Raw genomic sequence first — 57671 nt, 5'->3', positions numbered from 1 at the left:
GCTGAACCCGCTGATCGTCCAGGCCACGGACAGCACCGGGCAATTCATCTCGCGCGCCGGCTCAATCAACGAAACCGCGGTACAGATTGCGTTCTATCAGCAGCAGCTGGCCAAGATGCAGCAGCAAAAAAGCTGGAGCGAGGCCCTGGAAAAACAGCTCGACGAAGAACAGCGCAACTTTGAGAAACAGCAGGCTCGACATTATTCGAAGGTGTACTTCAACGGGACGATCGAAACCCTCGAAGTCAGCATGCTGGATTTTTCCGCCGTCACAGTCACCCGCAAGAGCCTCGACCTGCCGGTCCGGCACTTCGATGCCCAGACCACGGACAAGACCATCCAGCCCTTGAACCTGCCCGTGGTGGTCTATGACGACCAGGCGCCCGGTTGGCTCAAAGGGGCAACGCTGAGCAAGGATCAACTGAAAAAGAACGTCAGCATCAGTCAGTCGGTCGACGACCCGAGTGCTGCGCGAATCGAATTCACGCATCTGCGCAGCTTCAACGATGAACTGCTCGGCACATCGTTCAACCCCGGTGAAAGTCCGGTGAGTTTCTTTACCGAAGACGCGAGTGGCAAACGCGACGAGCCGATCGAGTTGCCGCCCGAGGCCTACCAGATCGATCCCCTGCGCGGCACCATTACCTACGATCTGAATCTGTTTGCGCAAACGCCGGCCTATGCGGTGGGCTCGATGCCGCTGTTCCTGGCCACCGTCGAGCAAAGAACCGTCGATGCCCGCCAACTACCCAAAGGCCTAGAGCTTAAAGCCAATGCTCTGGTGGTTGACTTGAAGAAGTTTCCCGCCCAGGACTGGAGTTTTTTCGCCAAGGACGACACCGGCAATTACTTGAAGGAGATTCTATCGGTCAGCCATGGTTCGGGCGCACAAGGGCCGGCACAGTTTGCCGTGCATTACTTCTACGGACAGCCTACGCGCCTGGAAACCTATCAGCGCACTGACCTCGCCACCGTGCAGTATGGTTTCGAGGTTAAACTCGACAAGGCCGACATGACGCGCCTTGATCAATAGTGCGAATCAGTGCTCGGGGTGAAACTCGAAGCCGCCCATGTTTCGGCAGCGACCACCGTTGATTTCCCGCAGTTGGGCTTGCAGGTGCAGGCACCAGATTTGCGGATCGTCGGCCAACTCGTAGCCGTGCAAGGTCAGGCTTTCAACGATGGTGTCGAGGATTGATTCAGCGACGAACGGACCGTGAAACGGGCCTTGGGCCTTGATGGCAGAAGGTTGTTCACCGGCCATTCCGGCGGCGAACAGCAGAGTCCACATGCCCGTATCTCCCGCCAACGGACGGATGGCACATTCGATACGGGTCTCAAGGCCCAGGCATTGACGGGTGAGGCAGAGGTTGCGCGACATGGCGGCGACCCTCGGTAGATCCGGTATTCAGCCCCCATGTGAAGGCTGTTTCGATCCTGTGATTACTGTCGACATCCCTGAGCTGAGAATAGAAGAAAAGTCTGGCTTGCAGGCCGAGGCAAGACCGAAAGGCGCCGAATGGTCACAGCACGAATATTGACGTCATTCTGACGACGCTTTTTTACCATTCACCCCAAACAAAATGTGGGAGAGAGCCTGCTCGCGATAGCGGACCTTCAGCCAACACATGAGTTGAATGTCAGTCCCTCATCGCGAGCAGGCTCGCTCCCACAGTACCGAGGCGAGCCAGACTCAAACAGATATCAAGCCGGTTTGGTTTGCGCCAAAGCCTCTAGCGCCAACTCCTTCTCGGTCTCTTTCAGATCATCGTCACTGATCATTTCCGCGATAACCCGCAGACGCTCCACGACCCGCGCGTTCACGCTGCCTTCAGGGAATTCGCCATTCTCGTCCGGCTCGCCGGCTGGCTCGCCAACCAGCAAACTCAAGGCTTCGTCGGCCTGACGGACCGCGTAGACATGGAATTGCCCCGCACGTACCGCCGCCAGCACCTTCTCGTCGAGCATCAGCGTGGCGACGTTGGCGTGAGGAATGATTGCCCCCTGCTCGCCGGTCAACCCGCGGGCCTCGCACAGACGGAAGAAGCCCTCGATCTTCTCGTTGACTCCACCGACCGCCTGCACTTCGCCGAACTGGTTGATGGAACCTGTGATGGCAAAGCACTGCTTGAGCGGGGTTTTCGACAAAGCCGAGATCAGGGTGCAGGCCTCGCCCAGGGAAGCACTGTCGCCATCGACATAACCGTAGGATTGCTCCAGGGCGATACTCGCGGAAATCGCCAGCGGAAACTCCTGGGCGTAACGACTGCCCAGATAACCGGTAAGGATCATCACGCCTTTGGAGTGGATCGGCTGGCCGAGGTTGACCTCGCGCTCGATGTCGACAATGCCGCTGCCGCCCGGGTACACCGTAGCGGAAATCCGCGCCGGAATACCAAAGGCCGAATCGCCGACTTCCAGCACGGTCAGGCCGTTGCACTTGCCGACCGCCGCGCCCGCAGTGTCGATCAGGATGATCCCGGCCAGCATGTCGTCGAGAATCCGCGCCGAAACCCGCCCGGTCCGCGTGGCCTTGGCTTTGAGTGCCCGTTCAATGTGCCCGGCGTCGGTCATTTCATCGCCGGCCAGATGGCGGATGAAATCCGCCTCGCTGACCAGTTGGAACAAGTCACCGATACGCGCCGACAAGCGCCCCTGGTGCTCGGCCAGACGCGCACTGTAAGTCGCCAGGCGCGCCACCGCATCGGCGGTCAGCGGCGCCATGCCTTCTTCTGAAGTACGGGTTTTGAGCAACTGGGCGAACTGCTCCAGGCTCTCGTCGACCATCGGGATGTCTTCGTCGAAATCCACCAGGACGCGGAACATTTCCTGGAAGTCCGGATCGAGGTCTTGCAGCGTGTAATACAGCTGACGGGCACCGATGATGACGACCTTGACCTGCAACGGAATGTGTTGCGGTGTCAGGGTCACGGTGGCCAGACGGCCCAGCTCACCCAGCGGCGATTCCATTTTCAGCTTGCGCGATTGCAGGGCGCGTTTGAGCGCATCCCACACGAACGGTTCGCTGAGCATCTTGTCCGCTTCAAGGATCAGGAAACCGCCATTGGCCCGGTGCAAGGCACCCGGCCGCAGTTGGCGGTAGGTGGTGTACAGCGCGCCCTGATCGGTGCTGTATTCAATGCGACCGAAGAGGTTTTCGTAGGTCGGGTGCGGCTCGAACACCACCGGCGCACCGCCGCTGGCCGCATGACCGACCACCAGGCTCGGCGCGTATTGCTCTTCCAGCAACTTGCGGGCGACGGCATCGATTTTGCTGTCGTCTACCAGCTGTTCGACCACAGTCTTGAGCAAATACACCTGCATCGCTTGCAGATAACCGCACACCGCGGCGTTCTCGGCGTACTTCTCCGACAACGGCGACAACAACGGCTGCAAGGCCAGGGTGATGGTTTCTTCGTTGAGGTGACGCAGTTGATTACTCGACTCGCGCTTCCATTGCGGCAGGCTGGCGAGCTCTTCGTTCAGGCGCTCCTCCAGTACCGAAATATCCTCGTGGAAGCGCTCGCGTTCGGCTTCCGGCAACTGGGCGAATTCAGCTTCGTCCAACGCCTTGCCGTCGCCCATCGGGGTAAATGCAATATTGCTGGCGTCGCGGTACAGCGCGACGTCCTTTTCCAGCGCCAGACGCTCGATGATGTCCAGGGCCTTGTCATAGCGCTGGTTGAAGGCGCGGTCGATGCTGCTTTTTTTCTGCTGGTAGGACGGATGCTCGAAGACTGCCGGAAACGTCGCCAGCAGGTTGTCGATCAAGCCGTTGATGTCACCGATGAAGGCACCGGCGCTGCCCGATGGCAGCTCCAGTGCACGCGGCTCGCGCGGCTCATCGAAATTGTTGACGTAGACCCAGTCCGCCGGAGTCTGCAGGCGCTTGCCTTCGGCCTTGAGATAGCGTTTGACGAACGAGAACCGGCCAGTGCCGGGTTCGCCCATGACGAATACGTTGTAACCGGGGCGTGGCATGGCCACACCGAACTGCAAGGCTTCGACCGCACGTTCCTGGCCAAGCACACCGCGAAAGGGCTCCAGATCATTGGTGGTAGAGAAGCTGAACTGTTCAGCGGAAAACGGACGGGTCAGCGCTTCGGGCGCTAGACGCAAGCTGGCAGCAACAGGATCAGGCATCGGGCTTCCTTAACAATCAGGCGGGGCAGATGACAGCATTCTGGCGCCGCCCATGCCCGACTGGCAAGAAGCGCCGCAGGCCTGTGCATCGTCAATCCGCCAACCCCAGGCGGGCCGGGCTTGCGCCGCCGGTTCTCATGAATGTTTTGCAAAAAAAAACGGAACCCCGTGATCGTGCCTAAACTCCAGACTGCGCGGCTGGACTAATGACCGGCCCACTTGTCCATCGGTACGCACATAAAGAGAACAAAGCTATGAAACGGATTCTTCTCGGTACTCTCTTCACTGCTGTATCCATCAACGCCATGGCTCAGGCGCCAGGCGGCCCGGATTGCGGCTGGGGCAACATGCTGTTCGAAGGCCAGCGTGGTACTCCGGCTCACTTCCTGGCATCCACCACCAACGGCACCTCCGGCAACGCAACCTTCGGCATGACCTCCGGTACCAACGGTTGCGCAACCAACGCGTCGCTGACCTATGGCGGCAAATCCTGGTTTGCCATGAATGGCATGATGAACGAGCTGTCCGAAGACATGGCCAAAGGCCAGGGCGAAGCGCTGACCACCTATGCCGTGGTACTGGGCGTAGCGCCGGAAGACCGTGCGCACTTCGCCGCCGTCACTCACGAGCACTTCCAGCAGATCTTCAGCAAGGCTGACGTGACTGCCGAAGACGTGCATACCAATACCCTGGCCGTGCTCAAAGCCGACCCTCGTCTGGCCAAGTACGCGACTCAAGCTTAAGCTCGACCCGCCCCGCTTCTTTCGGGAAGCGGGTTTTGTTTTTTTCGAGTTAAGTTGCCATCTATGCTCAAACGCCTTGCCTGGCTGGCGCTGTGTACCTGCGCCCCGCTGTCCGCCGCGCCGCACATCGATCCTCAACGTTTGCAGCAACTGGCCAACGACCCTTTCTGGATATCCCTGGGCCATTACGAAACCGCCAAGCTCGGTGGTTGGCGCAGCTATGTCAGCGACCCGAAATTCTTCCTCGCCGCCGATGGCAATGAACACCCGGACCATGAATTGGCGGCTACCGTACAAGCCTTGTACGCCCCGGCCAGTACCGGTGAACAGCACGCACAATGCGTCTACCCGGCCCGCACCCGCTGGCTCAAAGAGCAGCTCGGCCTGACCGGCCTGCCGACACCGGATTGCGCCGGGTTCAAGCAATGGTTCAAGGACGTCTCGCCCGACAGTGCGGTGATGATCTTCCCGGCGGCGTACCTGAACAGTCCGTCCTCGATGTTTGGCCACACCCTGCTGCGCATCGACCAGGCCGAAGTGAAGAGCGACAAGACTTCGCTGCTCAGTTACGCGATCAACTTCGGCGCCTACATCGAGGGCTCGGACAACAGCATCCTCTATGCCTGGAAAGGCTTGATGGGCGGCTATCCCGGCCTGTTCGCGCTGGTGCCCTATCAGGAAAAGCTCTCGGAATACCGCAGTCTGGAAAACCGTGACCTGTGGGAATACCGGCTGAACCTGACCCAACAGGAAACCGCGCGCATGGTCGAGCACGTCTGGGAGCTGAAGCAGATCAAGTTCGACTATTTCTTCTTCGACGAAAACTGCTCATACCGTTTGCTGGAACTGCTGCAAGTGGCCCGCCCGAGCTTGCGCCTGACCGAACAATTCCCGCTCACGGCCATCCCCACCGACACTGTCAAAGCCGTGAAAAATGCCGGGCTGGTGGAATCCATTCAGTATCGTCCGTCCCGGGAACGCGAGTTGCTCAGTCGTGCCGAGCCCTTGAACCCTGAAGAGCAGCAATGGGTGCTGAAAGTCAGCGCCGATCAGAAACAATTGCAAGATCCGGCCTTCAAGGCTCAACCCCGCGACCGCCAGGCGCTGATCATCGATGCGGCCTATCGTCTGGAGCGTTACCGCGCCAATGGCCAGGAGCGCGACCCGGCGCGCGCCCAGCGTAGCTTCGAACTGCTGCGGGCAATCAACCAGAACCCGGCGCCTGAGCTGGATATCCCGCAACCCGGCCTGCCTGAAGACGGTCACGAGTCCCGTACCTGGCAGCTCGGCCTTGGCACCCGTGGCGATAAAGCCTTTGGTGAATACGGCTTGCGCATGGCTTATCACGACCTCAATGACAACAACGAAAGCTTCCCCCTTGGCGCGCAGATCGAAATCCTGCAACTGAAACTGCGCCAGTACGAAGGCAATGACTGGCAAGTGCAGCGACTGGACCTGGCGACCATTCGTTCCCTGACCCCGCGTAACGAGTTGCTGCAACCGCTGTCATGGCAAGTCACCGGTGGTCTGGAGCGGGTGCCGGGCAAGCATGATGACCAAACCCTGGTCAGCCACGTCAACGGTGGTGGCGGTGGCACCTGGCAACTGGGCGATGACCTGCTCGGCTTTGCCCTGGGCACCGCGCGTATCGAGCACAACAACGACTTCGCCACTTTCATTGCCCCGGCCGCTGGCTTCAACAGTGGTGTGCTGTGGAAAAACCCGCTGGGCAACTTGAGCCTGGAAGCCAAGGGCGATTTCTTCACCAATGGCGAAATGCGTCGTAGTCTGAGCCTGAATCAACAATGGGAAATATCCCGCAATCTCGGTCTGCGCTTGAGCGCCCAGCGTGAGTTCAGCCATTTGGCGACGGCCGAGAACGAAGTGATGCTTGAGCTGAAGTGGTATCACTACTGACCCGAACGCACCGCAATTCCCTGTGGGAGCGAGCCTGCTCGCGATAGCGGATCAACCGTCGACATCGATATTGACTGACACACCGCCATCGCGAGCAAGCTCGCTCCTACAGGAGTACGCGATGTTGAATGGATTTTTCACTGCCTGCGCACACCATCCTCGCGAGCCAGCTTCTAGACTTTCCTTATAGACCGTAGGGGGCCGGGGTTCCGAGATGCGGCGTTGCGTGGTCGTGGACCGCGGCGGATGAGCGCAACAGTCATCAGGAAGAATGGGACAAGGCCTGACAGCAACAGAAAATCAGGATGCCGCCCGGGCCTATCGCTCGCCGTAAGTCGCTTTCAGACATCCAGTGAAACCAGATGCCTGCGACCATGACCCAAACCCTATACCGGGAGAACTCCATGAGCCGTGCCTTCGTCAATGAAGATAACGCTACCGCGCAAGCCGATCAGCCCGTCGAACGGCAAGTCAGCGCGCAGCCCAATTACGTCACGCCGCAAGGCCTGAAGCTGTTGCAGGGCAAAGTCGCCGAACTGCAAACCCTGCATGCCGAGCAATCGGCAAAAGGTGAGCAGGCGGACAAACAGCGCCTGGCCGATCTCGAACGTGATCTGCGTTATTTCAAACAGCGCCTGGGCAGCGCTCAGGTGGTACCCGCCGCGACCTCGACCCAGAAAGTGCAAATCGGCAGTTGGGTGACCTACGCCGATGAACACGCCACCGAGCGCCGGGTACAACTGGTGGGCGAAGATCAGGCCGATGCCGCCCACGGCCTGATCAATTGGGGCTCACCGCTGGGCCGGGCACTGCTCGGCGCACAACTCAACGACGAAGTACTGTGGCAGCGCCCCGCCGGGGATCAAATGATTGAAGTGATTCGCATCGAACCGACTTAAACGACGCCTTGGGCCAGCATGGCATCGGCGACCTTCACGAAGCCGGCGATGTTCGCACCCTTGACGTAATTGACCCGACCGTCCTCTTCGCCGTAGTGCACGCAAGCGTGGTGAATCGACTGCATGATCGCGTGCAGCTTGCTGTCCACTTCGCCACCGGTCCACGCCAGGCGCATGGCGTTCTGCGACATTTCCAGCCCGCTCACCGCCACGCCGCCGGCGTTGGACGCCTTGCCCGGTGCGAACAGAATGTCGGCCTCGATGAACAGGTCCACCGCCTCGAGGGTGGTCGGCATGTTCGCGCCTTCGGCCACACAGATGCAGCCGTTGCGCAGCAAGGTGCGAGCGGCTTCGACATCCAGTTCGTTTTGCGTCGCGCACGGCAGCGCGATATCGCAGCTCAGGCTCCATGGCAGCTGACCGGTGCGGAACTCCAGGCCAAAACGGCCAGCCAGTTCACGGATGCGCCCGCGCTGTACGTTTTTCAGCTCCAGTACGGCCAGCCATTGCTCTTCGGTCAAACCGCTTTCGCAGTACAACGTGCCTTCGGAGTCGGACAGCGAAATCACTTTGCCACCCAGATCCATGACCTTGCGCGCGGCGTACTGCGCGACGTTACCCGAACCGGAAATCGCCACGCGCTTGCCCTCGACCGCCAGGCCACGGCGCTTGAGCATTTCTTCGGCGAAGTACACGCAACCGAAACCGGTAGCTTGCGGGCGAATCAAGCTGCCTCCGTAGCTTGGGCCTTTGCCTGTCAGCACGCTGGTGAACTGGTTGCTCAAGCGCTTGTACTGGCCGAACAGGAAACCGATTTCCCGCGCACCGACGCCGATGTCCCCGGCTGGCACGTCAACGTCCGCACCAATGTGGCGATACAACTCGCTCATGAAGGCCTGGCAGAAGCGCATGACTTCCGCGTCGCTTTTGCCTTTGGGGTCGAAGTCCGAACCACCCTTGCCACCGCCCATGGGCAATGAAGTCAGGGAGTTTTTGAAGGTCTGTTCGAAGGCGAGGAATTTCAAGACGCCCATGTTCACCGACGGGTGGAAACGCAGACCGCCCTTGTACGGGCCGATCGCGCTGTTCATCTGGATGCGGAACCCGCGATTGACCTGGACTTTGCCCCGATCGTCGACCCACGACACGCGAAACACCAGCGCCCGCTCCGGTTCGCAGATGCGTTCCAGAATGCCCGAGGTCAGGTAATGCGGATTGGCCTCGAGAAACGACCACAGACTGCGTAGTACTTCTTCCACGGCCTGGTGGAATTCGGGTTGATCCGGGTCGCGTTTTTTCAGGCGAGCAAGGAAGGATTCGACGGATTCGATCATGGAAAAGTCTCGGCAGATTGATTGTCGTTGTAGGAGATTGAGCCGGACTGTAACAAACGACTTGCGCACAGGAACAGAGCAAAATGTCGCATTTATGAAATTAAATGGTGCACAGAATATAAATTAACCCGGTTTTTTGAGTGTTTCTGCACCTGAATGGGGATTCACAATTCAAGTCTTGCACCATTAGAAACACCGCCTTCGCGAGCAGGCTCGCTCCCACAAGGGAACTGTGCTGAATCGGGATTTTTGGCCTCCACAAAACCCTGTGGGAGCGAGCCTGCTCGCGATGAATGCGCCACGGTATCACTGAAAAACATGCATAAAAAAACGGAGCCCGAGGGGCTCCGCTCTCTTATGCTACCAACCCGAAATCAGGCCAGTTTCTTGTGCCGTACACGATGCGGCTGGGCAGCTGCTTCGCCGAGACGCTTTTTACGATCGGCTTCGTATTCGCTGTAGTTACCTTCGAAGAACACCGCTTGCGAGTCGTCTTCATACGCCAGGATGTGAGTCGCGACGCGGTCAAGGAACCACCGATCGTGAGAGATCACAATGGCGGCGCCCGGGAAGTCCAGCAGGGCTTCTTCCAGGGAACGCAGGGTTTCGACGTCGAGGTCGTTGGACGGTTCGTCGAGCAGCAGGACGTTGCCGCCCTCTTTCAGGGTCAGGGCCAGGTGCAAGCGACCGCGCTCACCACCGGACAGGTCCTTGACGAATTTCTGCTGGTCGCCGCCCTTGAAGTTGAAGCGACCGACGTAGGTACGCGACGGGATCTCGTAGTTGCCGATGCGGATCTGGTCGGAACCGTCGGAGATCTGCTGGAACACGGTCTTGCTGCCGTCCAGATCCTCGCGGCTCTGATCCACACAAGCCAGCTGCACGGTTTCGCCGACTTCGATGCTGCCCGAATCCGGCGTTTCCTTGCCCATCAACATGCGGAACAGGGTCGACTTACCGGCACCGTTACCGCCGATCACACCGACGATGGCGCCTTTAGGCATAGAGAACGACAGGTTGTCGATCAGCACGCGATCGCCGTAGCCCTTGGTGACGTTCTTGAATTCGATGACCTTGTCGCCCAGGCGCGGACCGGCCGGGATGTAGATCTCGTTGGTTTCGCTGCGCTTCTGGAATTCCTGGGATTGCATTTCTTCGAAGCGTTGCAGACGTGCCTTGGATTTCGACTGGCGGGCCTTGGCGCCTTTGCGCACCCACTCCAGTTCTTCCTTCATGGCTTTTTCGTGGGCCGACTGCTGCTTGGATTCTGCAGCCAGACGATCGGACTTGGCTTCCAGCCAACCCGAATAGTTGCCCTCGTAAGGAATGCCCGCGCCGCGGTCCAGTTCCAGAATCCAGCCGGCAACGTTGTCCAGGAAGTAACGGTCGTGCGTGATCGCTACCACGGTGCCCGGGAAGTCGTGCAGGAAGTGCTCAAGCCAGGCGACGGAATCGGCGTCCAGGTGGTTGGTCGGTTCGTCGAGCAGCAGCATGTCCGGGGCGGACAGCAGCAGGCGGCACAGGGCTACACGACGCTTTTCACCACCGGACAGAACTTCGACCTTGGCATCCCAGGCCGGCAGACGCAACGCGTCGGCGGCGACTTCCAGCTGGCGCTCCAGGTTGTGACCGTCGCTGGCTTGCAGGATCGCTTCGAGCTTGGCCTGTTCGGCCGCCAGTTTGTCGAAGTCAGCGTCTTCTTCAGCGTAAGCCGCGTAGACCTCATCCAGGCGCGCCTGGGCATTCTTGATCACGCTGACCGCTTCCTCGACCACTTCACGCACGGTTTTGGTCGGGTCCAGGATCGGCTCTTGCGGCAGATAACCGATGTTCAGCTCCGGCATCGGACGGGCTTCACCCTCGAACTCGGTGTCGACGCCGGCCATGATTTTCAGCAGCGTGGACTTACCCGAACCGTTGAGACCGAGCACGCCGATCTTGGCGCCGGGGAAGAAAGACAGAGAAATGTTTTTCAGGATTTCCCGCTTCGGCGGAACAACTTTGCCCAGCCGATGCATGGTGAATACGTATTGAGCCATGGAGAACCTAGGGTCAGTGACTGATGAATGATTGGAGCGCAGGCAATGCCCGGCCAGACCGTGCGCGTCGCTCGCTTGAGGCTATCAATACGTGCGCGCTGAAAAAGTCTGAGTCTAGGAGCTGGAACGCTCCCGCGTAACCGGCAAAGCTACCTGAATGACAGATGGCAGTCCAGCCGACGGGCAGGGGCTGGCACTTCGCCACAACTCAAGGCATGCTAGCCGCCCTTCGGGCGTCCGGCTTATAGTGCACGTCGCGCCAGTCCAGCCAAACCGCAGGATTACAGCTTGTCCAAAGTCCCTCCGCCTCTGACTTCCAGCGCGTCGGCCACAGCGCCCGGCTCTCCCCTGCGCGGGACCTTGAAGGGCACCTTGGCGACACTCGCATTATTACTGCTGGCCCTGCTGTTCTGGCAGTTGCTCGACCAGTTGCGGGAAACCCAGAAGAACCAGCGTCAGTACACCATCGACTACACCGCCGATCTGGCCGCGCAGGTCAGCCTGAACATGGCGCTCAACGCGCAGATCGCCCTCAACCTGTTGCCGATCGTCGAGCAACCGCAAGGCGCCGATGAACTGCAAACCCTGCTGCGCAAGCTGCAACAGTCGCTGCCGGAACTGCGCAGCCTGGCGTTGCTCACCCCCTCGGGAAGAGTCATCAGTGACAGCGCTCCCGACAGCGATGAAAGCGGCTACCTGGGTGAACTGATACGCCGCAGCCACGCCCAGACGCACTACTTCAGCAACGCCACCGACGGCTCCGTGGTGCATTTATTGTTGCATCAGGCCAGCGGAAGTTCCCGAGGCTATTGGGTCTTGCGCCTGCCCCCCACCTTCTTTTCGTCCTTGACCAAGCAAAGCGAGGCAGGCAGCCGCCCATTGTGGCTGGTGGAGAACCGCATCAATCATCAGATCATCAGCCGCGACGATGCGCTGCCCTCGGCCAATCCGGGCACGCTGACCGAGGACGATGTCGCCAATAGCGTGCTGACCGTTGCGCTGAGCAGCAGCGATTGGCAACTGCGCGGCTTGTTCGACCGCCAGCGCGTGCTGGAAGAGCTGCTGCCGGCGTTCATTGGCAAATGTCTGCTGGGCCTGGCGTTTTCCATGCTGCCGTTCATCGCCTTGCTGAACATGCGCCGGCGTCAGCGCCAATTGAGTGAAGGCCGCCGGCGTTATCAGGACATTTTCGAAGGCACCGGCGTGGCTTTGTGTGTCCTCGACATGTCCGGGCTCAAGGTCTTTTTCGACAAGGCACAACTGCAGGGCAGCGAGCAACTGCAAGCGTGGCTGGCGATCCCCGAACAACGCCGGCAACTGCTCAAGGAACTGCGGATCACCGAGGTCAACCAGGTCGCGCTGCAACTGCTTAATGTCGATAGCGCCGACAAAGCCTGGAAACTGCTGATCGACGGCCATCCGCAGGACGGCACCGCCATCGGCAACCAGGTGCTCGACGCGATGCTCAACCAGCAGCAACTGCTTGAGCTGGAAATCAAACTGCAGGATGCCAGCGGTCGCGACCAGCATCTATGGCTGGTGCTGCGCCTGCCGCAAACCCAGGACGACTATAACGCGGTGATCCTGAGCATCACCGACATCACCAGCCGCAAGCTCATCGAATTGTCACTGCAGGAGCGCGAAGGGTTTTGGTCGGACGTGGTGCGCACCGTACCGGATCACCTGTATGTGCAGCATGTTTTCAGCCAGCGCATGATCTACAGCAACCATCATCTGGGCCAGACACTGGGTTACAACCGCACCGAACTGCACCAGATGGGCGAATACTTCTGGGAAATCCTCCTGCACCCCGAAGACGCCGACTATTACCATCGCTCCCGCCAGGTCCAGCGCCAGGCCGGTTATCGCCAACTGATGCAGTGCCAGTTACGCTTCCGCCATCGGGACGGTCAGTGGCGACGCTTCGAGATTCGCGAGCAGGCACTGGCGCGGGACAAGGACGATCAGGTCACGCGGATCATCGGCGTGGCCAAGGACATCACCGACCAGCTTGAAGCCAGTGAATCCCTGCGCGACAGCGAACAGCGCTACCGGATGCTCGCCGAAAGCATCAGCGATGTGATCTTCTCCACCGACAGTCGTCTGAACCTCAATTACGTCAGCCCTTCGGTGCAAGCGGTGCTGGGTTACGACGCCGAGTGGATTTTTCAGAACGGCTGGCAATCGACCATCGCCAACCCGCAACAACTGACCGGCATCTACCACCTGATGGACCGGGTCAGCAAAGCGCTGGATCAGCCGGACCAACTGGCGCTGCTGCGCAGCCAGGTGCAAACCCAACTGTTCCTGTTCGATTGCCTGCGGGCCGACGGGCGCAAGATCCCGATCGAATTGCGCCTGGTATTGGTCTGGGACGAACACGGTACGTTCGAAGGCGTGCTCGGCGTCGGCCGCGACATCAGCCAGCAACGCCGGGCCGAAAAAGACTTGCGCATGGCCGCCACGGTATTCGAACACTCGACCTCGGCGATCCTGATTACCGACCCGGCCGGCTACATCGTCCAGGCCAACGAGGCCTTCAGCCGTGTCAGCGGTTATGCCGTGGAGCAGGTCCTCGACCAGTTGCCGAACATGCTGACCGTCGACGAGCAACAGGAATCCCATCTGCGTTATGTGCTCAAGCAATTGGGCCAGCACAGCACCTGGGAAGGCGAAGTCTGGCTCAAGCGTCGCAACGGCGAGCACTACCCGGCCTGGGTCGGGATTACCGCCGTACTTGACGACGAAGGCGACCTGGCCAGCTATGTGTGCTTCTTCAGCGACATCAGCGAGCGCAAGGCCAGCGAGCAGCGGATTCACCGCCTTGCCTACTACGACGCCCTGACCCACCTGCCCAACCGATCGCTGTTCCAGGATCGCCTGCACACGGCGTTGCAATCGGCCGATCGGCAGAAGTCGTGGGTGGTGCTGATGTTCCTCGATCTCGACCGTTTCAAGCCGATCAACGACTCCCTCGGCCACGCCGCTGGCGACCGCATGCTCAAGGAGATGGCCACGCGCCTGCTCGGTTGCGTCGACGATGATGACACCGTGGCACGCATGGGCGGCGACGAATTCACCCTGCTCCTGCAACCACGAGCCAACCGTGAAATCGCCCTGAACCGGGCGATTCATGTGGCCGAGCAGATTCTCGCCAGCCTGGTGAAACCGTTCGTGCTCGAAGGCCGCGAATTCTTCGTCACGGCCAGTATCGGCATCGCCCTGAGCCCGCAGGATGGCAACGAACTCAGCCAGCTGATGAAGAATGCCGACACGGCGATGTACCACGCCAAGGAGCGCGGCAAGAACAACTTCCAGTTCTATCAGGCGGACATGAATGCCAGCGCCCTTGAGCGACTGGAACTGGAAAGCGACTTGCGCCATGCCCTGGAACAGAACGAATTCGTGCTGTATTACCAGCCGCAATTCAGCGGTGACGGCAAGCGCCTGACCGGTGCCGAGGCGCTACTGCGCTGGCGCCATCCACGCCGCGGGCTGGTGCCGCCGGGGGATTTCATTCCAGTGCTCGAAGAACTCGGGCTGGTGGTGGATGTCGGCGACTGGGTGATCAGCGAAGCCTGCCGCCAACTCAATGCCTGGCATCGGGCCAGGGTACGGGTGCCAAAGGTGTCGGTGAACATCTCGGCGCGGCAGTTCTCCGATGGCCAGCTCGGCACGCGAATCGCCACCATCCTCAAGGAAACCGGCCTGCCACCGGCGTGCCTGGAGCTGGAACTGACCGAAAGTATCCTGATGCGCGAAGTCAGCGAGGCGATGCAGATCCTCGCCGGGCTGAAAAACCTTGGGCTGAGCATCGCGGTGGATGACTTTGGCACCGGTTACTCATCGCTCAACTACCTCAAACAGTTCCCGATCGACGTACTGAAGATCGACCGCACCTTCGTCGACGGCCTGCCGTCGGGTGAGCAGGATGCGCAGATCGCCCGGGCGATCATTGCCATGGCCCACAGCCTGAACCTGGCGGTGATCGCAGAAGGCGTGGAAACCCATGAGCAGTTGGACTTCCTGCGTGAGCATGGTTGCGATGAAGTGCAGGGCTATCTGTTCGGACGGCCGATGCCGGCGAGCCGGTTTGAGGCGCAGTTCAGCAACGACGCCCTCTTCATGTTCGACTGAAGTTTTGTGGTGTTGCCGAAAAGATCGCAGCCTGCGGCAGCTCTTACAGGGATTGATGTCGGTCACAGAATCTGGCGGCTACCCCGATCAGGGTAGGAGCTGCCGCAGGCTGCGATCTTTTGAGGCCGGCACAAACACCATCTATCCATGCATGAACACCACTTGTCTGCGACATGATGCCGTTTCATATGCCATCTAAAACCCATTGGGTTAGAATGCCCCCCTTTTCCGCCCCCGATCCTTGAGGACCGCCATGTTCAGCCGTGATTTGACTATTGCCAAGTACGACGCCGACCTTTTTGCCGCCATGGAGCAAGAAGCTCAGCGCCAGGAAGAACACATCGAGCTGATCGCTTCGGAAAACTACACCAGCCCAGCGGTGATGGAAGCTCAAGGCTCGGTACTGACCAACAAGTACGCCGAAGGCTACCCGGGCAAGCGCTACTACGGCGGTTGCGAGTACGTCGACGTGGTTGAGCAACTGGCCATCGACCGCGCCAAAGAGCTGTTCGGTGCCGACTACGCCAACGTTCAGCCGCACGCCGGTTCGCAAGCCAACAGCGCCGTTTACCTGGCCCTGCTGTCTGCTGGCGACACCATCCTGGGCATGAGCCTGGCCCACGGTGGTCACCTGACCCACGGTGCCAGCGTTTCGTCTTCCGGCAAGCTGTACAACGCCATCCAGTACGGCATCGATGCCAACGGCCTGATCGACTACGACGAAGTCGAGCGCCTGGCTGTCGAGCACAAGCCAAAAATGATCGTGGCCGGTTTCTCTGCCTACTCGCAGATCCTCGACTTCCCGCGTTTCCGTGCAATCGCTGACAAAGTCGGTGCCTACCTGTTCGTCGACATGGCTCACGTGGCTGGTCTGGTCGCTGCTGGCGTCTACCCGAACCCGGTTCCATTCGCTGACGTCGTGACCACCACCACCCACAAGACCCTGCGCGGTCCACGTGGCGGCCTGATTCTGGCTCGCGCCAACGCCGACATCGAGAAGAAGCTGAACTCCGCAGTATTCCCGGGCGCCCAGGGTGGCCCGCTGGAGCACGTGATCGCTGCCAAGGCGATCTGCTTCAAGGAAGCGCTGCAGCCTGAGTTCAAGGCCTACCAGCAACAAGTGGTGAAAAACGCCCAGGCCATGGCCGGCGTGTTCATCGAGCGCGGTTTCGACGTGGTGTCGGGCGGTACTCAGAACCACCTGTTCCTGCTGTCGCTGATCAAGCAGGAAATCTCCGGTAAAGACGCCGACGCCGCTCTGGGCAAAGCGTTCATCACCGTGAACAAGAACTCCGTGCCAAACGACCCACGCTCCCCGTTCGTCACCTCCGGCCTGCGCTTCGGCACTCCGGCTGTGACCACTCGCGGCTTCAAGGAAGCAGAGTGCAAGGAACTGGCCGGCTGGATCTGCGACATCCTGGCCGACCTGAACAACGAAGCGGTGATCGACGCCGTTCGTGAGAAGGTCAAGGCCATCTGCAAGAAGCTGCCGGTGTACGGCGCCTAATCAGCCCCGCTAAACCGCTGCAATAAAAAACCGGCCAAGTGATTGGCCGGTTTTTTTTCGCCCGAAAATTGACACCGTTTACCTGTAGGAGCTGCCGAAGGCTGCGATCTTTTGATCCTCAAAAAAGCAAAATCAAAAGATCGCAGCCTTCGGCAGCTCCTACGTGGCTTTGGCCACCGGTCAGACCGGTAATGCCAATTTTCTAATTTTTGCTTGCGAACACCCAAAAACAGCGCCTACACTGCGCCTGCACTGGACATACCGGTAAGACCACAATAATTAAGTCCTGAATCTGATGTGCCCCGCACACGGCAGCCAGGACACCGACCAGGATTCCTCCCATGCTCAGATGGTGCTCGCGTTCAATCTTCCTCCAAGTGGTTCTCGGACTGGTGCTCGGCATCGTCTGCGGGCTGACCCTTCCCGAATACTCCGCTCAGCTCAAACCGCTCGGTGACGGTTTTATCAAGCTGATCAAAATGCTCATCGGCCTGATTGTGTTTTGCGTAGTGGTCAGCGGCATCAGCGGTGCCGGCGACCTGAAGAAGGTCGGCCGCATCGGCCTCAAATCGGTGATCTACTTTGAAGTGCTGACCACGATCGCCCTGGTGATCGGCCTGGTGTTCGCCTTCAGCACCGGCATCGGTAGCGGTGCGAACATTCACCTGGAGCAGCTTTCCGCAGCCGACATGGGCGACATTGCCCAGCGCGGTCAGCACATGCACACCACCACACAGTTCCTGATGGATCTGATTCCGACATCGGTGATCGGTGCCTTTGCAGATAACAATATCCTGCAGGTCCTGCTGTTTTCAGTGTTGTTCGGCAGTGCACTGAATCTGGTGGGAGAAGCGGCATCGGGTATTTCGCGGCTGATCAATGAACTCAGCCACGTGATTTTCCGCATCATGGGCATGATCGTGCGCCTGGCGCCGATCGGTGTGTTCGGCGCGATCGCCTTCACCACCAGCAAATATGGCCTGGACTCGCTGCAACACCTGGGCAGCCTGGTCGGCCTGTTCTACCTGACCTGTACTGCCTTCGTGGCCCTGATTCTCGGCCTGGTGATGCGCCTCTCCGGCTTGAAGATGTGGCCGTTGCTCAAGTACCTGCGCGAAGAACTGTTGATCGTCATGGGCACCGCGTCCTCCGATGCCGTGCTGCCACAAATCATGCGCAAGCTTGAGCATCTGGGCATCGGCAGTTCGACGGTCGGGTTGGTGATACCGACCGGTTACTCGTTCAACCTCGACGGTTTCTCGATCTACCTGACCCTGGCCATTGTGTTCATCGCCAATGCCACCGGTACGCCGCTGGCGATGACCGACTTGCTGACCATTCTGTTGGTATCGTTGATCACCTCAAAAGGAGCACACGGCATTCCGGGCTCGGCGCTGGTGATCCTGGCGGCCACCCTGACAGCCATTCCGGCCATTCCGGTGGTGGGTCTGGTGCTGGTGCTGGCCGTGGACTGGTTCATGGGCATCGGCCGGGCGCTGACCAACCTGATCGGCAACTGTGTAGCGACCGTCGCCATCGCGCGGTGGGAAAAGGACATCGATGTACAGCGGGCGAACAAGGTACTTTCCGGCCAGGCGGGTTATACCTTCCAGCCGCGTAAACCGGTCGCACCGGCGCATCAGCAGGAATTCTGAATCAACGGTGTGCCGACCTCGCCTTGGCCGGCACACCTTCACCACTTTTAGATGCTCATGGAGCGAACAGTGATTACCTCGTCAACCGTCGTAACTTCAGTCGTGGAAAAACTTCGGGCCGCTTTGGCCCGCGGTCAGTGGCGCTCGGGCGAAATGCTGCCAGGGCAACGCGAACTGGCCGAACAACTGGGTATCAGCCGCCCGAGCCTGCGTGAGGCGGTCATCGTCCTGGAAACCCTTGGCCTGGTGCGCTCGATGCCGGGCAAAGGCGTAGTGGTACTCGAGGCCAGTCTCAGCGATGGCCAGTCCCACGAAAGCGCAGTGGCCGCAGCGAGCCTGGAGGACGTGCTGCAACTGCGTTACACCCTCGAACCGTTCATCGTCGGCCTCGTGGCGCAGTCCATCAGCAGCAAGGAAGTCGGGCAACTGCGCCTGACCCTGATGGACATGCGCGAAGCCCTGGAGGCCAATGACAGTGAAGCCGGCGTAAGCGCCTACATCGCCTTCCACGAAGAGCTGTTCACGCTGACGTCGAATCCGATCTTCCAGAGCGTGGTCCAGCAAACCAGCAATGCCCTCAAGCAAAGCGCCGAAGTGTTGCGCAACTCCCCGGAGCATCTGGCTGAACGCCTTGAAGAAAACGAAGCGGTGGTGCGGGCGATCCGCAGCAAGAACAGCGCCCAGGCCAGCGCCGAGATGCGTCGGCACATTTTGCGCGAAGGCCAGCGCATGGGCATCGAACTGAACATCCCGGAAGACAACCTCGGCAGTTGAAACCTCTTCGAACTGGAGATTGGCCATGAACAGCTACGCCTCGCCACAAACGCTCGCTACCTTGCCCGTCCGCCCTTCGGTGGATGATCTGTATTCGCGGGTCCTCGATGCGATTCTCGAACAGCGCATCCATTCGGCCAGTCGCTTTACGGAAGAAAGCCTGGCGCAGATGTTCGGTGCAAGGCGCAGCGACATGCGTGATGTGCTGACGCGACTGTCCCATCAGCAGATCATCACTCTTCGAGTCAACCATCGTCCCCGCATCGCCGAGTTTGATGCAGAGCATACCCGGCAGGCACTGCATGCCCGGCGTCTGGCCGAGATCATGCTGTTGCGGCTGGCCTGTCAGCGACCCTGCGCGCAAGACCTGAAGCAACTGCGGACGCTGGTCGATAGCGAGCGTCAATGCACTGAGCGTGGTCGGACGATCCGTTTGTCGGGAGAGTTTCACCTGCGATTGGCTGAAATGGCAGGTAATGCACCGTTATCGCATTTTCTAGACAGCCTGGTGCCGCTGACTTCGTTGGCACTTGCGCAGTTTGATCCGCAGTCGATGGATTATTGCGCGTGGCAGGTGCACATGGAGATCCTGGATGCACTGGAGCGAGGGGATGCTGCGAAGGCGGAAATTGTGCTCAACCGGCATCTGGATTATCTGGAACAGACTCTGTTCAATACAACCCGTGAACATTGTGCTGCCGGCTAGATCGCATCGCGGGCAAGCCCGCGATGGCGTCCTCACAAACGCCATAAAGCTTCAGACCGCCGCCACCCGTGCAAACCCCTCACGAATCTTCTCTTCCGGCAAATCATCAGCAATAAACACGATCACGCTTTCACGCGATTCATCTTCAGCCCACTCTGTATCCCAGTCGAAACCATAAAGCTTCAGTACACCCTGAAACACCATGCGACGCGATTCGCCGAGGATATTCAATACACCTTTGTAGCGCAGCAGTTGCTTGCCATGGTCTTCCAGCAGTTCGTTCATGAACTCGCTGAGCCTGTCGATATCCAGCGGCTTGTCGGTACGCAGCACCAGGCTGGAAATGCGGTCGATGGACGGGGCCTGGCTGACCGGGCGCAAGCTCACGCCGCCGCCGAGATCGGCATTGAGGTTGAAGCCGCGCACATCGAGCAACTCGGCCAGGTCGATCTTGCCGTGGTCGACCACGCGGATCGGCGCACGACGGTTGATGCGGGCCAGGCGCTCGCTTAACGCGGTGAAGGTCGCCTCGTCTACCAGGTCGCGCTTGCTCACCAGCAAGCGGTCGGCGAAACCGATCTGCGCCTGGGCGATGGTCTGGGTCAGGTGCAAGTCGGCATGTGCCGCGTCGACCAGCGTGATGATGCCATCGAGGATATAGCGCTCGCGCAACTCTTCGTCGATGAAAAAGGTTTGCGCCACGGGCGCCGGATCGGCCAGGCCGGTGCATTCGATCACCAGGCGGTCGAAGGCGATATCGCCCTGATCCAGACGCTCCAGCAACAGATAAAGCGCTTTGGTCAGGTCCGTATGGATGGTGCAGCAGACGCAGCCGTTGGACAGCGTCATCACTTGCACCGGCTCATCACCCAACAACTGGGTATCGATGCCGGCATCGCTGAATTCGTTCTCGATGACGGCGATTTTCAGGCCGTGCTCGGCCTTGAGCAGATGGCGCAACAGGGTGGTCTTGCCGGCACCGAGGAAGCCGCTGAGGATTGTGACCGGGATGGGTGTGAGCAAAACAAAAATCTCCCCTACGTTTAAAAAACTGTAGGAGCGAGCTTGCTCGCGATGGACGTCAACGATAACGCGTGCTTTCTGAATACACGCGTCAACCTTACGTCCATCGCGAGCAAGCTCGCTCCTACAAGATCAACAGCACTTCGGTCCACCCTTGCCACCGTAACGGGCTTCCTGACGCTCGCGAAAGAACGCTTCGTAGTCCATCACCGGTTTGTCCGGGTGCTTGCTCTGCATATGCTCGACGTAGTTGTCGTAGTCGGGCATGCCGACCATCAGGCGCGCGGCCTGACCGAGGTATTTACCGAGGCGACTCAGGTCATTGAACATGGTGCAAATCCTCGATCACGCTTCCGGCAGCGCCTGGAATGGCGCTTCCTTATCCGTACGCCCCTTGCTGCCCCAGGCGGAAATACCGACCTTGAGCGCATAGAACAGGATGCTGAACACCACGAACAGGAACAGCGCGGTCAGCGTTGCGTTGGTGTAGGCGTTGAAGATCACGTGCTGCATCTGGGTGATGTCCTTGGCCGGGGCGAGGATCTGACCGTTGGCCAGCGCATCGCTGTATTTTTTGGCCAGCGACAGGAAGCCGATCGCCGGGTTGGCATCGAACAGCTTGATGAAGCCCGCCGTGGTGGTACAAATCAGCAGCCATGCCGCCGGCAGCAAGGTGACCCAGATGTAGCGCTGGCGTTTCATCTTGATCAGCACCACGGTGCCGAGCATCAGCGCGATACCGGCCAGCATCTGGTTGGAGATACCGAACAGCGGCCACAAGGTGTTGATGCCGCCCAGCGGATCGATCACGCCCTGATACAGCAACCAGCCCCACATGGTCACACAACCGGCGGTAGCGATCAGGTTGGCGGTCCAGGATTCGGTGCGGCGCAGGGCCGGCACGAACGAACCGAGCAAGTCCTGGAGCATGAAACGCCCGGCGCGGGTACCGGCGTCGACCGCAGTCAGGATGAACAGCGCTTCGAACAGGATCGCGAAGTGGTACCAGAACGCCATGGTGTTTTCACCCGGCAGAACACTGTGCAGGATTTGTGCGATACCGACCGCCAGGGTTGGTGCACCACCGGCGCGGGCCAGAATGGTAATTTCACCGATGTCATGGGCCACCGCTTGCAAGGCTTCCGGTGTGATGGCAAAGCCCCAGTTGCTGACCGCTGTTGCTACCGCCACCACATCCCCGCCGACAACCGCGGCCGGACTGTTCATGGCGAAGTACACGCCCGGTTCGATCACCGACGCGGCGACCATGGCCATGATGGCCACGAAGGATTCCATCAGCATGCCGCCGTAACCGATGTAGCGGGCGTTGGTTTCGTTATCCAGCAGTTTCGGCGTGGTCCCGGAGGCGATCAGCGCGTGGAAACCCGAGACCGCGCCACAGGCGATGGTGATGAACAGGAACGGGAACAGCCCGCCCTTCCACACCGGGCCGGTGCCGTCGATGAACTGGGTCAGGGCCGGCATTTTCAGCTCGGGCATGGTGATCAGAATGCCGATGGCCAGGGCCACGATGGTGCCGATTTTCAGGAAGGTCGACAGGTAGTCACGGGGCGCCAGGATCAACCACACCGGCAACACCGCCGCGACAAAACCATAGCCGATCAGCATCCAGGTGATTTGCACACCGGTGAAGCTGAACGCCTTGGCCCACACCGGATCCGCGGCAATCTGCCCGCCGAGCCAGATCGAGCCGAGCAGCAACAGCACGCCGATCACCGAGATCTCGCCGATGCGACCGGGGCGGATGTAGCGCATGTAGATGCCCATGAACATCGCGATCGGGATAGTCGCCATCACCGTGAAAATACCCCACGGGCTCTCGGCCAGGGCTTTGACCACGATCAGCGCCAGCACTGCGAGGATGATGATCATGATCAGGAAGCAGCCGAACAGCGCAATAGTGCCGGGGATGCGGCCCATTTCCTCGCGAACCATGTCGCCGAGGGAGCGGCCATTGCGGCGGGTGGACATGAACAGGACCATGAAGTCCTGAACGGCACCGGCCAGCACCACGCCGGCGATCAGCCACAGCGTGCCGGGCAGGTAGCCCATCTGCGCTGCCAAGACCGGGCCAACCAGCGGCCCCGCGCCGGCGATAGCCGCGAAGTGGTGACCGAAGAGAATGTGTTTGTTGGTCGGCACGTAGTCCAGACCGTCATTGTTGAGCACGGCAGGCGTGGCCCGTCGTGCATCGAGTTGCATGACATTGTTAGCGATGAACAGACTGTAGTAGCGATAGGCGACCAGATAAATGGCCACGGCAGCGACCACAATCCACAAGGCGTTGATTGCCTCGCCCCGGCGCAATGCCACGACACCCAGGGCGCACGCACCTGTGATTGCCAGCACCAGCCAAGGCAAATGGCGTAGCGGGCTATTGTTATTTTTCATTTTGATATTCCAGCCAGAGTGGACAAGAAAGACAACCATATCGAGTTTAGCTCTCCTGACGACAAAGACCATACCCCGACATTGGTCTGGACACCCGCACGCGCTGGCCGCCTTGAAGTATGCAGGTCTATAGTCAGCGTACATCTACGAGGATCGCGTCATGAGCGAACACCCTGCCGAACGTCGCCGCTTCAAACGTATTGCGTTCGATGCCCGAACCGAGCTGAGTCAGGGAGAGTCCATCTGGTCGGTGAAGTTGATTGATCTGTCGCTCAAGGGGTTGCTGATCGAGCGACCCGATCCCTGGTTGGGCAATGCGCAGCAGGATTTTCTGGTCGACATTCATCTGGGCGATGACGTCGATATCGCCATGGATGTGCAACTGGCCCACGAAGACCATGGCCAGCTTGGCTTTGTCTGCCGGCACATCAGCCTGGAGTCCATCGAGTGCCTGCGGCGGTTGATCGAGCTCAACCTCGCTGATCCGCAGGAGCTGGAGCGAGAATTGGGTGCCCTGATCGAAATCTAGCCATCATCGAATTCCCCTGTAGGAGCGAGCCTGCTCGCGATTGCAATCTGACAGTCACATTGCTGCTGGCTGACACACCGAAATCGCGAGCAGGCTCACTCCTACAGGGTTTGTGTTTCGTCTGTTAGTTACTCGAACAGCGCGTCGAGTGCCTGTTCCAACCGGGTCACAGCAATGACCTGCAACCCCGCCGGCGCCTCCTTCGGCGCATTGCCCTTGGGCACGATGGCTCGTTTGAAGCCGTGCTTGGCCGCTTCTTTCAAACGCTCCTGACCGCTCGGCACCGGACGCACTTCACCGGAAAGCCCGACTTCACCGAACACCAGCAGATCGTGGGGCAACGGCCGGTTGCGCAAACTGGACATCACCGCTGCCATCAACGCCAGGTCGGACGCCGTTTCCAGCACCTTGACCCCGCCGACCACGTTGAGAAACACGTCCTGATCGTGGGTCGGAATGCCACCGTGACGGTGCAGCACAGCCAGCAACATCGCCAGCCGGTTTTGATCCAGCCCCAGCGTGACCCGACGCGGGTTGGCCAGGTGACTGTCGTCCACCAGCGCCTGAACCTCCACCAGCATCGGCCGTGTGCCTTCCCATGTTGCCATCACCACACTGCCCGGGACTTCTTCCTGGGCACGGGTCAGAAAAATCGCCGACGGGTTGGAGACTTCTTTCAGACCTTTGTCGGTCATGCCGAAAACGCCCAGTTCATTGACTGCACCGAAGCGGTTCTTCACCGCCCGCAGCAGACGCAGGCGCCCGTCGGACTCACCTTCGAAATACAGCACGGTGTCGACCATGTGCTCCAGCACCCGAGGGCCAGCCAGCGCGCCTTCCTTGGTGACGTGGCCCACCAGGAAAATCGCCGTGCCGCTCTGTTTGGCATAACGCACCAGCAACGCCGCGCTTTCGCGCACCTGGGATACACCGCCCGGTGCCGATTGCAATTGCTCGGTAAATATCGTCTGGATCGAGTCGATCACCATCACCTTGGGCTTTTCCTGACGGGCCGTGGCAATGATGGTTTCGATGCAGGTTTCGGTCATGACCCGCAATTGATCCTGAGGCAACCCCAGGCGCCGCGCACGCATGGCCACTTGCTGCTGGGATTCTTCACCGGTGACATACAGCGCCGGCATACTCTTGGCGAGGTTGCACAAAGTTTGCAACAGAATGGTCGACTTGCCGATGCCGGGGTCGCCACCGATCAGCACCACCGAGCCATCCACCAGACCACCACCCAGAACCCGGTCCAGCTCGCTGGATGCGGTGGAGAAGCGCGGAATTTCTTCGACACTGACTTCGGCCAGAGTCTTGATCTGCGCCTGCTGGCCGGTCCAGCCGGTACGACCGCTGGGGGCGGCTGCCCCGCCGCTTTCCACCATGGTTTCGGTAAGCGTGTTCCAGGCCCCGCACTCACCGCACTGGCCGGCCCATTTGGGGAAGGTTGAGCCGCACTCGGTGCAGCCGTACATGCGCTTGGCCTTGGCCATCGGAACTCCCGGAAAAAAACGCGATGATAGCTCAGCCAAGGCGCGCGAGTGCGGCCAGATATTTCGCAACCCTTTTGATGACTTCAAATAACCTTATTAAACACAGGTATATTGAGATACACCCACCCTACAAAACCTTGTATAAGTTTTTCGCTCAACTCGGCCAACAAACTCTAGGGACATGCCATACCGCACACTTCGAAAACCTATACAGACTTTGTTCATTTACATACTTTTTGCACAACTTCGAAAACATTCACACAAAACGCAGCAGTGATTCAGAGAAACGTGCAACTTGTCAGACACACCAAACTAACGAAACAGTTCATATCACTTCACCTGCATTTAATTTTCAATGCAGCCTTTTGGCCACTAACTGCCCGATCATCTTGAGCGTCCCCATTCAGGAGTGGTCGCTCAACCTTGGCTCGCCCACACAAATGGCGCCATTTCGCTGAAAAAAAGTCGTATGCGAACGCCTCAGAAGGCCTGACCGACTTCAGATGAGATCAATCGGTGAATTTTTCAACACCACCCGGGTCAATGGCTGGCAAGCACAGCAGGCAGTTGATTCGAGCAGGATGCGATTTGCTGATTTACACTGCGCACATCTACCTCATCTGTAACAAGGAATAACCTATGGGCGTGCTAAACGAGTTCAAGGCCTTCGCGGTCAAAGGCAACGTGGTCGACATGGCCGTCGGCATCATCATCGGTGCGGCCTTCGGCAAGATCGTTACGTCGTTTGTCGGTGACCTGATCATGCCGCCAATCGGGATGCTGATCGGTGGCGTGGACTTCAGTGATCTGGCCATAACGCTCAAGGCAGCAGACGGCGCCATTCCTGCGGTGGTGCTGGCCTATGGCAAGTTCATCCAGACCATCATCGACTTCGTCATCGTCGCCTTTGCGATCTTCATGGGCGTCAAGGCCATCAACCGCCTGAAGCGTGAGGAGTCCGTGGCCCCTAGCCTGCCGCCGGTTCCCACCAAGGAAGAAGAGTTGCTGGGCGAGATCCGCGACTTGCTCAAGGCCCAAAACAACCGGCCTTGACTGCACTGGCAAAGAACGGCGCCTTTGCGGCGCCGTTTTGCTTACCAGAAGTTTTCCACCGCCACTTGGCCGGGTCGCCGGCTGAGGCTCAAGTGCATGTCCCGCTGTTTAAGCAGCTTGCGCGTATCATCGATCATCTGCGGATTGCCGCACAGCATGACCCGTGAATGCTCAGGCGTCAGCGCAACTCCCGCGCTGCGCTCCAACTCGCCGCTTTCAATCAGTGTGGTGATCCGTCCGTTCAATGCGCCGGGATGCTGCTCACGAGTGACGGTGGCGATGAATTGCAATTTGTGTGCGTATTCAGCCAGATACTCAAGTTGCGCCAGCCCCGCGATCAGCTCCTGATAAGCCAGTTCCCGGGCTTCGCGAACGCTGTAGACCAGGATGATCCGCTCGAATCTCTCCCAGACTTCGAAATCCTGGAGTATCGACAGGAACGGCGCGATGCCCGTGCCTGTGGATAACAACCACAGATCGCGGCCATCGACAAAACGGTCCAGCGTCAAATAGCCGAAGGCCTGGCGGTCGACCAGCAATGTATCGTCAACGCCCAGGCGGCTCAGCTCACTGGTGAACTCACCGCCCGGTACGACAATGGAAAAGAACTCGAGGAACTCGTCAAAGGGCGAGGACACCATGGAGTAGGCGCGCCATACCGTGCTGCCGTCAGCCTTGGTGACGCCCAACCGGGCAAACTGCCCCGCACGAAAACGAAACCCGGCATCCCGCGTGGCGCGCAGGGTAAACAGGTTCGGGGTCAACGGATGAACCTCGAGCAAGGTCTGGCGCGTAAATTTTTCTTCACTGACGGACATGGAAGGCTCCAATCAACAGATACCCCAGTGTCCCGCAAAGGAAGCAGCGTAACCACCGACAATTTGTAGTGACATTAATGCGCACTAGTCGTCGATTACAGAATACGGATACAACCCTATATATAAAATGATATGTGGCATTTCATAACCACTTATTCCCTAAGAACCTTGAGCACACTTTTCCAACAGTCAAAAGAGCAAAATTGTCGAACCACTTCTGCAGGAAATGTCCTACACTTCGTGGCGTGCCGGATCCCGGATCCAATACGGCACCCAGAAGACACTCTAATGGAGATCACTGTATGGAGATCTGGAAGGAGTCACAGCTCAAACAATTGGCGCACACACAAGAGATCAATACCGCCTATCGAATCGCGCTCAGTTTCGCTAGAAACCTTGGATATAAATTTTGTGGCTTTTCAATTACTTCGAACTCATTCGGGGTCGACACCAGTACAGTGAACCTGAACAACTTCCCCCAAGAGTGGAATACTCAATATGAAAAAAGCAACGCCACGCAAATAGACCCGATAGTGGCACACTGCAATCATTCAATGTTGCCTGTTCTCTGGAGTGAAGAGCTTTTTTCCAGGACGCCATGGTTATGGCAGTTGCTGCGACAACAGGGCTTGCAGCATGGCTGGTCCCAGGCGATCTTTGATGAGGAAACCGGTCTGCGCAGCATTTTCAGCCTGGCCAGAAGCCATTGCCCGATTTCAGCCTATGAGTTGTACGAGCATCTTGGATACTCGGTGTTCATCAGCCGCCATTTGCACGCTCTGGCGAACGCAATGCAACCAAAAAAACCGGCTCGCCCCCAGGTTCCGCCCTTGTCACGGCGGGAACTCGAAGTATTGAAACTGTCGGCCGACGGCAAGACGGCCTATGAAATTGCCAGGATCCTCAATTTGAGTGAGCGCACCATCAACTTTCATGTGCACAGGGCTATCGAGAAGCTCGGCGTCAACAACAAGATTGCGGCAGTCATCGCCGCAGCCCGGTCCGGGGCCATCTGAAAGCGCCCGACTGCGGGAAAACCTGCGGGTAATCCAGGCAAAAAAAACGTACCATTTGCGGTCCCTCCTGAGTGATGGCGTGTAGACCTGCACGACGCAGTACACTCGGTCGGCCCCGCCCGCTCCAACGCCTTAGGCAGCGGGACATCCGTTGATTACCCAGAGCCCCACCCCATGCCTTTGCTCGAAACACCCTTCGCCAGCCTCGACCTGATCCGCCAGCCCGAACAGCAGAATGAACCGCTGCAAGCTTTCGATGCGGCCGATGAATACCTGCTCAATCATCTGGCCGAACAGCAGCCGGCGTCGGACACCCGGGTATTGGTGCTCAATGACAGTTTCGGCGCGTTGGCGGCCAGCCTGGCGGGCAAGGTGCGGGTGATCAGCAGCGGTGATTCGTTCCTGGCCTTGCAGGGGCTGGAAAAGAACCTGGTGCGCAACGGCCTGGCGTTTGATGCGGTGCCGAGCATACCCGCCAGCGAAACCTTTGCCGGACCGTTCGACTGCGTGCTGATCCGTGTACCGAAAACCCTGGCACTGCTGGAAGAACAACTGATCCGCCTGCAAGGTCAACTGGCACCCGGCGCCCAAGTGGTTGCCGCGGCCATGATCAAACATCTGCCCCGGGCCGCGGGCGACTTGCTGGAGCGTTACATCGGCCCGGTGCAAGCCTCATTGGCCGTGAAGAAGGCGCGGCTATTGATTGCCACGGCGCAAGACAAAACGCCAGTTGTATCGCCTTACCCAACGCGCTACAGACTAGACGACCCGGCTATCGAACTGCTCAACCACGCCAATGTGTTTTGCCGCGAAGGCCTGGACATCGGCACCCGGGCATTTTTGCCACACTTGCCGAAAAACCTCGGCTCGGCGCGGGTCGCCGATCTCGGCTGCGGCAACGGCGTCCTGGCCATCGCCAGCGCCCTGCAAAACCCCCAGGCCCACTATACGCTGGTGGACGAGTCGTTCATGGCCGTGCAATCGGCATCCGAGAACTGGCGCGCAGCCTTGGGTGAACGGGAAGTGATCGTGCGTGCCGGTGATGGCCTGGCCGGCCAGGAACCGCAATCGCTTGATGTCGTGCTGTGCAATCCACCGTTTCACCAGCAACAGGTGGTGGGCGATTTCCTGGCCTGGCGGATGTTCCAGCAGGCGCGCGAAGCGCTGGTCGTAGGCGGCGCGCTGTACATCGTCGGCAATCGTCACCTGGGTTACCACAGCAAGCTCGCGCGATTGTTCCGCGGTGTCGAGCAAGTGGCAACCAATCCGAAATTCGTCATCCTCAAGGCGCGTAAGTAACAGGTAAAAAAAACCCTCCGGTCGGAGGGTCGTAAATCCGTGCCCTGAGGCCACGGGGGAGATGTCAGTGCGTGGTCAGGCCGGCCGCGTTCATGAACAGACGCATCAGGCTGGCGACGATGAACAAGGCGCCGACGCTGCCGCCCCAGATCAGGGCCAACCAGCCTAGCCGCTGCCACAGCGGTTTTTTTTCGGCTTCTTCAATGTCGTGCAGGGTGTGTTTGCCGTTCATTGATAAATCCTCCGATGTAGATCGATGGCGTCTGTCAGGACGCCATCGTCGGAACGCCGCCCGGAGCAGGCTCGCTCCCACATTAGTTTCGTGGTGCACAGGGCTAGTGATAGCCGTCTTCATGGGTGACCTTGCCGCGGAACACGTAGTAGCTCCAGAAGGTGTAGCCCAGGATGAACGGAATGATGAACAGCGTGCCCACCAGCATGAAACCCTGACTTTGCGGCGGCGCAGCGGCATCCCAGATCGAGATCGACGGCGGGATGATGTTCGGCCACAAGCTGATGCCCAACCCGCTGTAACCGAGGAAGATCAGCACCAGGGTCAGCAGGAACGGCGTGTAGTGCGCGTTGCGGGCCACGGCGCGAATCAGTCCGTACATCGTCACCAGCACCAGAATCGGCACCGGCATGAACCAGAACAGATTCGGCATGGTGAACCAGCGTGCGGCGATTTCTGCGTGGGCCAACGGGGTCCAGATGCTGACGATGCCAATCACCGCCAGCAGCACGAAGGCCAATGGCCGGGCCAGGTCATGCATCTGCTCCTGCAACTTGCCTTCGGTCTTCATGATCAGCCAGGTGCAACCGAGCAGCGCATACGCCACCACCAGCGCCGCACCACAGAACATCGTGAACGGGGTCAGCCAGTCCAGTGAACCACCGGCGAACTGCCGATTGACCACTGGCAGCCCATCGATGAACGCGCCGAGCGCAACGCCCTGGAAGAACGTTGCAGTGACCGAACCACCAATGAACGCCTTGTCCCACAGATGGCGCTTGTCGTCCCTGGCCTTGAAGCGGAACTCGAAGGCCACACCGCGGAAGATCAACCCGATCAACATCAGGATCAGCGGCAGGTACAACGCCGAGAGCACCACCGAATAGGCCAGCGGAAACGCGCCGAACAACGCCGCGCCCCCCAACACCAGCCAGGTCTCGTTGCCGTCCCAGACCGGGGCGACGGTGTTCATCATCACATCGCGATCCGTCTTGCCCGGAATGAACGGGAAGAGAATGCCGATGCCCAGGTCGAAACCGTCCATGACCACGTACATCATGATGCCGAAGATGATGATCACGGCCCAGATCAGCGGAAGATCAATACCCATGATTCAAATCTCCTTGGTCAGGCTGTGATCGGCGTCGATGTGGTCGCCGTCGGCTGCGGAAAACGGTCGGGCCGGTGTGCGTTTCTGGCCAGGGCCACCGTCGTTGGTTTCCTTGCCTTCGTCGATTTTCGGCCCCTTGCGCACCAGGCGCATCATGTAGCCAAGACCGGCACCAAACAGCGCGAAATAGACCACGACAAACAGGATCAGGGTGATGCTCATCTGCATGAAGCTATGGTTGGACGACGCATCCGCCGTGCGCATCAGGCCGTAAACCACCCATGGCTGGCGGCCGATTTCGGTGGTGAACCAGCCGGCGAGGAGAGCGATCAGACCGGACGGCCCCATCCACAGCGCCAGGTACAGGAACGGCCGCGAGGAGTAGAGGGTGTCACGCTTGCGCAGCCACAGGCTCCACAAACCGGTGAAGATCATCAGCATGCCCAGACCCACCATGATCCGGAATGACCAGAACACAATGGTCGAATTCGGCCGGTCTTCAGGCGGGAACTCCTTGAGCGCCGGGACTTGCTTGTCCAGCGAGTGAGTCAGGATCAGGCTACCCAGGTACGGAATTTCGACAGCAAACCTGGTTTTCTCTTCTTTCATGTCCGGCCAGCCGAACAGGATCAGCGGCGTCGCCTCGTTACCCTTGTTTTCCCAGTGGCCTTCGATCGCGGCGATTTTTGCCGGCTGATGCTCAAGCGTATTGAGACCGTGGAAATCGCCAATGACCGCCTGGATCGGCGCGACGATCAATGCCATCCACATGGCCATCGAGAGCATTTTGCGGATCGCCGGGTTGTCCCTGCCGCGCAGCAAATGCCAGGCCGCGGAGGAACCAACGAAGAAGGCCGTGGCGACGAACGCCGCCGTGGCCATGTGCATCAGGCGATACGGGAACGACGGATTGAAGATAACCGCCAGCCAGTCGGTGGGTATGACCTGACCGTTGACGATCTCGAAGCCCTGCGGGGTCTGCATCCAGCTATTGGAGGCAAGAATCCAGAACGTCGAGATCAGTGTACCGATGGCCACCATCACGGTGGCGAAGAAGTGCAGGCCACGTCCGACCTTGTTCCAGCCAAACAGCATGACGCCGAGGAACCCGGCCTCGAGGAAGAACGCCGTGAGCACTTCATAGGTCAGCAACGGCCCGGTAACCGAGCCGGCGAAGTCCGAGAAGCGGCTCCAGTTGGTGCCGAACTGATAGGCCATGACCAGGCCGGAAACCACCCCCATGCCGAAGTTGACGGCAAAGATTTTCGACCAGAAATGGTAGAGGTCACGGTAGGTGTCGTTATGGGTTTTCAGCCACAGGCCTTCGAGTACCGCCAGGTAACTCGCCAGGCCGATGGTGATGGCCGGAAACAGGATGTGGAACGAGATGGTGAACGCGAACTGAATTCGGGCGAGATCAAGTGCCTCTAAACCGAACATAAGTCTTCCTCTGTCAGGTAGTACGGCTGCTGGCTGGAAGCCTGCACCCACGGCCCCCACGGGTATGGAGTGTGGCGAATCTCTGTTTGTTCTTTTTTTGCACGCATCACAACGCAGGGAATCTGGCCTTGCGGCCGCCGGATCAATTCCTTTTGTGGGTTTTGATCTGGATCAATCAACGTTGAAAGAGTAGTCCCATTTTCGGGGATAACCCGCGTGGCCTTTTGCCGCGTGACAAGTTGCCTCACGGCTTTTGTCATCGCCAGCAACACGCTCCTACAGTGCTTCCTGTGTTTCCAAGATCGGTATCTAGCTAACTATTTTTTTGTCATGACAACTTCCTGTTACAGGTTGGTGATAATCTCGCCGCTCCCCTCTCCCCCAGATTGTCCCGCCGATGCCCAGCCAAGAGCCCTTGCTGTTACGTCACCATCGCCCTTTTCTCGCGTTCTGGCTGGCCCGGGTCTTCACCGCCAGCGGCTTCCAGATGCTCACCGTGGCCATCGGCTGGAACCTGTATCAGTTGACCGGCAACGTGCTCGACCTGGGTCTGGTCGGCCTGGTCGAGTTCGCCCCGCGCGTGCTGTTCATGCTGCACACAGGACACGTCGCCGACCGCTATGACCGGCGCAAAGTCGCGGCGATCTGCCAGTCCGTGCAGGCATTGATCGCCCTGTCGCTGGCCATTGGCAGTGCCACCGACCAGGTCACCCGGGAAATGATCTTTATCCTGGCCTTCCTGCTCGGCGCCGCGCGTTCCTTTGAAATGCCGACCACCCAGGCCCTGTTGCCGAGCATCGTGCCCAGCGCGCTGTTTCCCCGTGCGGTCGCCGCCGCGCAATCGGCCCAGCAATCGGCCACCATCGTCGCCCCGGCCCTCGGCGGTTTGCTCTACGCCTTCGGCAGCGTCTGGGTGTATGGCCCGACGGTGCTTTTGTATGTCATCGCCTGTTCGCTGATGCTCAACCTGCCAGCCCGGCAAACCCCGCTGAACAAGGGCAAGGCCACTCTGGATTCACTGCTGGCGGGAATTCGCTTTATCCGCAGTCGTCCGGACATTCTCGGGGCGATCTCCCTCGATCTGTTCGCGGTGCTATTGGGTGGTGCGACGGCGTTGCTGCCGGTGTTCGCCAAGGACATCCTGCTGACCGGCCCGTGGGGGCTGGGCCTTTTGCGCTCGGCACCGGCAGTGGGTGCACTGCTGATGTCGCTGTTCCTGGCGCGGTTTGCCGTGGAGCGCAACGTCGGGCGGGTGATGTTCACCGCCGTGGGCGTCTTCGGCGTGGCAACCATCGCCTTTGGCCTGTCGACCTCGTTCTGGTTTTCCCTGGCGGTATTGGTGGTGCTGGGCGCGGCGGACATGATCAGCATGGTGATCCGTGCCTCGTTCGTGCAACTGGAAACCCCGGACGAAATGCGCGGTCGGGTCAGCGCCGTGAACGGTCTGTTCATCGGTGCCTCAAACCAGTTGGGCGAATTCGAATCGGGCCTGACTGCCCACTGGTTCGGTACCGTGCCAGCCGTGGTCATGGGCGGGATCGGCACGCTGGTGGTGACCGGGGTGTGGGTCAAACTGTTCCCGAGCCTGGCCAGCCGCGATCGCATGCACGTGGCTAAAGATGAAGAAAAGGAAGAAGCGAAAGTCTAAGCAGGCTAAACCAACAACTCCCCTGCCACCGCCGCACGTGTGGCTTTACCGCAGAGTTGCTCCACCAGCGCCAGGGCAAACGCCAAGGCGCCAGCCGAGCCCTGGGCGGTGATGCAATTGCCGTCGACCACCACCGGTTGATCGACGAAGTTACAGCCCAACAATTGATGGCTGGCCGAGGGCAGGCAGGTCATGCGCCGTTGACGCAATACGCCAAAGGCCTGCAGCGCCACGGCGGGCGCCTCGGCGATGCCGGCGAACAGGCGACCGGCTGCCGCCTGATCCTTGATCAATTGTTGCAGGGGTTGGTGGGCTGCCAAGTGCTGCGAACCCACCGCACCACCCGGCAAGGCGATCAGGTCGAAGGGCTGCGCCAGCAAATCCACCAGCATGGCATCGGACGTCAGGCGCGTGCCGCGGGCGCAGGTGAGCATGCGCCGCCCTTCGATACTGGCCACCACCACTTCTATTTTGGCTCGGCGCAGTACGTCGATCAGGGTGACGGTTTGCAGGTCATCGGTGCCCTCGGCGAGGGCAATCAAGGCTCTAATGGTCATCAGGTATTGTCCACAGAATGATCTTTTAAGCGTAGTCAGCTTTCCTGACCCTTGTTCGGGACCTGTGGTTACTTGATGTAAAGCTGCGTCGACATCGTGTTGCCGGGCGCGTTGATCGAGGTGTTGCTAAAGGTCAGTGTGCCTTCCTGCTTGCCCGCCAGATCGAGGGCATACAAATAGCCGACGGTTTTTTCGCCTGGGGTGCAACTGGTCAGGTTGCCGTTCTTGAACGCGCAGACCGGTGTGCGGGTGCCATTCACTTCGAAACCGTCCAGGGCGACATGGGCCTCGCGTCCATAACCCACTTCCAGCACGTACACCGTGATGTTCGGGCCATTGTGATCGCAGCGCGTCCGGGTTTGCCCTTCGTCGATGTTTTCAACGCCACAGGACGGCGACGCGACTTTGAGCACCTTCAATTGCGTCAGTGGCGCAGCCGAGGCCGCCACGGCCGTTTGAGCCCCGAGCAACAACGCCATCCATACGCCGAACACGCTAACCAGACGCCTTTTCATGCAGGACCTTTCCACCCCCAAAAAACCAGCGCGCAGTATGGCGCACTTGGTGTTGTCGCAAAACATCGACGACGATCACTGCCATAAGCAGCCATATCCCCAAGCTACTGGTATGATGCGCGGCTTTTTCCGGCCCACAGTAATTTCCAGGCGCGTTCTGCTGCCTGTTCTTTGCTGTTGCGGTCGATACATTCACGGCGCCCGGCGCGCCACGGGGAGCAGACATGCTGGAAAGGCTGTTTCAACTCAAGGCACACAACACCAACGTGCGGACCGAGATTCTGGCGGGCGTCACGACCTTTTTGGCCATGGCCTACATTCTGTTCGTCAACCCGAGCATCCTTGGCGAGACCGGCATGGACAAGGGCGCGGTGTTCGTCGCCACCTGTCTGGCAGCCGCCATCGGCTCTACTACCATGGGCCTGATCGCCAATTACCCGATCGCCCTGGCACCGGGCATGGGCCTGAACGCCTTCTTCACCTACACCGTGGTCCTGCACATGGGCCACACCTGGCAAGTGGCACTGGGCGCGGTGTTCATCTCGGCGGTGTGCTTTTTCCTGCTGTCGATCTTCCGCATCCGTGAATGGATCATCAACAGCATCCCACTGCCGCTGCGCTCGGCGATTGCTGCCGGTATCGGCCTGTTCCTGGCCCTGATCGCCCTGCATAACGCCGGTATCGTGGTCAGTAACCCGGCGACCATGGTCGGCCTCGGTGACCTGAAACAACCCGCGCCGATCCTCGCCACCCTCGGTTTTGCCCTGATCGTCGCGCTCGAAGCCCTTGCCGTGCGCGGTGCGGTGCTGATCGGCATACTGGTGGTGACCATCGTGTCCATCGTGATGGGCTTCACCCCGTTCGGCGGCGTGATGTCGATGCCGCCGTCCCTGGCCCCGACCTTCCTGCAACTGGACATCAAGGGCGCACTGGACATCGGTCTGGTCAGCGTGATCTTCGCCTTCCTGTTCGTCGATCTGTTCGATAACTCCGGCACTCTGATCGGCGTCGCCAAGCGCGCCGGTCTGATGCGCAAGGACGGTCACATGCCGAAAATGGGCCGCGCGCTGATCGCCGACAGCACTGCAGCCATGGCCGGTTCCCTGCTGGGCACCTCGACCACCACCAGCTACATCGAATCCGCTGCCGGCGTGAGTGCCGGTGGCCGCACCGGCCTGACCGCCATCGTGGTGGCGATCCTGTTCCTGCTGGCGCTGTTCTTCTCGCCACTGGCCGCCAGCGTTCCGGCCTTCGCCACCGCACCAGCCCTGCTGTTCGTCGCCGTGCTGATGACATCCGGCCTGGCCGAAATAGACTGGGACGACATTACCGTCGCCGCGCCGGTGGTGATCACTGCGCTGGCGATGCCGTTCACTTATTCCATCGCCAATGGCATCGCTTTCGGTTTCATTTCCTGGACTGCCATCAAGCTGATGTCCGGTCGTGGCCGTGAGCTGAACCCGGCGCTGGTGATCCTGTCGATTCTATTCGTGATCAAGCTGGGTTGGTTCAACGCATGACTTTTGATTCTCAGGCCTATGCCGTTCAGCTCGAAGAAAAAGTCACGCGTTTGCGTGACCTGCTGGCCCCGTTCGATGCGCCCGAGCCAGTCGTTTTCGATTCGCCGCTGCAAAACTTCCGCCTGCGCGCCGAGTTCCGCCTGTGGCGCGAGGCCGGCGAGCGTCATTACGCGATGTTTTCCCAGGAAGACAAACGCACGCCAATCCTGATCGAAGAGTTCCCGATTGCCAGCCTGCGCATCAACCAGTTGATGCCGCAGCTCAAGGCTGCGTGGCAAGCGAGTGCGCCCCTGAGCCACAAGCTGTTCCAGGTGGAGTTCCTGACCACCCTGGCCGGCGACGCGATGATCACCCTGTGCTATCACCGCCCGCTGGACGAGCACTGGCATGCGGCGGCGTCAAAACTGGCGGCGGACCTGAACGTCAGCATCATCGGCCGCTCCAAGGGCAAGCGCGAAGTCATTGGCCACGATTACGTGGTCGAGAAGCTGGAAGTCGGCGGCCGCACCTTCAGCTACCGCCAGCCGGAAGGCGCGTTCACCCAGCCCAACGGCACGGTGAACCAGAAGATGCTCAACTGGGCATACGATGCGCTTGGCGATCGCTCCGATGATTTGCTGGAGCTGTATTGCGGCAACGGCAACTTCACCCTGCCGCTCGCCACCCGCGTGCGCAAAGTGCTGGCCACCGAAATCAGCAAGACTTCGGTCAACGCGGCGCTGAGCAACCTCAGCGAAAACGCTGTGGATAACGTCACTCTGGTACGTTTGTCCGCCGAAGAGCTGACCGAAGCCTTGAACGAAGTGCGTCCGTTCCGCCGCCTGCACGGCATCGACCTCAAGAGCTACGAGTTCGGCAGCGTGTTCGTCGACCCGCCCCGTGCCGGCATGGACCCGGACACCTGCGAACTGACCCGGCGCTTCGACAACATCCTGTACATCTCCTGCAACCCGGAGACCCTGGCGGCCAACATCGCCCAACTGCACGACACCCACCGCGTCACCCGGTGCGCGATGTTCGACCAGTTCCCGTGGACCCATCACATGGAATCCGGGGTGATGCTGACCCGGCGTTGATGGCTCCTGCCTGACACAAAAAAGCCGTCTTCACGACGGCTTTTTTGTGGGCACTTACACGACAACATCGACCTTGCGCGGGCGCCCGCCTTTCCTGCCGTTGGCCCGCGCGGCTTCAGACTTTGCGGCGCTGCTCTGGCGACCATTGCGCGAAGCGACGACCGAGGCCGCCATGGCCATCAGCGGCTTGCTGGCAGAAATCATCCCGGCGATAGATACATGCAGGTCCTTGCCTTCATGACACAGGGCAGTACCCGCGTAGCCGACAGTCAGACTGGCGTAGTCCTCGACCTCAAGATCATCGAACTCCGGATAGTTGGCCACGGGCAGCAATACACCGCTGCCGTCTTCGAAGCTGACGGCCAGACAGGGGGCCAGGTAGGTAACCGCTGTCGCTTGCAGGCTATTTTTTCTACGTAACTCGCCACGTTCGATGGCTTTGTCCAGGCTACTTTCCGTTACGGGACTATCGGCCTGAACCTTGGCTTTTATCGTTTTCATAACTCGATCTCCACACTTTCCTGTGCGCCTATCAGGGATAGCAACGTCCTGTTCGATTCAGGTTCGTAGCAAGCCGATCCAATCATATTGGTGGTACTGACAACCCTTTTCACCATAACGACTTCGTTGCTGTGCCAGTCCCACAATTGATTATCAAGACAGGCCGTTTGCAATTTTCTCCACCAGATGCCCCGGGCGCGCCGCAAATGGGCAGGTTGCTGGAGCGATTGGCGCAATCCCTCAAGCACCGCCAACGGTGGCCGACGCGAAAGCGGAACGACATCCCAAAGCTCGACACCGTTGTGCCAAAAACTGAACCTGAATCTTGCACTCCACGTACCCGCCTCCACATGCGCATGAGGCGGACAATGCTCGTCTCGCAACATGATCACTACCGACAGTCCTTTGTAATTGCATACCTTCATGTTAACCCATCCGTTAGGTTAATGAATCCGAGAATCCGACATTCCCTGGAAAATTCTGACCATCGGTAATGACCGGTGAAATCATTTCTTCCGCCCTCAGGCTAGCGTCCTGGCGATTCCCGAACCTGCACAACACCACGCGAATTGGTAAGAAATCCTTTCTTTAAGGCACTGGCACCTGATAAATACTGGTCCAGCCTCTTCATTTGATCCCCGGTGTAATCAGTCATGCAGCGACAATTCGACGACCTTCAGTTGGGCAGCATCGAGCTGTTTTGCCTCGCGGCCGAGGCCGGCAGTTTTACCGCCGCGGCGCTGGTGGCAGGTGTCACGCCCGCTGCCGTGAGCCGTTCGGTGTCGCGCATGGAAGAGCGCCTGGGTGTGCGCCTGTTTGCGCGCACCACCCGCAGCGTGAAGCTGACCGACAGCGGTCGCCGCTATTACGAGGAATGCCGCCAGGCCCTGGCGCAACTGGTCGAGGCCCAGCGTGAGGTCATGGGCCAACAGCAAGTGCCGTCCGGTACTTTGCGCATCAGTATCCCGACCACCTACGCGCATCATCGAATCCTGCCGCTGTTGCCCGAATTTCGGGCGCGCTATCCGGCGGTGAAGGTCGAGTCGCACATCAGCAATCGCAACATCGATTTCGTCGGCGAAGGCTACGACATGGCGATTCGTGTACGAGCCATCCCGGATTCCGGCCTGATCGCCCGGCAGCTGGAAGATGCCGCCCTGGTGATGATCGCCAGCCCTGATTACCTGAAACGGGCCGGCATTCCACAAACCCTCGACGACCTCGAAAACCACGAATGCATTCAGTACGAATTGCCCAGCAGTGGCCGGCGCATTGCCTGGTTGTTCAACGATGAAGGCGTGCCCCGGGAGATTCTGGCCGAGGGCAGCCTCAGCTGTTCCGACGATGTGCTGGGCGGTGTCACCTTGGCCAAACACGGAGCGGGGTTGTTTCAGACCTATCGTTTTATCGTGGAAAAGGAACTGGCCGACGGCTCGCTGGTGGAAGTACTCAAGCCCTATGGCGGGCGCTCGCGGCCATTCACGTTGCTTTACCCGCAAAGTCGGCATGTACCGCTGCGCTTGAGGGCGTTTATCGATTTTCTGGTGGAGCACTTGCCGCGCTGAACACCGAAAGTGTCCGATCATCGCCCACAAACCGTCAGCGTGCCTTCTCTTCAATTGACCGAATTAACTAGTTAGTACAATTTATCTCCACAGGTCGAAAACCTCGGCCGATTCCAAAAATAATAAGTGGAGAGATTCCGATGTCCCCTATCGTTGTGGTGCTCAACGGCCCGAACCTGAACCTGCTCGGCACCCGTGAACCGGCGACTTACGGCCACGAAACCCTGGCAGACATCTCGACCCTGTGCGCACGCGCCGCCGAAGAGTTCGGCCTGGCGGTGGAGTTTCGCCAGACCAACCATGAAGGCGAATTGCTCGACTGGATTCACGCCGCCCGTGGCCGCTGCGCCGGGATCGTCATCAATCCTGCCGCGTGGACCCACACCTCGGTCGCCATTCGCGACGCCCTGGTTGCCAGCGAACTGCCGGTGATCGAAGTCCACCTGTCCAACGTGCATGCCCGCGAGCCCTTTCGCCATCACTCGTTCGTATCCGCCATTGCAACGGCGGTAATGGCCGGTTTTGGCAGTCATGGCTATCGCCTGGCCCTGGAACACTTCAGCCATCGTTTGAAGGGGTGATCGCCGTGACTCAGAACCACGTGATACTGGCCGGGCTGATTGGTGCCGGCATCCAGGCTTCCCGCACACCGGCCATGCACGAGCATGAAGGCGATGCCCAGGGGCTGCGCTACCTGTATCGCCTGATTGATCTTGATCAGTTGAAGCTCGACAGCAACGCCCTGCCCGACCTGTTGATGGCTGCCGAGCGCATGAATTTCACCGGGCTGAACATCACCTTCCCATGCAAGCAGGCGATCATCCCGCTGCTCGACGAACTCTCGCCGGAAGCCCGCGGTATAGGCGCGGTCAACACCGTGGTGCTCAAGGACGGCAAACGCATCGGCCACAATACTGACTGCCTGGGCTTTGCCGAGGGTTTTCGCCGGGGCTTGAAGGGCGTTGCCGTTGAACGTGTCGTACAAATGGGCGCTGGCGGCGCAGGTGCGGCGGTGGCCCACGCGCTATTGAATGAAGGCGTACAACAGCTGAGCATTTTTGACGTGGACATCCGCCGCGCCCAGGATCTGGCAGACAACCTCAATCAGCATTTCGGCGTCGGTCGGGCGGTGGCCGGGTATGACCTGTCGAGCGCCATGGCCCGGGCTGACGGCCTGGTGAACACCACGCCGATGGGCATGAAAAAACTGCCGGGCATGCCGGTGCCGGTCGCGTTGCTGCGGGCCGAATTGTGGGTGGCGGAGATCGTTTACTTCCCGTTGGAAACCGAACTGCTACACCACGCCCGCGCCCTCGGTTGCCGAACGCTGGACGGCGGCAACATGGCGGTGTTTCAGGCGGTGAAGGCGTTCGAACTGTTCAGCGGCGTGATGCCGGATGCCCAGCGCATGCTTGAGCATTTCCAGAGCATGAATGACTGAAAATCAAAAGATCGCCCGAGCGCGGACCGAGCCTTCGGCAGCTCCTGCAGATCAATGCGATTGACGTAGGAACTGCCGAAGGCTGCGATCTTTTCAAGCCTGTAAATAACGCAGGACCGACTCGCAAATCATCTCCCGATGACGCTGCTTGATGCTTTCGTCCGGCAAGTCGATCTGGAAAATCTCACCCACGGTATGGCGGTTCGAAACGCGATAGAAGCAGAACGAACTGATCAGCAGATGCACATCCAGCGGCACCAGGCCGGCGCGGAAGACACCCTCTTCAACGCCACGACGCAGAATCACATCAAGGGAATCGAGAACAGTGTTGTTCATCGCCCTGATCGCCTCGGAACGCTTCACGTACTCGGCGTTGTGAATGTTCTCGATACTGACGATGCGCACGAAATCGACGTTGCGATCATGGTGGTCGAAGGTGAATTCAACCATCCGCCGAATGGCTTCCACCGGAGGCAGTTCGGTCAGGTGCAGGCGGCTTTCGGTGTTGCGGATATCGCCGTAAAGCTTCTCCAGCACTTCGACGTAGAGCTGTTCCTTACTGCCGAAGTAGTAATAGATCATGCGCTTGGAGGTGTGGATGCGCTCGGCGATGGCATCGACGCGAGCACCGGAAAGCCCCTGCTGGACGAATTCGACAATCGCCTCCTGCAGGATGTTTTCGCGGGTCTTTTCCGGATTGTTCTTGCGACTCTTGCGCGGCTCTGCACCCGGTTCTACGGAGGCTGCGGGGAGTTCTGAGGTCATTGTCATTGCGGGCTCACGGCCATCACTGCACAGGCTGGCGATTATGGGCCGCGCAACACAGTGAAGGAAGCTGCGCGGCCCATGTTTAATCCCGCGTTTACGAATTTTCTACAACTTCGCCTGGCGCAATGCGCCGCTACGGGATTTGGCCATGGCCGCCAGCCGCACCGCGACGTTGGCAGCGCCGTAGCCGGCATAACCGTTTTTACGCTGGATGATCTCGAAGAAGAATCGCCCCTCGAACGGCTCGGTGTACACATGAAACAGCTCACCGCCCTGGGCGTCGCGGTCGTACAGCACGTTGTAGTAGGCCAGTTCACTGAGGTACTCGTCGTCGAAATCGAACCGCGCCGCCAGGTCATCGTAGTAGTTGAGCGGGATATCCAGCAGCGGCACGCCCGCCTCTTTTGCACGGCTGACCTGGGCAAATATGTCATCACAATCAAACGCGATGTGATGCACACCGGAACCGCGATAACTCGACAGCGCGTGTGAGATCGCAGTGTTGCGGTTCTCGGAAATGTTCAGCGGCAGGCGGATCGAACTGTCGCGACTGCGCAAGGCACGGCTCTTCACCAGACCGTAAGGATCGGGCAACACAACTTCATCGTCCGCCTCGAAATCCAGCAGGCTCTTATAGAACAGCACCCAGCTGTCGAGGCTGTCGGCCGGCAGCGCCATAGCCATGTGGTCGATGCGCTTGAGGCCGCCGCTGGCCGGCGCATCCGCCAGCAGATTGAAGTCGATGCCGTAGACGTCGGCATCCTGGTCCACCAGATAGATCAGGCTGCCATCCGGCGCACGCACCGCCGCCAGTTCCAGTTCATTGGGGCCGACCAGTCCGCGATAGGGCTGACCCTTGTAGGCTACGGCACGGGCCAATGCGCTCGCACTGTCCTTGACCCGCACGGCGGTAGCGCACAACGAAGGGCCGTGTGCTTCGAAAAAGCTGTGGCCGAAAGAGTAAGGTTCGGAGTTGAGGATCAGGTTGATATCGCCCTGGCGCATCAAGCTGACGCTCTTGGAGCGATGCTGCCCGACCCTGGCGAACCCTAGCCGCTCCAGCCAATGGGAGAGTTTGGCGCCGAGGCTTTCGTCCACGGCAAACTCCAGAAACTCGATGCCGTTGTACTCGCTGGCCTTGGGTGTTTCGAACAGAATCTCGGAGTTGGCCGCAGGCTTGGCTTCCCGGGCCAGACGCTCGCGGGTTTTCTCCTCCAGGTACAACAACGAGCGCAAGCCGTCGGCGGCGTTGGCTCGTGGCGGCGCGGCGCGGAAACCGTCGTTGAAGATTTCCAGCGACAAAGGCCCGGTGTACCCGCTCTTGATGATCGGCGCGAGGAACCCCGGCAAATCGAATTCGCCCTGGCCCGGGAAGCAGCGAAAATGCCGGCTCCACTCCAGCACGTCCATGGCCAGGATCGGCGCGTCAGCCATTTGCACGAAGAAGATCTTGTCGCCCGGAATCTCGGCGATAGCGCTCGGATCGCCCTTGAGCGACAAGGTGTGAAAGCTGTCCAGCAACACGCCAAGGCTTGGGTGATCGGCCTGCCGCACGATGTTCCACACCTGTTGATACGTGTTCACATGCCGACCCCAGGCCAGCGCTTCGTAACCGATGCGCAGGCCGCGTGCCCCGGCGTGTTCGGCCAGCAGGCGCAAGTCATCGACCAGAATCCGTTCATCACCGATGGACTCGGCCGAGGCGTTGCTGCACACCAGCACCAGGTCAGTGCCCAACTCCTGCATCAGGTCGAACTTGCGCTCGGCGCGTTCCAGATTGCGCGACAGCCGATCTCGCCGACAGCCTTCGAAATCACGGAATGGTTGAAACAGGGTGATGGCGATCCCGAGATCGGCGCACATCTGTTTAATTTCCCGTGGACTACCGTCGTAGTAGAGAAGGTCGTTCTCGAAAATCTCGACGCCGTCGAAACCGGCGGCAGCAATGGCTTCGAGTTTTTCCGGCAGGGTACCGCTCAAGGATACGGTGGCAATGGAACGCTGCATATTTCGGCTCCCGGTGGAGGCAATCTTGTTAGGGGCGTTGCACGCGCTTACGTAGGAGCTGCCGAAGGCTCGGTCCGCGCTCGGGCGATCTTTTGATGTTGATTTCGGTTGATCGAGGAAGACCAAAGTCAACAGATCGCAGCCTTCGGCAGCTCCTACGTGGGTAGCGTTTGTCTTGCGAGAATTATTGGGCTGACAGACTTACACAGCAATTCAAAGTGTACTATCCAGTTAGTTTTGTGTGCGATTATCGAACAAAATGGCCGTAGGCGAATTGACGATTTTTTGTCCACTGCCCAACATCGCCCTCACATTAAGTCCGGACACGCAGCACCGGCCGCGATGCCCAAAAACACCAAATAACAAATTCAAAAAAACGGGTGGTACACATGATTCCTTCCCAAAGCTCACGCATGGCTGCGGCCATGAACGTCACTGCCGGTGGCATAGGCAACAAAATCCGCGGCGCCATGGCGGTCGGCAAAACCCGTTGGGGCATGCTGGCGCTGGTGTTTTTCGCCACCACCCTGAACTACATCGACCGCGCCGCCCTGGGCGTGATGCAGCCCATCCTGGCCAAGGAAATGAGTTGGACGGCGATGGATTACGCCAACATCAACTTCTGGTTCCAGGTGGGTTACGCCATCGGGTTCGTTCTGCAAGGCCGGTTGATCGACCGGGTCGGCGTCAAGCGCGTGTTCTTCTGCGCCGTACTGCTCTGGAGCCTGGCGACCGGCGCCCACGGCCTGGCCACTTCGGCGGTCGGCTTCATGGTTTGTCGCTTCATCCTCGGCCTGACTGAAGCTGCGAACTACCCGGCTTGCGTGAAAACCACGCGCCTGTGGTTCCCGGCCGGCGAGCGCGCCGTGGCCACCGGCATTTTCAACGCTGGCACCAACGTCGGCGCGATGTTCACACCGATGCTGCTGCCATTGATCCTGCACGTCTGGGGCTGGCAGGCCGCGTTCCTGTGCATGTCGGCACTGGGCGGGATCTGGCTGCTGTTCTGGGGCCTGAAGTACTTCAACCCGGAAGACCATCCGAGCGTCAAACAGTCGGAACTGGACTACATCCAGAACGAAGTCGAACCGGAACAAACCCGCGTGCCGTTCTCGAAAATCCTGCGCATGCGTGGCACCTGGGCCTTCGCCCTCGCCTACTCGATCACCGCACCGGTGTTCTGGTTCTACCTGTACTGGCTGCCGCCGTTCCTCAACCAGCAATACAACCTGGGCATCAACGTCACCCAGATGGGTATCCCGCTGATCATCATCTACCTCACTGCCGACTTCGGTAGCGTTGGCGGCGGCATCCTCTCCTCGTTCCTGATCGGTCGCGGAGTCAACCCGATCAAGGCGCGACTGATGTCCATGTTCCTGTTCGCCTGCTGCATCATCGGCGTGATCATGGCGGCCGGCTCCAGCAACCTGTGGGTCGCGGTGTTCGCCATCTCCCTGGCCATCGGCGCACACCAGGCCTGGACCGCGAACATCTGGAGCCTGGTGATGGACTACACGCCCAAGCACATGATGAGTACGGTGTTCGGCTTCGGCGGCATGTGTGCGGCGATTGGCGGGATGTTCATGACCCAGCTGGTCGGCCACATCCTGACCATCACCAACAACAACTACACCGTGCTGTTCACCATGATTCCGGCGATGTACTTCATTGCGCTGACCTGGATGTACTTCATGGCACCGCGCAAGATTCCTACCGTCACTGACTGAAGTTCGGCGCAATACCCCCTGTAGGAGCGAGCATGCTCGCGAAAAACCTGAGAGCGACGCGGGTATCCAGACAACCCGCGTCATCGTTAACGAACATCGCGAGCAGGCTCGCTCCTACAGGTCATTTTTCTTTGGGCTTTTACCGACGGCTTTGCTGCCAGGCCGCTGCCAACCCGCTACAGCAGATAACGGCAATGCCGAGCACGGTGGTCAGTGTCGGCGTATGGGAAAACAGCAGCCAGCCCAGCAGGCCGGCGAAGATGATCTGGCAATAGCTGAACGGTGCCAGCAGTGCCGGTGCCGCGAGGCGGAAAGCCTGGGTCAGGAACAGGTGTGCCGTCATCCCGCAGGCCCCCAGCGCCAGCATCATCGCGCCATGCACCAGGTTCGGCGTCTGCCAGAAGAACGGCACCAGCGCACTCATCACCAGCGTGTTGCACAAGCCGGCGAAGAAATTGCTGGTGGTCGGGCTGTCGATCTCGCTGAGCTTGCGTGTCAGCAGTTGATAAAAGCAGAAAAACAGCGCAGAGCAGAACGGCAGCAACACCGCCGGAGTAAACAAATCTCCCCCGGGGTGAACGATGATCAACACCCCGATGAAACCGCAAATCACCGCCAGCCATTGCCCCCGTGTCACTCGCTCCTTCAGCAGCGGCACCGACAACGCGGTGACCAGCACCGGAGCGAGGAAGTTGACCGACGTAGCCTCGGCCAGCGGGATGTACATCAAGCCTGTGGTGAAAAACAGACTGGTACCCAGCAGGCACAGCGCCCGGATCAGCTGAAGCAATGGCCGTTTGGTACGCAGCACTCGCAGCCCGGATTGCGGCAGGAAAATCCCGGCCATCAGCAAGGTGTGAACCACGTAACGCGCCCAGACCACCATGACAATGGGATAGAAACCCGAGAGATATTTGGAAAAGGCGTCGTGGCTGGAAAACAGGAAGGTCGCGACAACGATCAGCAGGATCCCTTTGAAGGGCTGATTGACGCCGGAAAGCGGGGTGCTGCTGGGCGACGTCAAGGCGAAGTCCTTTTATGGGTTGAGGCGAGACTTAAATAATTTAGAACCCGGTTCCATTTTATGACATCAATGACTCAAGAAAGTGTGCGAATACCGCACACTCCATTCAAGCAGACATCACGCTCAACTGAACAACGCTGACGCCTGGCTCGCCAGCGAAAGCTCTTCGGCGTACTTCAACAAGGTCGACGCCAACTCATGCAAGCGCGCACCGGGCATTCGCGCGCTTGGCCCGGCAATACTGAGCACACCGATCGCCCGGCCATCCAGTGGATGACGTACCACGGCGGCAATCGCCGAGGTGCCCACCGCCGAACTTTCCTCGACCCAGGCGTAGCCTTGCTCCCGCGCCAGACGCAAGCGCTCCAGCAGTTCAACATTCGAACGCGGTGCATTAGGCCCGATGTCCCGAGGCAATTCGGCCCCTTGCCGCTCGACCAGCGACAGTGCCTCGGCATCGCTCATGCACGCCAGCCACGCATGCCCGGAAGCCGTGTAGAACAATGGCGCATCACGCCCCATGTCCGGGTCGTAGCGCAGGCCCGAGCGGGCCCCCTGGGACTTGGCGATCCAGACGGGCCGTTCACCCTGAATCACCCCCAGACGCACCAGTTCACCGGTTTCCCCGGCCAGTCGATCAAGCACTGGCTGAACGATATCCGCACCGCTGCCGGACAGGTATCGAAAGCCCATGGCCACCAGCTTGGTCGACAGGTGATAGCGCAGGTTGTCCGGATTCTGCCGCACGTAACCCAGGCGAATCAGTTCGGCGAGCAACCGATGAGTCGCGCTTTTAGGGATTTCCAATTGCTCGGCCAACGTCTGCATCGGCAAACCCTGCGGTTCACTGGTCAGGCTTTCCAGCACGCTGAAGACACGTTCGATCTGACTGCCGGCCATGGTAGGTCCCAAACGAAATTTGGCTGATTCTAGAAGAGAAGCCCCGCGAAGCATAATTTGGAACCTGTCGCACAACCGGCAGTCTGACGACCGGACTGGCGTCGCTCCCACTTGGCAGCAACACTCATCGCACGGAGCTTTACCCGGAACAGAAGAGGATTCCCACATGCTATGGAAAAAAGGCCGACGCAGCGACAACGTGGTCGATGCCCGTGGTGATGATGTCGGCGGTGGCGGCGGTGGGATGCGCATAGGCGGTGGCAAGGGCCTGAGCCTGACGGCGATCCTGCTGATCGTCGGCATCGGTTGGATCACCGGCCAGGATCCGCTGCAAATCCTCGGACAACTGACCGGTCAAATTGGCCAGCAATCGGCGCCTGCTACCCACCAGAGTCGCAAGGCACCGCCGGTCAATGATGAAAGCGCGGAGTTCGTTCGTTCGATCCTCGGCGATACCGAGGATACCTGGGGTGCAATTTTCCAGCAGGCTGGCCGCCAATACAAAGACCCGACCCTGGTGCTGTTCAGCAACCGCGTGAGTTCGGCCTGCGGCCTGGCCAGCTCGGCGACCGGCCCGTTCTATTGCCCCGCGGACCAGAAAGTCTACCTGGACATGGCGTTCTTCCAGGAAATGTCCCAACGCTTTTCCGCCGCGGGTGACTTCGCCCAGGCCTACGTGATCGCTCACGAAGTCGGACACCATGTGCAGACCCTGCTTGGGGTGTCCGCAAAAATTCAGGCAGCACGCCAACAAGGCCGGCAGATGGAAGGCGACGGCGGTTTGCTGGTTCGTCAGGAACTGCAAGCCGATTGCCTGGCCGGCGTCTGGGCCAACAATGCGCAGAAGCGTCTGAACTGGCTGGAACCAGGCGACATCGAAGAAGCACTGAACGCAGCGAACGCCATCGGTGACGATCGTTTGCAGCAACAGGGTCAGGGCCGCGTGGTCCCGGACTCGTTCACCCACGGTACGTCGGCGCAACGGGTGCGCTGGTTCAAAACCGGTTTCGCCCAAGGCCAGGTTGGCCAGTGCGATACCTTTGCGGCGAAAAATCTGTAAATGAAGAATTGGTTGTTGGTTGTTCTGTTTACTTGCGCAACGTCCCAGGCCGCCGAGCAGGGGGTCAAAGACCTCAGCTCAGGGCGCCTGCTGTTGAAATCAGGTGAAATCGCGGTGGGCATCAGCCCCGCCCCGGCAAAAATCGAACGGGTGCTGATCATCCTCCACGGTCGCTTGCGCAATGCGCAAACCTATCTGCAAAGCGGCGAACACGCCGCCGAACTCGCCGGACAGAGCGCGACGACACTGGTGATCGCCCCGCAATTCCTCAATGAAACCGACGTTGCGGTCCATCCGGTGGCCGACACGGTTTTGCGTTGGCAAGGCAATGAGTGGATGGCCGGCGGCGAATCCACGGCGCCGTTTCGGCTGAGTTCCTACGCCGCGCTCGACGAAATCATCGCCCGCCTGGGTGACCGCCAGCAGTTTCCGGATGTGAAACAAATCGTCATCGCCGGGCACTCCGGCGGCGCGCAGGTGGTTCAGCGCTATGCATTACTCGGTCACGCGCAGTCCGGCCTCGATGCGGCTGGCGTGCAGGTGCGCTACGTGATCGCCAATCCGTCCTCCTACGCTTATTTCGATGAACGCCGGCCTGTGGCGTTCAGCCACGCGGGCTGCCCGAATTTCAATCGCTGGAAGTACGGCCTGGCGGATTTACCGGCCTACGCCGAAGGGCAAACCGCCGCGCAGTTGCAGGAAAATTACCTCAAGCGTGAAGTCGTTTATCTGCTGGGGCAGCAAGACATCGACCCGAATCATCCGGCGCTGGACAAGAGCTGCGAGGCTCGGGCTCAAGGACCTTACCGATTGGCGCGCGGGCGCTTTTACTTTGATTATCTGAAGCGGCTGCAACCGCAAGGGTTGAAGCAGCAACTGGTTGAAGTGCCAGGGGTCGGGCATAACGGCGACGGGATGTTTACTTCGCCGGAGGGGCAGAAGGCTTTGTTTGGCCAGTAGGTTTTGCAGTTCCTGATCTGACGCCTTCGCGAGCAGGCTCGCTCCCACAAGGATTTTGCGGTGAACACATCATTTGTGAACACCAGAGATCACATGTGGGAGCGAGCCTGCTCGCGAAAGCGGTTGCCCAGGCAACCAAGCACTCAAGCCAACAGCATCTGCCGCAACTCGACACAATCCGCCGCATGCCAATCGGTCAATTCCGGCCATGGATTATCCGGCAGATTCACCAGCACCGTGCGCGCTCCCGCCGCTCGCCCGCAATCGAGATCGAAGCGGTAATCACCGACCATCACCATCTCGCTCGCCGGCACCTTCCACGCTTCGGCCAGTTTCAGCAACCCGCCGGGATGCGGTTTGGGCGGTGCATCATCGCGGCCCAACACATCCTCCAGCGCAAAGCAGTCGGCCAGGCCAATGGCCTCCAGCGTGACATGCGCCAGCTCCCGGGCATTGCGCGTGAGAATGCCCAGGCGATAACCGCGCCCGGCCAGCTCGCGCACCAGCTCCACCGCGCCCGGTGCCGGTTGCGAACCGAGGGCCAGGTCCCGCTCATGCTCCAGCAGCCACGCATGTTTGGCTGCGGCTTCATCGGCCGGCAGTTCGGCGAGGTGAGTCAGGATGTCGTGTTCGGCAGGAATCGCCAACGCCACGCGAATCGCCGCGAAGTCGTGCACGGCAACCGTCAGGGTACCGTCCATGTCGAACACCCAGTGACGCACATCGGCCAGGCTCATGCCCAGTCCTTGCGATGACGGATCAAGCCTTCCTGGGTGACCGAGGCCACCAGTTGCCCGGCGCGGTTGTACACGCTGCCACGGGAGAATCCCCGGGAGTTGCCGGCCCACGGGCTGTCCATCGCGTAGAGCAACCAGTCATCGGCACGCAGATTCTGGTGGAACCACAGCGCGTGATCGAGGCTGGCAACCTGCATGTCCTTGTGCCACACCGATTTGCCGTGGGGCTGCATCGAGGTGACCAGCAGACCGAAGTCGGATGCATAGGCCAGCAGGTATTTATGCAGCGCCGGCGAATCGGCCAGCGCCCCGTCGGCGCGGAACCAGACGTACTTGACCGGATCGGACGGCAGCGGGTTGTAGGGATCTTTCTCGGTCACCGGGCGGAATTCGATGGGCTTGGGGCACAACAGCTTTTCGCGCATTTTCTCGGGGATCAGATGCGCGCGCTGCTGGGTGATTTCCAGCTCCGAGGGCAGATTTTCCGGGCCGACCACCACCGGCATTTCGCTCTGGTGCTCAAAGCCTTCTTCGTCGTACTGGAACGACGCGCTGCACGTGAAGATCGGGTGGCCCTTCTGAATCGCCGTCACCCGGCGCGTGCTGAAACTGCCACCGTCACGCACCCGGTCAACCTGATACACCACCGGCAGCCCGGCATCGCCCGGACGCAGGAAATAGCCGTGCATCGAATGCACATGGCGCGCCTCTTCAACCGTCTGACTGGCCGCCGACAGCGACTGGCCGAGCACCTGCCCACCGAACAACTGGCGAAACCCCAGATCCTGGCTGCGGCCACGGAACAGGTTTTCTTCGATCGGCTCCAGGGTCAGCAGGTCGACCAGATCATCCAACACTTGGCTCATTCAGATGCTCCTCACGCAAAACATTGCCGCGCAGCCTTGGCTGCAACGGTCGATTCAGTTTCTGGACCGGGCCCATGAAGGCCATTGTAAACGTCCGTGCCAGGTTATCCATGCAAGGTTTGCAGCCATTGTTCCCGGCTGATGCGATACAGCACATGCCGACGCAGCGGATGATCGGCTTCGAGTTGCGGGTGATCGAAGTCATCCGCCGGATCATTGTGCATGCCGATGGCCTGCATGACTTTCTCTGACGGTAGATTGGTGTGCGTCGTGAAGGCCACGACCTCTTTGAGCGGCAAGCGATCGAACCCGCAACGCAGAGCGGTCCACGCCGCTTCACTGGCGTAACCGAGGCCCCAGTGTTCGCGGGCCAGGCGCCAGCCGATTTCCGTGGCCGGGGTGAAAGGCGCATCGAATCCGACCACACTCAACCCGGTAAACCCGATGAACTGGCCAGAGTCCTTTCGCTGCAAGGCCCAGAGACCATAACCATGCTCGGCGAAATGGCCACGGATTCGCCCGATCAATGATGCGCTTTCCAGTCGGCTCAAGGTTGCCGGAAAATAGCGCATCACCTGCGGATCGGCACACATCGCTGCAAAGTCCGCTAAATCTTCATCGCGCCACTGGCGCAACAGCAGCCGAGCGCTTTCAAGCTCCAGTATTGGCTCCATCGTGCCCCGCCCCTCCATTTCAATGTCGCAAGTCTACAACGCTGGTAGGATCCTTCTCTCATTCCTACATGAAATGACCATGCCACTGCCGCTGATTTATCACGAAGACTACAGTCCCGAGTTTCCGGCGGACCACCGCTTCCCCATGGACAAGTTCCGACTGTTGCGCGACCACCTGGTGGACAGCGGCCTGACCTGCGACGCCGGCCTGCTGCGCCCGCAGCTGTGTCCCGCAGACATTCTCGCCCTCGCCCATGACCCTTCGTATATCGAACGCTACATGAGTGGCGAGTTGTCCCGCGAAGACCAGCGCCGCCTCGGCCTGCCCTGGAGCGAAGCCCTGGCCCGGCGCACGGTGCGGGCGGTCGGCGGCTCGTTGCTGGCGGCCGAGCAGGCGCTTGAACATGGCCTGGCCTGTCACCTGGCGGGCGGCACCCACCACGCGCACTACGACTATCCGGCCGGATTTTGCATCTTCAATGACCTGGCGGTGATCAGCCATTACCTGCTGGAAAGTGGAAAGGTGAACCGGGTGCTGATCTTCGATTGCGACGTGCATCAGGGCGACGGGACTGCACGAATTCTGCACAACACCCCGCAAGCAGTGACCGTTTCCCTGCACTGCGAAAAGAACTTTCCCGCACGCAAGGCCGAAAGCGACTGGGACATTCCACTGCCCAACGGCATGGGCGATGCCGATTACCTGAAGGTCGTGGACGATGCACTCAACTACCTGCTGCCGCTCTACCAACCGGACCTGGTGCTGTATGACGCCGGGGTCGATGTGCATAAGGACGACGCCCTGGGTTATCTGCAGCTGACAGACGAAGGCGTCGCCGCCCGCGATGAAAGCGTGATGCGCCATTGCCTGGGCCGCGACATTCCGCTGGTCGGGGTGATCGGCGGCGGGTACAGCAAGGACCGCCAGGCCCTGGCTCGCCGCCACGGCATCCTCCATCACAGCGCGCAACGCGTCTGGCAGTCATCAGGCTGTCACTGAGCTGTGGATGCTTTACCCACAATGCCTGTGGAACTGCCTGTGGATAACCTGAGTGAAAGGGCCTGCAGCCCATGCCGTCTATAGGCTACAGAGCATTGGTTGTTTTTTAACCACCTTCAAAAGCACCTATGATCTCTGTAGGAGCGAGCTTGCTCGCGAAAAACTCACCGTCGCCGCTGAGCAGTTGGTCATCCGCGTTATCGTTCAAGACCTTCGCGAGCAAGCTCGCTCCTACAGAAGGCAGGGCGGTAGAATGCCCGGCTTATTCCGGCAGACCGCAGCGCATCCCATGACCCAATCTTCGCCAGCCCTCCCCCCTCACGTCGCCATCATCGGCGGCGGCCCCGCCGGTCTGATGGCGGCTGAAGTGTTGAGCCGGGCCGGGATCAAGGTCGACCTGTACGACGGCATGCCTTCGGTCGGACGAAAATTCCTCCTGGCCGGCGTCGGCGGCATGAACATCACTCACTCTGAAGCCTACCCGGCGTTTCTCTCGCGCTACGCCGAACGCGCCCCGCAGATCGCCCCGCTGCTGCGCGGCTTCGGTGCCGATGCGCTGTGCCAATGGATTCACGAGCTAGGCATCGAAACCTTCGTCGGCAGTTCCGGCCGGGTATTCCCCACCGACATGAAAGCCGCGCCGCTGCTGCGCGCCTGGCTCAAGCGCCTGCGCGACGGCGGCGTAGTTATCCACACCCGCCACCGCTGGCTCGGCTGGAACGAGCACGGCGGTTTGCGCATCGACAGCCCGGAAGGCGAAAAAACCGTGAAAGCCGATGCCACCCTGCTCGCCCTCGGTGGCGGCAGTTGGTCGCGCCTGGGCTCGGACGGCGCGTGGATGTTGTCGCTGGAGCAACACGGCGTGGGACTGGCACCGTTGCAACCGAGCAATTGCGGCTTTGAGGTGCAGGCCTGGAGCGAATTGATGGTCAGTAAATTCGCCGGCGCGCCGCTGAAAAACATCGCCATCGGCCTTAACGACGACGTGCCACGGCTCGGCGAATGTGTGATTACCGCCACCGGGATCGAGGGCAGTTTGATCTACGCCCTGTCGGCACCGATCCGCGAGGCGATCAACCAGCACGGCTCGGCAACCCTTCATCTGGACCTGTTGCCGGGCCGGCCTGTGGATAAAGTTGCGGCGGCGTTGAGCAAACCCCGGGGATCGCGCTCCATGGCCAAGCACCTGCACAGTCAGTTGGGTATCGATGGGGTAAAAGCGGTGCTATTGCGTGAACTCACGCCTGCCGAAGCATTTACCGACCCGAGCCTGCTGGCCAAATCGATCAAGGCGTTGCCACTGACCCTGGTGAAAACCCGCCCACTGGACGAGGCCATCAGCAGTGCTGGCGGCGTTTTATTCGAAGCGATGGATGAGCGATTGATGCTCAAGCAGATGCCTGGCGTGTTTTGCGCCGGGGAAATGCTCGATTGGGAAGCGCCGACGGGCGGTTATCTGCTGACCGCGTGTTTCGCCAGCGGGCGGGCGGCCGGTCTTGGAATGATTGAGTGGTTGCAGCGCGAGGGCTGAAGACCGAGGCGCGTCCATCGCGAGCAGGCTCACTCCTACAGAAAAATGCATTCCAACTGTAGGAGCGAGCCGGCTCCGGGCGGCGTTCCGACGATGGCGGCTTAACAGACGTCGCAGTTAATCAAGGCTTGCGCTTACGCGGCCCGGTATTGAACACCGGCACCTTGCGTACAGGCTTGATCGACGGTTCCGCCGGCGCAACCTCTCCGCTATCAACCCACCGACCCAGATTGCGTTTACCACCGCCACCACCGGAAGCCTTGGGCTTCTTCGGTTTTTTCGGCTTCTTGACGACCTGGCCGCTGGCATCGGTGTCCGGCACGCGGTGCTCGGGTTCGAAGTCCGGTTCGTTCTGCCGTTTCAAGGTCTGGCGGGTCAGCATCTCGATGGCCGACAGCAGATTCACTTCATCGGCACACACCAGGGAAATCGCCTCGCCGGTCGAACCCGCGCGGCCGGTACGACCGATGCGGTGGATGTAGTCCTCAGCGACAATCGGCAAATCGAAGTTGACCACCATCGGCAGATCTTCGATGTCCAGGCCCCGAGCCGCCACGTCGGTAGCGACCAGAATCTGCACTTCACTCGCCTTGAACCGGTCCAGTGCGCGCTGACGGGTCGCCTGGGGTTTGTCGCCGTGGATACCGTCGGCATTGATGCCCAGGCCCTGAAGTTTTTCCACCAGCGCGTCCACGCCGTTGCGGGTCTTGGCGAACACCAGCACCTGCTTCCACTTGCCCTTGCGCATCAGGTGCACGAACAGTTCCGGCTTACGCTTCTTGTCCACCGTCACGATCCATTGCTTGACGGTATTGGCCGCGACGTTGCGCGGGCTGACTTCAATTGTCAGCGGGTCGTTGAGCATCTGCCCGGCCAGCAGGCGGATGTCATCGGAGAAGGTCGCGGAGAACAACAGCGTCTGACGTCTCGAAGGCAGCGCGCGGTAAATGTTCGCCAGCTCTTCGGAAAAGCCCAGGTCGAGCATGCGGTCGGCTTCGTCCAGCACCAGGGTTTGCAGCTGGTTGAACTTCAGCGCGTTCTGGCGGAACAGGTCGAGCAAGCGGCCCGGCGTCGCCACCAGCAGGTCGACACCGCTGCGCAGCTTCATCATTTGCGGGTTGATGCTGACGCCGCCGTACACCGCGTAAGTACGCAGCGGCAAGTTTTCGGCGTACTGGCGCACGGCTTCGTGAACCTGCTCGGCCAGCTCGCGGGTCGGCACCAGGATCAGCGCGCGGACCGAGTTGGCGGTGACTTTCGGCCCTTCCATGGCCAGCAGTTGCAACAGCGGCAGGGCGAAACCAGCGGTCTTGCCGGTGCCCGTCTGGGCCGCGGCCATCAGGTCACGACCGGCCAGCACCGCCGGAACGGCTTGCGCCTGAACCGGCGTCGGAGTCTGGTAGCCGAGCTTCTCAAGGGAGCGCAGCAAGGGTTCGATCAGGCCAAGGGTGGCGAAAGTCATGGGAGTACCGTAGGAAAATTCAGCGCGGGTTGTTCAAAACAAGTGTGCAAAACAAGATGCAATGGCGCGCAGTTTACCCTAATTCACACGGGATTCTGTCGGCACTGCCGTCGGCACCACTGGCCGCGCTGGCGTGCGACGCCACTGCGGCAAACCGATCAGCACCACGGCGCTGATGATCACTGCCATCGCCAGGGCTTCCTCGATACCGATAGTCTCGCCAACGAACACGATCCCCAGCAACACCGCCACCGCCGGGTTGACGTAGGCATAACTGGTGGCCGCCGCCGGACGCACGTGCTTTAACAGGTACATGTAGGCGTTGAAGGCGATGATCGAACCGAACACGGTCAGATACGCCAACGCGGCCCAACCTTCGAGCGGCGGCATCTTTTCCAGGTGTTCACCGCTTACCGCGCTGGCGATCAGCAACACGACGCCACCCACCAGCATTTCCACGGCACTGGCCATCGCGCCTTGAGGCAACGGCAAGTGTTTGCTCCATACCGAGCCGAAGGCCCAGGTCGCCGCCGCGAAAATCAGCAGGGCCGCACCCAGCGGGCTCGACTGCAGGTTGGAACCGAGGTTGAGCATGGCGATGCCGATCAAACCGAGCACAATCCCGGCCCATTCGAGACGGGTATTACGCGCGCCCCAGAAATATCCGCACAGCAAGGTAAACAGCGGCACCGTCGCTACTGCCAGAGCCGCCACCCCGGAAGCCACGCCCGTATGCTCGGCCACACTGACCGCACCGTTACCGCACGCCAGCAGCAAGACGCCAATCATCCCCGCGGCTTTCCATTGCGCCCAGGTCGGCGCCGGTGCCCCGCGCCAGCGCAGGAAGGCGTACATCAAGGTCCCGGCAATGACGAAGCGGATGCCGGCGAGCAGCAACGGCGGCCAATATTCCACGCCGATGCGGATCACCAGGTAGGTCGAGCCCCAAATCACGTACAACGCGAAAAAGGCAGCGATCAACGGCAAGGGAAAACGACGGAGGCCAGGCATGGGGAGCAGCTCGCAGGCAAGACAAGTGAACGGCTATTCTAGAAAGGCCAACGACGGAAAATAAGTTACAAAACCTGTTTATCGTACCGGTACACTTTTCAAAACACGGAGTTTTTTGCGATAAACCGTGTTTTCGAAAGTCAGTCATTTTCAGGAGCCGTTCCATGGACAAATACGACCGCATGCTGCTCAGCGCCCTGCTGGAAAACGGTCGCGCGTCCTACGCCGACCTGGCGCGCAAGGTCAACCTGTCCGCCCCGGCCGTGGCCGAGCGCGTGGCCAAGCTGGAAGCCAGCGGTGTGATCACCGGTTATCAGGCGAAGGTCGACATGGCCAAGCTTGGCCTGCCGATCCAGTGCGTGATCGAACTGCGCCTGAACCAGCACGGCAACCAGAAAGCCTACGACGACCTGATCAAAATCCCGCAATTGACCGAATGCCATCGGGTGACCGGCGACCCGTGCGTGATCATGCAAGCGGCTGTGGGCTCGATGCCGGAACTGGAAGAGCTGATCAACCGGATTGCCACGTTCGGGTTCAGCAAGACCTCGATTGTGCTGTCCAGCGCCATCGAGAAGCGGGTGCCGCTGGGGCATATCGAAGGGAATGGCAAATAGCTTTTCTGTAGGAGCGAGCTTGCTCGCGATGGTATTTCAGGCGCCAAGTGGTGTCGGCTGTACCTTTTTCGCGAGCAAGCTCGCTCCTACAAGGTGGACTGCACCCCAAAAGTTGGACACCAACCCTGACTTTTGGCGGTGTTTCCATGGGCAAGTTTTCGCTTCAGTTCAAAATTACGGCCATTGAGGCTTATATCAACGGCAATGAAGGCTTTCGCAAG

50 protein-coding genes (1 of these 50 running past the window's edge) are annotated in these 57671 nt (G+C 59.8%); 25 read left to right on the top strand and 25 right to left on the bottom strand.

Annotation, left to right across the window (positions count from 1 at the left end):
* Positions 1 to 1033, top strand: the 3' portion of a protein-coding gene (locus tag KGA83_RS02990) for a hypothetical protein (protein ID WP_223528318.1). Its footprint begins 797 nt before the window's first position; 1033 of the gene's 1830 nt are visible here — the last part of the coding sequence; its start codon lies beyond the left edge, outside the window; its stop codon occupies positions 1031 to 1033.
* A 6-nt stretch (positions 1034 to 1039) separates the two neighbouring features.
* Here KGA83_RS02990 and KGA83_RS02985 read toward each other — a convergent pair whose 3' ends face one another.
* Both KGA83_RS02985 and KGA83_RS02980 read right to left on the bottom strand, forming a co-directional pair.
* Positions 1040 to 1381: a hypothetical protein gene (locus KGA83_RS02985; RefSeq protein WP_108216416.1), complete on the bottom strand. Its 342-nt coding sequence runs from the start codon at positions 1379 to 1381 to the stop codon at positions 1040 to 1042.
* A gap of 323 nt (positions 1382 to 1704) precedes the next feature.
* Positions 1705 to 4143, bottom strand: a complete 2439-nt coding sequence (locus KGA83_RS02980; RefSeq protein WP_108216415.1) for a Lon protease family protein — start codon at positions 4141 to 4143, stop codon at positions 1705 to 1707.
* Positions 4144 to 4397: 254 nt separating this feature from the next.
* On the opposite strand from KGA83_RS02980, the gene KGA83_RS02975 reads away from it, so the two are divergent.
* The 3 genes from KGA83_RS02975 (at position 4398) to KGA83_RS02965 (ending at position 7702) form a co-directional block, all read left to right on the top strand.
* Positions 4398 to 4886, top strand: coding sequence for a DUF3015 domain-containing protein (locus tag KGA83_RS02975; protein WP_007970900.1), 489 nt, complete (start codon positions 4398 to 4400; stop codon positions 4884 to 4886).
* Positions 4887 to 4949: 63 nt separating this feature from the next.
* Complete coding sequence (locus tag KGA83_RS02970; protein WP_108216414.1) at positions 4950 to 6803, top strand: DUF4105 domain-containing protein; 1854 nt, start codon at positions 4950 to 4952, stop codon at positions 6801 to 6803.
* A 404-nt stretch (positions 6804 to 7207) separates the two neighbouring features.
* Positions 7208 to 7702 carry a GreA/GreB family elongation factor gene (locus KGA83_RS02965; RefSeq protein ID WP_108216413.1) on the top strand — a complete coding sequence of 165 codons (495 nt, stop codon included), beginning with the start codon at positions 7208 to 7210 and terminating at the stop codon, positions 7700 to 7702.
* Here the strand turns inward: KGA83_RS02965 and gdhA are convergent.
* Both gdhA and ettA read right to left on the bottom strand, forming a co-directional pair.
* Positions 7699 to 9036, bottom strand: a complete 1338-nt coding sequence (gene gdhA, locus KGA83_RS02960) for an NADP-specific glutamate dehydrogenase (protein ID WP_223528315.1) — start codon at positions 9034 to 9036, stop codon at positions 7699 to 7701. The genes KGA83_RS02965 and gdhA overlap by 4 nt on opposite strands.
* Before the next feature lie 374 nt (positions 9037 to 9410).
* Complete coding sequence (gene ettA / locus KGA83_RS02955) at positions 9411 to 11075, bottom strand: energy-dependent translational throttle protein EttA (protein ID WP_108216411.1); 1665 nt, start codon at positions 11073 to 11075, stop codon at positions 9411 to 9413.
* 288 nt (positions 11076 to 11363) lie between these two features.
* On the opposite strand from ettA, the gene KGA83_RS02950 reads away from it, so the two are divergent.
* From KGA83_RS02950 to KGA83_RS02930, 5 genes are all read left to right on the top strand, one after another.
* The gene (locus tag KGA83_RS02950) at positions 11364 to 15212 is read left to right on the top strand and encodes a bifunctional diguanylate cyclase/phosphodiesterase (RefSeq protein WP_223528311.1); all 3849 of its coding nucleotides are present in this window, start codon (positions 11364 to 11366) and stop codon (positions 15210 to 15212) included.
* A gap of 253 nt (positions 15213 to 15465) precedes the next feature.
* On the top strand, positions 15466 to 16719 hold the full coding sequence (gene glyA / locus KGA83_RS02945; protein WP_108216409.1) for a serine hydroxymethyltransferase: 1254 nt from the start codon (positions 15466 to 15468) through the stop codon (positions 16717 to 16719).
* Positions 16720 to 17060: 341 nt separating this feature from the next.
* A complete protein-coding gene (locus tag KGA83_RS02940) occupies positions 17061 to 18374 on the top strand; it encodes a C4-dicarboxylate transporter DctA (RefSeq protein ID WP_108216408.1) in 1314 nt (437 codons plus the stop codon).
* A gap of 69 nt (positions 18375 to 18443) precedes the next feature.
* Positions 18444 to 19148: a FadR/GntR family transcriptional regulator gene (locus KGA83_RS02935; RefSeq protein ID WP_108216407.1), complete on the top strand. Its 705-nt coding sequence runs from the start codon at positions 18444 to 18446 to the stop codon at positions 19146 to 19148.
* Positions 19149 to 19173: 25 nt separating this feature from the next.
* A complete protein-coding gene (locus KGA83_RS02930) occupies positions 19174 to 19854 on the top strand; it encodes a GntR family transcriptional regulator (protein ID WP_108216406.1) in 681 nt (226 codons plus the stop codon).
* A gap of 51 nt (positions 19855 to 19905) precedes the next feature.
* Here KGA83_RS02930 and yjiA read toward each other — a convergent pair whose 3' ends face one another.
* From yjiA to KGA83_RS02915, 3 genes are all read right to left on the bottom strand, one after another.
* Complete coding sequence (gene yjiA, locus KGA83_RS02925) at positions 19906 to 20877, bottom strand: GTPase (protein WP_223528308.1); 972 nt, start codon at positions 20875 to 20877, stop codon at positions 19906 to 19908.
* A 132-nt stretch (positions 20878 to 21009) separates the two neighbouring features.
* Positions 21010 to 21207 (bottom strand): YbdD/YjiX family protein, encoded by a 198-nt coding sequence (locus tag KGA83_RS02920; RefSeq protein ID WP_108216404.1) that lies wholly within the window; start codon positions 21205 to 21207, stop codon positions 21010 to 21012.
* A gap of 15 nt (positions 21208 to 21222) precedes the next feature.
* Positions 21223 to 23289: a carbon starvation CstA family protein gene (locus tag KGA83_RS02915; RefSeq protein ID WP_108216403.1), complete on the bottom strand. Its 2067-nt coding sequence runs from the start codon at positions 23287 to 23289 to the stop codon at positions 21223 to 21225.
* Positions 23290 to 23449: 160 nt separating this feature from the next.
* Here KGA83_RS02915 and KGA83_RS02910 point away from each other — a divergent pair, with 160 nt between their 5' ends.
* Positions 23450 to 23818 carry a PilZ domain-containing protein gene (locus tag KGA83_RS02910; protein ID WP_223528305.1) on the top strand — a complete coding sequence of 123 codons (369 nt, stop codon included), beginning with the start codon at positions 23450 to 23452 and terminating at the stop codon, positions 23816 to 23818.
* A gap of 128 nt (positions 23819 to 23946) precedes the next feature.
* Here KGA83_RS02910 and radA read toward each other — a convergent pair whose 3' ends face one another.
* The gene (gene radA / locus KGA83_RS02905) at positions 23947 to 25314 is read right to left on the bottom strand and encodes a DNA repair protein RadA (protein ID WP_108216401.1); all 1368 of its coding nucleotides are present in this window, start codon (positions 25312 to 25314) and stop codon (positions 23947 to 23949) included.
* 639 nt (positions 25315 to 25953) lie between these two features.
* On the opposite strand from radA, the gene mscL reads away from it, so the two are divergent.
* The gene (gene mscL, locus KGA83_RS02900; protein ID WP_108216400.1) at positions 25954 to 26367 is read left to right on the top strand and encodes a large-conductance mechanosensitive channel protein MscL; all 414 of its coding nucleotides are present in this window, start codon (positions 25954 to 25956) and stop codon (positions 26365 to 26367) included.
* 41 nt (positions 26368 to 26408) lie between these two features.
* On the opposite strand, the gene KGA83_RS02895 is transcribed toward mscL, so the two are convergent.
* Positions 26409 to 27185 carry a ferredoxin--NADP reductase gene (locus KGA83_RS02895; RefSeq protein ID WP_108216399.1) on the bottom strand — a complete coding sequence of 259 codons (777 nt, stop codon included), beginning with the start codon at positions 27183 to 27185 and terminating at the stop codon, positions 26409 to 26411.
* A 302-nt stretch (positions 27186 to 27487) separates the two neighbouring features.
* Here KGA83_RS02895 and KGA83_RS02890 point away from each other — a divergent pair, with 302 nt between their 5' ends.
* Together KGA83_RS02890 and KGA83_RS02885 are read left to right on the top strand one after the other, a co-directional pair.
* Positions 27488 to 28201 (top strand): autoinducer binding domain-containing protein, encoded by a 714-nt coding sequence (locus KGA83_RS02890; RefSeq protein WP_108216398.1) that lies wholly within the window; start codon positions 27488 to 27490, stop codon positions 28199 to 28201.
* A 174-nt stretch (positions 28202 to 28375) separates the two neighbouring features.
* Positions 28376 to 29500 (top strand): methyltransferase, encoded by a 1125-nt coding sequence (locus KGA83_RS02885; protein ID WP_223528303.1) that lies wholly within the window; start codon positions 28376 to 28378, stop codon positions 29498 to 29500.
* Positions 29501 to 29564: 64 nt separating this feature from the next.
* Here KGA83_RS02885 and KGA83_RS02880 read toward each other — a convergent pair whose 3' ends face one another.
* The 3 genes from KGA83_RS02880 to KGA83_RS02870 all read right to left on the bottom strand — a co-directional run bounded on the left by KGA83_RS02880 (position 29565) and on the right by KGA83_RS02870 (position 32283).
* Positions 29565 to 29732, bottom strand: coding sequence for a DUF2474 domain-containing protein (locus KGA83_RS02880; protein ID WP_108216396.1), 168 nt, complete (start codon positions 29730 to 29732; stop codon positions 29565 to 29567).
* Positions 29733 to 29835: 103 nt separating this feature from the next.
* The gene (gene cydB, locus KGA83_RS02875) at positions 29836 to 30843 is read right to left on the bottom strand and encodes a cytochrome d ubiquinol oxidase subunit II (protein WP_007975775.1); all 1008 of its coding nucleotides are present in this window, start codon (positions 30841 to 30843) and stop codon (positions 29836 to 29838) included.
* 3 nt (positions 30844 to 30846) lie between these two features.
* Positions 30847 to 32283, bottom strand: coding sequence for a cytochrome ubiquinol oxidase subunit I (locus tag KGA83_RS02870; protein WP_223528300.1), 1437 nt, complete (start codon positions 32281 to 32283; stop codon positions 30847 to 30849).
* A gap of 397 nt (positions 32284 to 32680) precedes the next feature.
* Between KGA83_RS02870 and KGA83_RS02865 the strand changes: the two genes are divergently transcribed.
* A complete protein-coding gene (locus tag KGA83_RS02865) occupies positions 32681 to 33931 on the top strand; it encodes an MFS transporter (RefSeq protein WP_223528297.1) in 1251 nt (416 codons plus the stop codon).
* 5 nt (positions 33932 to 33936) lie between these two features.
* Here the strand turns inward: KGA83_RS02865 and KGA83_RS02860 are convergent, their stop codons facing one another.
* Together KGA83_RS02860 and KGA83_RS02855 are read right to left on the bottom strand one after the other, a co-directional pair.
* Positions 33937 to 34488: a DJ-1 family glyoxalase III gene (locus tag KGA83_RS02860; RefSeq protein WP_108216393.1), complete on the bottom strand. Its 552-nt coding sequence runs from the start codon at positions 34486 to 34488 to the stop codon at positions 33937 to 33939.
* A 68-nt stretch (positions 34489 to 34556) separates the two neighbouring features.
* The gene (locus KGA83_RS02855; RefSeq protein ID WP_108216392.1) at positions 34557 to 35003 is read right to left on the bottom strand and encodes a DUF4879 domain-containing protein; all 447 of its coding nucleotides are present in this window, start codon (positions 35001 to 35003) and stop codon (positions 34557 to 34559) included.
* Positions 35004 to 35227: 224 nt separating this feature from the next.
* On the opposite strand from KGA83_RS02855, the gene KGA83_RS02850 reads away from it, so the two are divergent.
* Together KGA83_RS02850 and trmA are read left to right on the top strand one after the other, a co-directional pair.
* Positions 35228 to 36523 carry an NCS2 family permease gene (locus KGA83_RS02850; RefSeq protein ID WP_008004270.1) on the top strand — a complete coding sequence of 432 codons (1296 nt, stop codon included), beginning with the start codon at positions 35228 to 35230 and terminating at the stop codon, positions 36521 to 36523.
* Positions 36520 to 37599 (top strand): tRNA (uridine(54)-C5)-methyltransferase TrmA, encoded by a 1080-nt coding sequence (gene trmA / locus KGA83_RS02845; RefSeq protein WP_223528294.1) that lies wholly within the window; start codon positions 36520 to 36522, stop codon positions 37597 to 37599. The genes KGA83_RS02850 and trmA overlap by 4 nt, the downstream gene beginning before the upstream one ends.
* Positions 37600 to 37653: 54 nt before the next feature.
* Here trmA and KGA83_RS02840 read toward each other — a convergent pair whose 3' ends face one another.
* On the bottom strand, positions 37654 to 38100 hold the full coding sequence (locus KGA83_RS02840; protein WP_108216390.1) for a DUF2442 domain-containing protein: 447 nt from the start codon (positions 38098 to 38100) through the stop codon (positions 37654 to 37656).
* On the bottom strand, positions 38097 to 38525 hold the full coding sequence (locus tag KGA83_RS02835) for a DUF4160 domain-containing protein (protein ID WP_223528291.1): 429 nt from the start codon (positions 38523 to 38525) through the stop codon (positions 38097 to 38099). Before KGA83_RS02835 ends, KGA83_RS02840 begins: the two co-directional genes overlap by 4 nt.
* A 228-nt stretch (positions 38526 to 38753) precedes the next feature.
* Between KGA83_RS02835 and KGA83_RS02830 the strand changes: the two genes are divergently transcribed.
* The 3 genes from KGA83_RS02830 (at position 38754) to KGA83_RS02820 (ending at position 41106) form a co-directional block, all read left to right on the top strand.
* A complete protein-coding gene (locus KGA83_RS02830; protein ID WP_108216388.1) occupies positions 38754 to 39665 on the top strand; it encodes a LysR family transcriptional regulator in 912 nt (303 codons plus the stop codon).
* 140 nt (positions 39666 to 39805) lie between these two features.
* Complete coding sequence (gene aroQ, locus KGA83_RS02825) at positions 39806 to 40246, top strand: type II 3-dehydroquinate dehydratase (protein ID WP_223528287.1); 441 nt, start codon at positions 39806 to 39808, stop codon at positions 40244 to 40246.
* A gap of 5 nt (positions 40247 to 40251) precedes the next feature.
* The gene (locus tag KGA83_RS02820) at positions 40252 to 41106 is read left to right on the top strand and encodes a shikimate dehydrogenase (RefSeq protein ID WP_108216493.1); all 855 of its coding nucleotides are present in this window, start codon (positions 40252 to 40254) and stop codon (positions 41104 to 41106) included.
* Positions 41107 to 41199: 93 nt separating this feature from the next.
* Here KGA83_RS02820 and KGA83_RS02815 read toward each other — a convergent pair whose 3' ends face one another.
* Entirely contained in the window at positions 41200 to 41877 is a 678-nt protein-coding gene (locus KGA83_RS02815) for a TetR/AcrR family transcriptional regulator (protein ID WP_223528269.1), read from the bottom strand.
* A 102-nt stretch (positions 41878 to 41979) separates the two neighbouring features.
* Positions 41980 to 43881 (bottom strand): 3-dehydroshikimate dehydratase QuiC, encoded by a 1902-nt coding sequence (gene quiC / locus KGA83_RS02810; RefSeq protein WP_223528266.1) that lies wholly within the window; start codon positions 43879 to 43881, stop codon positions 41980 to 41982.
* A 389-nt stretch (positions 43882 to 44270) separates the two neighbouring features.
* On the opposite strand from quiC, the gene KGA83_RS02805 reads away from it, so the two are divergent.
* Entirely contained in the window at positions 44271 to 45608 is a 1338-nt protein-coding gene (locus KGA83_RS02805) for an MFS transporter (protein WP_108216384.1), read from the top strand.
* 139 nt (positions 45609 to 45747) lie between these two features.
* Here KGA83_RS02805 and KGA83_RS02800 read toward each other — a convergent pair whose 3' ends face one another.
* Together KGA83_RS02800 and KGA83_RS02795 are read right to left on the bottom strand one after the other, a co-directional pair.
* Entirely contained in the window at positions 45748 to 46632 is an 885-nt protein-coding gene (locus tag KGA83_RS02800) for a DMT family transporter (RefSeq protein WP_108216383.1), read from the bottom strand.
* A gap of 123 nt (positions 46633 to 46755) precedes the next feature.
* On the bottom strand, positions 46756 to 47532 hold the full coding sequence (locus KGA83_RS02795; RefSeq protein ID WP_108216382.1) for an IclR family transcriptional regulator: 777 nt from the start codon (positions 47530 to 47532) through the stop codon (positions 46756 to 46758).
* A 166-nt stretch (positions 47533 to 47698) separates the two neighbouring features.
* Between KGA83_RS02795 and KGA83_RS02790 the strand changes: the two genes are divergently transcribed.
* A complete protein-coding gene (locus KGA83_RS02790) occupies positions 47699 to 48592 on the top strand; it encodes a neutral zinc metallopeptidase (protein WP_223528263.1) in 894 nt (297 codons plus the stop codon).
* Entirely contained in the window at positions 48593 to 49552 is a 960-nt protein-coding gene (locus KGA83_RS02785) for an alpha/beta hydrolase (RefSeq protein ID WP_223528260.1), read from the top strand.
* A 143-nt stretch (positions 49553 to 49695) separates the two neighbouring features.
* Here the strand turns inward: KGA83_RS02785 and KGA83_RS02780 are convergent, their stop codons facing one another.
* The 3 genes from KGA83_RS02780 to KGA83_RS02770 all read right to left on the bottom strand — a co-directional run bounded on the left by KGA83_RS02780 (position 49696) and on the right by KGA83_RS02770 (position 51829).
* Entirely contained in the window at positions 49696 to 50289 is a 594-nt protein-coding gene (locus KGA83_RS02780) for an HAD family hydrolase (RefSeq protein WP_108216379.1), read from the bottom strand.
* Positions 50286 to 51155, bottom strand: a complete 870-nt coding sequence (gene tesB, locus KGA83_RS02775) for an acyl-CoA thioesterase II (RefSeq protein WP_223528258.1) — start codon at positions 51153 to 51155, stop codon at positions 50286 to 50288. The genes KGA83_RS02780 and tesB overlap by 4 nt, the downstream gene beginning before the upstream one ends.
* Before the next feature lie 104 nt (positions 51156 to 51259).
* Entirely contained in the window at positions 51260 to 51829 is a 570-nt protein-coding gene (locus KGA83_RS02770) for a GNAT family N-acetyltransferase (protein ID WP_223528254.1), read from the bottom strand.
* Positions 51830 to 51908: 79 nt separating this feature from the next.
* Between KGA83_RS02770 and KGA83_RS02765 the strand changes: the two genes are divergently transcribed.
* Positions 51909 to 52829: a histone deacetylase gene (locus KGA83_RS02765; protein WP_223528251.1), complete on the top strand. Its 921-nt coding sequence runs from the start codon at positions 51909 to 51911 to the stop codon at positions 52827 to 52829.
* 289 nt (positions 52830 to 53118) lie between these two features.
* Positions 53119 to 54360, top strand: a complete 1242-nt coding sequence (locus KGA83_RS02760; RefSeq protein WP_177413223.1) for a TIGR03862 family flavoprotein — start codon at positions 53119 to 53121, stop codon at positions 54358 to 54360.
* Between the two features lie 121 nt (positions 54361 to 54481).
* Here the strand turns inward: KGA83_RS02760 and KGA83_RS02755 are convergent, their stop codons facing one another.
* A complete protein-coding gene (locus KGA83_RS02755; protein ID WP_108216374.1) occupies positions 54482 to 55822 on the bottom strand; it encodes a DEAD/DEAH box helicase in 1341 nt (446 codons plus the stop codon).
* A gap of 78 nt (positions 55823 to 55900) precedes the next feature.
* Entirely contained in the window at positions 55901 to 56833 is a 933-nt protein-coding gene (gene yedA, locus KGA83_RS02750; protein WP_108216373.1) for a drug/metabolite exporter YedA, read from the bottom strand.
* Between the two features lie 164 nt (positions 56834 to 56997).
* Between yedA and KGA83_RS02745 the strand changes: the two genes are divergently transcribed.
* On the top strand, positions 56998 to 57450 hold the full coding sequence (locus tag KGA83_RS02745) for an Lrp/AsnC family transcriptional regulator (protein ID WP_007990688.1): 453 nt from the start codon (positions 56998 to 57000) through the stop codon (positions 57448 to 57450).
* Positions 57451 to 57671 lie beyond the last annotated feature (221 nt).

It is taken from the genome of Pseudomonas sp. GL-R-19 (assembly GCF_019956375.1).
Lineage (GTDB): Bacteria > Pseudomonadota > Gammaproteobacteria > Pseudomonadales > Pseudomonadaceae > Aquipseudomonas.
This window is presented reverse-complemented; position numbering and strand designations above follow the sequence as displayed.

Coding starts and splice junctions, on each gene's coding strand:
- KGA83_RS02985 (WP_108216416.1), bottom strand. CDS start 1,381: ATGTCGCGCAACCTCTGCCTCACCCGTCAATGCCTGGGCCTTGAGACC.
- KGA83_RS02980 (WP_108216415.1), bottom strand. CDS start 4,143: ATGCCTGATCCTGTTGCTGCCAGCTTGCGTCTAGCGCCCGAAGCGCTG.
- KGA83_RS02975 (WP_007970900.1), top strand. CDS start 4,398: ATGAAACGGATTCTTCTCGGTACTCTCTTCACTGCTGTATCCATCAAC.
- KGA83_RS02970 (WP_108216414.1), top strand. CDS start 4,950: ATGCTCAAACGCCTTGCCTGGCTGGCGCTGTGTACCTGCGCCCCGCTG.
- KGA83_RS02965 (WP_108216413.1), top strand. CDS start 7,208: ATGAGCCGTGCCTTCGTCAATGAAGATAACGCTACCGCGCAAGCCGAT.
- gdhA (WP_223528315.1), bottom strand. CDS start 9,036: ATGATCGAATCCGTCGAATCCTTCCTTGCTCGCCTGAAAAAACGCGAC.
- ettA (WP_108216411.1), bottom strand. CDS start 11,075: ATGGCTCAATACGTATTCACCATGCATCGGCTGGGCAAAGTTGTTCCG.
- glyA (WP_108216409.1), top strand. CDS start 15,466: ATGTTCAGCCGTGATTTGACTATTGCCAAGTACGACGCCGACCTTTTT.
- KGA83_RS02940 (WP_108216408.1), top strand. CDS start 17,061: ATGCTCAGATGGTGCTCGCGTTCAATCTTCCTCCAAGTGGTTCTCGGA.
- KGA83_RS02930 (WP_108216406.1), top strand. CDS start 19,174: ATGAACAGCTACGCCTCGCCACAAACGCTCGCTACCTTGCCCGTCCGC.
- KGA83_RS02920 (WP_108216404.1), bottom strand. CDS start 21,207: ATGTTCAATGACCTGAGTCGCCTCGGTAAATACCTCGGTCAGGCCGCG.
- KGA83_RS02915 (WP_108216403.1), bottom strand. CDS start 23,289: ATGAAAAATAACAATAGCCCGCTACGCCATTTGCCTTGGCTGGTGCTG.
- KGA83_RS02910 (WP_223528305.1), top strand. CDS start 23,450: ATGAGCGAACACCCTGCCGAACGTCGCCGCTTCAAACGTATTGCGTTC.
- radA (WP_108216401.1), bottom strand. CDS start 25,314: ATGGCCAAGGCCAAGCGCATGTACGGCTGCACCGAGTGCGGCTCAACC.
- mscL (WP_108216400.1), top strand. CDS start 25,954: ATGGGCGTGCTAAACGAGTTCAAGGCCTTCGCGGTCAAAGGCAACGTG.
- KGA83_RS02895 (WP_108216399.1), bottom strand. CDS start 27,185: ATGTCCGTCAGTGAAGAAAAATTTACGCGCCAGACCTTGCTCGAGGTT.
- KGA83_RS02890 (WP_108216398.1), top strand. CDS start 27,488: ATGGAGATCTGGAAGGAGTCACAGCTCAAACAATTGGCGCACACACAA.
- KGA83_RS02885 (WP_223528303.1), top strand. CDS start 28,376: ATGCCTTTGCTCGAAACACCCTTCGCCAGCCTCGACCTGATCCGCCAG.
- KGA83_RS02880 (WP_108216396.1), bottom strand. CDS start 29,732: ATGAACGGCAAACACACCCTGCACGACATTGAAGAAGCCGAAAAAAAA.
- cydB (WP_007975775.1), bottom strand. CDS start 30,843: ATGGGTATTGATCTTCCGCTGATCTGGGCCGTGATCATCATCTTCGGC.
- KGA83_RS02870 (WP_223528300.1), bottom strand. CDS start 32,283: ATGTTCGGTTTAGAGGCACTTGATCTCGCCCGAATTCAGTTCGCGTTC.
- KGA83_RS02865 (WP_223528297.1), top strand. CDS start 32,681: ATGCCCAGCCAAGAGCCCTTGCTGTTACGTCACCATCGCCCTTTTCTC.
- KGA83_RS02860 (WP_108216393.1), bottom strand. CDS start 34,488: ATGACCATTAGAGCCTTGATTGCCCTCGCCGAGGGCACCGATGACCTG.
- KGA83_RS02855 (WP_108216392.1), bottom strand. CDS start 35,003: ATGAAAAGGCGTCTGGTTAGCGTGTTCGGCGTATGGATGGCGTTGTTG.
- KGA83_RS02850 (WP_008004270.1), top strand. CDS start 35,228: ATGCTGGAAAGGCTGTTTCAACTCAAGGCACACAACACCAACGTGCGG.
- trmA (WP_223528294.1), top strand. CDS start 36,520: ATGACTTTTGATTCTCAGGCCTATGCCGTTCAGCTCGAAGAAAAAGTC.
- KGA83_RS02840 (WP_108216390.1), bottom strand. CDS start 38,100: ATGAAAACGATAAAAGCCAAGGTTCAGGCCGATAGTCCCGTAACGGAA.
- KGA83_RS02835 (WP_223528291.1), bottom strand. CDS start 38,525: ATGAAGGTATGCAATTACAAAGGACTGTCGGTAGTGATCATGTTGCGA.
- KGA83_RS02830 (WP_108216388.1), top strand. CDS start 38,754: ATGCAGCGACAATTCGACGACCTTCAGTTGGGCAGCATCGAGCTGTTT.
- aroQ (WP_223528287.1), top strand. CDS start 39,806: ATGTCCCCTATCGTTGTGGTGCTCAACGGCCCGAACCTGAACCTGCTC.
- KGA83_RS02815 (WP_223528269.1), bottom strand. CDS start 41,877: ATGACAATGACCTCAGAACTCCCCGCAGCCTCCGTAGAACCGGGTGCA.
- quiC (WP_223528266.1), bottom strand. CDS start 43,881: ATGCAGCGTTCCATTGCCACCGTATCCTTGAGCGGTACCCTGCCGGAA.
- KGA83_RS02805 (WP_108216384.1), top strand. CDS start 44,271: ATGATTCCTTCCCAAAGCTCACGCATGGCTGCGGCCATGAACGTCACT.
- KGA83_RS02795 (WP_108216382.1), bottom strand. CDS start 47,532: ATGGCCGGCAGTCAGATCGAACGTGTCTTCAGCGTGCTGGAAAGCCTG.
- KGA83_RS02790 (WP_223528263.1), top strand. CDS start 47,699: ATGCTATGGAAAAAAGGCCGACGCAGCGACAACGTGGTCGATGCCCGT.
- KGA83_RS02785 (WP_223528260.1), top strand. CDS start 48,593: ATGAAGAATTGGTTGTTGGTTGTTCTGTTTACTTGCGCAACGTCCCAG.
- KGA83_RS02780 (WP_108216379.1), bottom strand. CDS start 50,289: ATGAGCCTGGCCGATGTGCGTCACTGGGTGTTCGACATGGACGGTACC.
- tesB (WP_223528258.1), bottom strand. CDS start 51,155: ATGAGCCAAGTGTTGGATGATCTGGTCGACCTGCTGACCCTGGAGCCG.
- KGA83_RS02770 (WP_223528254.1), bottom strand. CDS start 51,829: ATGGAGCCAATACTGGAGCTTGAAAGCGCTCGGCTGCTGTTGCGCCAG.
- KGA83_RS02765 (WP_223528251.1), top strand. CDS start 51,909: ATGCCACTGCCGCTGATTTATCACGAAGACTACAGTCCCGAGTTTCCG.
- KGA83_RS02760 (WP_177413223.1), top strand. CDS start 53,119: ATGACCCAATCTTCGCCAGCCCTCCCCCCTCACGTCGCCATCATCGGC.
- KGA83_RS02755 (WP_108216374.1), bottom strand. CDS start 55,822: ATGACTTTCGCCACCCTTGGCCTGATCGAACCCTTGCTGCGCTCCCTT.
- yedA (WP_108216373.1), bottom strand. CDS start 56,833: ATGCCTGGCCTCCGTCGTTTTCCCTTGCCGTTGATCGCTGCCTTTTTC.
- KGA83_RS02745 (WP_007990688.1), top strand. CDS start 56,998: ATGGACAAATACGACCGCATGCTGCTCAGCGCCCTGCTGGAAAACGGT.